Annotated in this window: 22 protein-coding genes (1 of these 22 running past the window's edge); 4 read left to right on the forward strand and 18 right to left on the reverse strand. The window is 74.6% G+C overall.

The window, feature by feature from the left end:
• Window positions 1-246: 246 nt before the first annotated feature.
• Window positions 247-1,458, forward strand: coding sequence for a cytochrome P450 (locus ABZ573_RS28530; protein ID WP_192581226.1), 1,212 nt, complete (start codon window positions 247-249; stop codon window positions 1,456-1,458).
• Window positions 1,459-1,639: 181 nt separating this feature from the next.
• On the opposite strand, the gene ABZ573_RS28535 is transcribed toward ABZ573_RS28530, so the two are convergent.
• From ABZ573_RS28535 to ABZ573_RS28585, 11 genes are all read right to left on the reverse strand, one after another.
• Window positions 1,640-1,885 (reverse strand): ferredoxin, encoded by a 246-nt coding sequence (locus tag ABZ573_RS28535; RefSeq protein WP_192581225.1) that lies wholly within the window; start codon window positions 1,883-1,885, stop codon window positions 1,640-1,642.
• Window positions 1,886-1,972: 87 nt separating this feature from the next.
• Window positions 1,973-2,848, reverse strand: coding sequence for a VCBS repeat-containing protein (locus ABZ573_RS28540; protein WP_151452502.1), 876 nt, complete (start codon window positions 2,846-2,848; stop codon window positions 1,973-1,975).
• An 81-nt stretch (window positions 2,849-2,929) separates the two neighbouring features.
• The gene (locus ABZ573_RS28545) at window positions 2,930-4,126 is read right to left on the reverse strand and encodes an alpha-hydroxy acid oxidase (protein WP_151452501.1); all 1,197 of its coding nucleotides are present in this window, start codon (window positions 4,124-4,126) and stop codon (window positions 2,930-2,932) included.
• 57 nt (window positions 4,127-4,183) lie between these two features.
• On the reverse strand, window positions 4,184-13,435 hold the full coding sequence (locus ABZ573_RS28550; RefSeq protein ID WP_358122132.1) for an SDR family NAD(P)-dependent oxidoreductase: 9,252 nt from the start codon (window positions 13,433-13,435) through the stop codon (window positions 4,184-4,186).
• Between the two features lie 27 nt (window positions 13,436-13,462).
• Complete coding sequence (locus tag ABZ573_RS28555; protein WP_358122134.1) at window positions 13,463-24,313, reverse strand: type I polyketide synthase; 10,851 nt, start codon at window positions 24,311-24,313, stop codon at window positions 13,463-13,465.
• Window positions 24,314-24,335: 22 nt separating this feature from the next.
• Window positions 24,336-34,700 (reverse strand): type I polyketide synthase, encoded by a 10,365-nt coding sequence (locus ABZ573_RS28560; RefSeq protein WP_358122136.1) that lies wholly within the window; start codon window positions 34,698-34,700, stop codon window positions 24,336-24,338.
• A 4-nt stretch (window positions 34,701-34,704) separates the two neighbouring features.
• Window positions 34,705-39,903, reverse strand: coding sequence for a type I polyketide synthase (locus ABZ573_RS28565; RefSeq protein WP_358122138.1), 5,199 nt, complete (start codon window positions 39,901-39,903; stop codon window positions 34,705-34,707).
• A 39-nt stretch (window positions 39,904-39,942) separates the two neighbouring features.
• Window positions 39,943-40,269: a hypothetical protein gene (locus tag ABZ573_RS28570; RefSeq protein WP_358122140.1), complete on the reverse strand. Its 327-nt coding sequence runs from the start codon at window positions 40,267-40,269 to the stop codon at window positions 39,943-39,945.
• Between the two features lie 5 nt (window positions 40,270-40,274).
• Window positions 40,275-41,843, reverse strand: a complete 1,569-nt coding sequence (locus ABZ573_RS28575; protein ID WP_358122142.1) for a fatty acid--CoA ligase — start codon at window positions 41,841-41,843, stop codon at window positions 40,275-40,277.
• A 37-nt stretch (window positions 41,844-41,880) separates the two neighbouring features.
• Window positions 41,881-42,375, reverse strand: coding sequence for an FcoT family thioesterase (locus tag ABZ573_RS28580; RefSeq protein ID WP_358122144.1), 495 nt, complete (start codon window positions 42,373-42,375; stop codon window positions 41,881-41,883).
• A 133-nt stretch (window positions 42,376-42,508) separates the two neighbouring features.
• Window positions 42,509-43,537, reverse strand: coding sequence for an AfsR/SARP family transcriptional regulator (locus ABZ573_RS28585; protein WP_192581223.1), 1,029 nt, complete (start codon window positions 43,535-43,537; stop codon window positions 42,509-42,511).
• Between the two features lie 291 nt (window positions 43,538-43,828).
• On the opposite strand from ABZ573_RS28585, the gene ABZ573_RS28590 reads away from it, so the two are divergent.
• The 3 genes from ABZ573_RS28590 (at window position 43,829) to ABZ573_RS28600 (ending at window position 48,384) form a co-directional block, all read left to right on the forward strand.
• Window positions 43,829-46,135, forward strand: coding sequence for a TOMM precursor leader peptide-binding protein (locus tag ABZ573_RS28590; protein WP_358122147.1), 2,307 nt, complete (start codon window positions 43,829-43,831; stop codon window positions 46,133-46,135).
• A gap of 44 nt (window positions 46,136-46,179) precedes the next feature.
• Window positions 46,180-47,649 carry a SagB family peptide dehydrogenase gene (locus ABZ573_RS28595; protein ID WP_151452492.1) on the forward strand — a complete coding sequence of 490 codons (1,470 nt, stop codon included), beginning with the start codon at window positions 46,180-46,182 and terminating at the stop codon, window positions 47,647-47,649.
• Between the two features lie 129 nt (window positions 47,650-47,778).
• The gene (locus ABZ573_RS28600) at window positions 47,779-48,384 is read left to right on the forward strand and encodes a response regulator transcription factor (protein WP_132240694.1); all 606 of its coding nucleotides are present in this window, start codon (window positions 47,779-47,781) and stop codon (window positions 48,382-48,384) included.
• Here ABZ573_RS28600 and ABZ573_RS28605 read toward each other — a convergent pair.
• The 7 genes from ABZ573_RS28605 to ABZ573_RS28635 form a co-directional block, all read right to left on the reverse strand.
• Window positions 48,280-49,479, reverse strand: coding sequence for a histidine kinase (locus tag ABZ573_RS28605; RefSeq protein WP_151452491.1), 1,200 nt, complete (start codon window positions 49,477-49,479; stop codon window positions 48,280-48,282). The two genes, ABZ573_RS28600 and ABZ573_RS28605, sit on opposite strands and share 105 nt — an antisense overlap.
• 544 nt (window positions 49,480-50,023) lie before the next feature.
• A complete protein-coding gene (locus ABZ573_RS28610) occupies window positions 50,024-50,599 on the reverse strand; it encodes a sigma-70 family RNA polymerase sigma factor (protein ID WP_151452490.1) in 576 nt (191 codons plus the stop codon).
• Window positions 50,600-50,862: 263 nt separating this feature from the next.
• Entirely contained in the window at window positions 50,863-51,642 is a 780-nt protein-coding gene (locus ABZ573_RS28615; RefSeq protein WP_151452489.1) for an ABC transporter ATP-binding protein, read from the reverse strand.
• Window positions 51,639-52,739 carry an iron ABC transporter permease gene (locus ABZ573_RS28620; RefSeq protein WP_151452488.1) on the reverse strand — a complete coding sequence of 367 codons (1,101 nt, stop codon included), beginning with the start codon at window positions 52,737-52,739 and terminating at the stop codon, window positions 51,639-51,641. Before ABZ573_RS28620 ends, ABZ573_RS28615 begins: the two co-directional genes overlap by 4 nt.
• 5 nt (window positions 52,740-52,744) lie before the next feature.
• Complete coding sequence (locus ABZ573_RS28625) at window positions 52,745-53,773, reverse strand: ABC transporter substrate-binding protein (RefSeq protein ID WP_151452487.1); 1,029 nt, start codon at window positions 53,771-53,773, stop codon at window positions 52,745-52,747.
• On the reverse strand, window positions 53,770-55,251 hold the full coding sequence (locus tag ABZ573_RS28630; protein WP_358122149.1) for an MFS transporter: 1,482 nt from the start codon (window positions 55,249-55,251) through the stop codon (window positions 53,770-53,772). Before ABZ573_RS28630 ends, ABZ573_RS28625 begins: the two co-directional genes overlap by 4 nt.
• A protein-coding gene (locus tag ABZ573_RS28635; RefSeq protein ID WP_327030687.1) for an amino acid adenylation domain-containing protein crosses the window boundary here: on the reverse strand, window positions 55,248-57,671 show its 3' portion. The gene runs 1,407 nt beyond the window's last position; the window shows 2,424 of its 3,831 coding nt (coding positions 1,408-3,831); its start codon lies off the right edge, out of view; it ends in the stop codon at window positions 55,248-55,250. The genes ABZ573_RS28630 and ABZ573_RS28635 overlap by 4 nt, the downstream gene beginning before the upstream one ends.

Genomic DNA, 57,671 nt, shown 5'->3' on the forward strand with positions numbered 1-57,671 from the left:
CGGCCTCGGCCTCGAACCCGGCCGCAGCCTCCAAGAACTCCAACAACGCATCCTCGAACACGACGCCAAAATCCAAATCCCCGCACTCACCCACTAACCCACCGATCCACTCCGCACCAGCCACGATCGCCTCCACGATTACCCGAGGGTGGACCGTCTGCGGGCAACATCAGGAGCGCGCGGTCCGTGACGCCTGGCGCACCGGAGGCCGACGGCGATTCCTGCTCAGACCACAGCGAGGACGACATGGCGAACAAGTGCCCGGCGCACGGGCATCAGATGGTGATGGACGACGACTACTTCGCTAGCCCGTACGCGGCGTACGAGGTCTACGCGTCACTGCACGAAAAGGGTGCCGTGCACCGCACCTGCCTGCCCGACCACGGCCCCGTGTGGCTGGTGACCGGCCACGCCGAGGTCTACTCCGCGCTCCGCGACCGGCGCCTCGCGCGGCCCCGCGAGTACAGCAACGGGGACTTCACCAGCAAGCGCTTCCCGGAGGGCGAGGCGACCGGGACGATCGTCACCCTCGACCCGCCGGAGCACACCCGGCTCAAGAAGATGATCAACTTCACCTTCCTGCCCCGCAACCTGGAGACCTTCCGCCCCCGGGTGCACCAGCTGGTCAAGGCCCGGCTGGACGCGATCGAGGCGGCCGGCGGCGGCGACCTGGTCGAGGACTACGCGGCCATCCTGCCGATCACGATCGTCTGCGACGTGCTCGGCATCCGCGAGGAGTACCGCAAGGACCTGAAGCACTGGGCGGACCTGGTGTTCAGCGGCGACAACGAGACCAACGCGATGGTCCGCACGAAGATGTCGCACTTCATGAACATGGTCCGCGAGGAGAAGACGAAGGAGCCCGGCGAGGACCTCTTCTCGTACTGGATCCACGCCAAGAACGCCGACGGCGAGCCCGAACTCAACGTCTACCAGGTGATGGCCCTGGCCCTGCTGACGATGCTGGGCGGGTACGACACCACCGCGGGCATGATCGGCCGGGGCGCGCTGGCGCTGCTCGACAGCCCGGAGACGCTGGAGCGGCTCCGCAAGGACCCGGACCTGTTCGACGTGGCCGTCGAGGAGCTGCTGCGCCGCAACGGCTCCGTGCACCACGGCTTCCGCCGCTTCGCCACGGAGGACCTGGAGATCGACGGCACGAAGATCGCCAAGGGCGAGACGGTGCTGCTGCACCTGACCGCGGCGGGCAACGACCCGAAGCGGTTCCCCGATCCGCAGGTGCTCGACATCGACCGCGAGGACAAGGGGCACGTGGCGTTCGGCGGCGGCCCGCACTTCTGCTCGGGTTCGGAGCTGGCCCGGATGGAGACGACCATCGCCCTCCGGGAGCTGTTCACCCGTTTCCCGAACATCAAGCTCGCCGCGCCCCGGGAGTCGCTGAAGGTCCGGCGTACGCCGCTGGTGCCGGCACTGATCTCCCTCCCGGTCACGGTCTGAGCGCTACGGAGGACGCGGTCCGCCGGCCACCCGCGAGGTGGCCGGCGGACCGCGTCGTGTCGGCCCGGGCCGCCCGGTGAACTGCGTGGGCCCGGCCGCAGCGGAACGAAGAAAGGCCGCCTACGGCGGCCTGTGCGGGTGTCGGCCCGCCGGGCGTGATTCCACCCGGCGGGCCCTGCCCTCATCGCTTCGGGGCGATCGGCGTCCCGTCCTGCGCGTCGATCACCGAGATGGCCTCCACGGGGCAGAACTCGGCGGCCTCGATCACCTGGTCGGACGGCGCCACCACGTCGGCCAGCGGCCGGGAGACGGGGTCCATCGCGAAGTGGTCCGGCGCGCTGCCCACGCAGAAGCCCGAGCTGATGCAGCGTTTCGACTCCACCACCAACCGCCACCCGGCCTGGTCGCCGGCTTCGTTCGCGCTCACCACTGCTCCTCTCGTCGTGCGTGCACTGTGTCGGATTCCCGGGTCGCGCGTGGCGGCCCGCCCGGTCGCGGCGCGAGCCGGCCCACGTCAGCTCACCACCGAGTACTTCTGCCAGCCGGTCGCGACGACCTCCGGTGCGGACAGCGTCGCGAACGGCCGGTCCGGGTCGAACGTGCCGTTGTGCAGGTGGACGACGAGGGTGCCGTCGGGGCGCAGACCCAGCACGTCCGGGCGGCCGTCGAGGTCGATGTCGGTCACGGTGATGATCTCGTACTCCTGCCAGCCGTGGGCGAGCGTGAACCACCGGCCCTCGCCGCGCCACCACGGGCCCTCCCCGGAGGTGTCGTGCGCGAACTCGTACAGGTCGAGGTCGCCGTTCGCCCGCCGGACCAGCAGGTCGGCCCGGCCGGTGCCGGTGAAGTCGGCCATCGCCAGCGGAAAGTCGTCGACGTCGACGGTCACCAGGCGGTGCGCGGTGCGGTCGTACGTCTCGTTCTGCGTGACCTGGCGCTTGTTGAAGAACGCGTCGACGTGGCCCGCGTTCTGCTCGCGGCCGAACATGTCGTCACAGCCGTCCAGGTCCAGGTCCGCGATGCCGAGGGTCTCCCACTTCTTGTCGTCCCGGGCGCCGGAGATGCGGATCGGATCGCCGAGGGTGTCGAGACCGTTCAGCCCGCCCCTGTTGGGATAGAGGAAGATCCCGTGGGTCTCGTTCATGTGCGTCATGCTGATGCCGATGACGTCGGCGCGGCCGTTGCCGTTGACGTCGATGGGGCGGACCAGCCCGTGGTTCCGGTTCGGGTGGAAGCCGGTGCTGATCAGCTCCGGCTCGCCGAAGGTCTCGGCACCCCGGAAGCTGCCGCTGTGCGGGAAGACCAGCAGTTCGCCCGTGACGTCGTCACGGACCATGATGTCCATCCTCCCGTCCCCGTTGAACGAACGGCAGTGACCATTCCCGCTCATGCGTGCCACAAATAACCTCCACGTACGCCCCGAAATACGACAGTCCGACCGTTCCGACCGGGAATCGAGAAACGGCGGGAATCAGCGGAACCTGACGTGCGAACGGTTCAGCTCGCCCACCGAGGAGACCCCGAGCAGCTTCATGGTGACCTCGATCTCCCGGCTCAGGATCTCCATGGCCCGTACGACGCCGCGCCGGCCGCCGGCCATCAGGCCGTACTGGTAGGCCCGGCCGACCACGGCGGCGGTGGCGCCCAGGGCGATCGCCGCCACGATGTCGGCGCCCGAGGTGATGCCGGTGTCGACGAGCACCTCGACCCGGTCGCCCACCTCGTCCACCACGTCGGGCAGCAGCTCGACGGGCACCGGGGCCCGGTCGAGCTTGCGTCCGCCGTGCGTGGACAGCCACACCCCGTCGACCCCGACGTCGGCGACCCGCCTGGCGTCGGCGACGCTCTGCACGCCCTTGGCGACGAGCTTGCCCGACCAGGCGCCGCGCAGCCACTCGACGTCGTCGATGGACAGCCGCGGGTTGAACACCCGCTTGATCATGTCGGACGCGGACCCGCCGGTGGCCTTGAGCACCTGCGGGGACGGGGTGCCGGCCCGCCACTGCCGCATCCACCAGCCCGGGTGCAGGAACGCCTCGGCGATGGTGCCGACGCTCATCGACGGCGGGATGGTCAGGCCGTTACGGATGTCGCGGCGGCGCGGCACGGAGATCGGCGTGTCCAGCGTCAGCAGGATGGTGTCGAACTTCGCCTCCTCGGCGAGCGCGATCAGTTCCTTGACCATCGCCCGGTCCTCGGCGAAGTAGAGCTGGAACCAGTGCCGGCCCTCGGGCGCGGCGGCGGCGACGTCCGCCAGCGACGTGGTCGCGAGGGTGGAGACCGAGTACGGGATGCCGAACTGCTGCGCCACCGACGCGACCGCCGGCTCGCCCTCGGCGTGCATCACCCGGTTGAAGCCGACCGGCGCCAGGGCGAACGGCAGCTTCTGCCGCTTGCCGAGCACCGTCCGGCTGGTGTCCAGGTTGGACACGTCGCGCAGCACCGACGGCTGGAACTCGATGTTGGCGAACGTCTCCCGGGCGCGGCTGAGGCTGCGCTCGCTGTCCGCCGCCCCGTCGCAGTAGTCGAACACCATGCGGGGCACCGCCCGGCGGGCCACGTCGCGCAGGTCGGCGATGCCCGCCGCGCGCAGCAGCCGGCGTTCCGTCGGGTTCCACGCCACCTTGGGGGGCTTGATCAGCGTGCTCATCCGAGCGGACTTGCTCATGAGGGCTTCCTTCCGTGAGGGGGGTGACGAAGGTCCGCTCCTCGTCGTGGGGGTCTGCTACGCGACGAGGGCCCGCTGGGCGAGCAGTTCCTCGACCACCTCGGCAGGCGTCGGGTGGTCGTAGACGAGCGCGGCGGTCAGCTCCAGCCCGGTGAGGGCCTCGAGCCGGCGCCGCAGTTCCACGGCGGTGAGGGAGGAGAAACCGATGTCGAGGAACTCCTGGTTCTCGTCGACCGTGGCGGCCGACGGCAGACCGAGCGTGTACGCGGTCTGGGCCCGTACCACGTGGGACAGCACCGCGCGGGTCTCGGCCTCGTCGGCGCCGTCGAGCAACCGGCGCAACGCGTCGGGGCTGTCGGCGTCGAGCGTGTCCTCGGCGGCCTCGGTGACGTGGCGCATCGCGTCCGGCAGGTCCCGCAGCAGCGGGCTCGGCCGGTACCGGGTGTAGTCGGGTACGAACGAGGGCCAGTCCACGGCGGCGGCGACCCGCCCGACCGCGCCCGTGCCCACCGCCGCGCCGAACTGCTCGGCGGTGACGTCCGGGCCGACCGCGATCGACACCGCCCCGTCGCGCTGCTGGGCAATCGCGTCGAACACGGCCGCCGTCCCGGCGGCGCCGGCGACACCGAACATCTCGTCGGCCGTGTGCACGAGCACGAGCCGCTCGGCCCGGGCGGCGAGGGCGGTCGCGACGGGGTCGTCGGCGTCGCTGGTGACGACCACCGTGTCGGCGTCCCCCGTGGTGACCGTCGCGCCCGCCGCCTCCAGCAGGTCGGCGATCCGGTCCGCCAGCGGCCCGCCGTGCAGCGCGACCGGGCCCGCCGGCCGCCACGGCTCACCGGTCGGCGCGGGGGCCGCGACGAGCCGGCGGGCGAAGACGCCCGCCGAGCGCAGCGCCACCTGGTCCTCACCGGCACCCCTGGTGAGCACCCGGCACAGGGCGGTCAGCGTCCGGTCGTCGAGCGTCTCCGGCAGGTCGACGACCCCGCCCCAGGCCCGGGGCGTGGCGAGGGCGGTGGACCGGCCGAAGCCGTACGCCGCCGCCCCGTCCAGGTCGGTGATCCGCTCGGTGGGGGTGACCGCGGCCGCGCCCCGGGTCAGGCACCACACGGGAGCCTCCACGCGGGACTCGTCGAGGGCCCGCAGCAGCCCGGCGGGGGTGGGGCCGGCGGACGTCGTCAGCACCCCTGCGGCCACGTGTTCGGGCACCAGGTCGAGCAGCTCGTCCGCCGTGCCGTCGCGGTACACGCGCACGTCGGCGCCGTGCCGGGCCATCGCCTCGGCGATCCGGTCGGCGTCCGCCGGCACCAGCCACACGCCGCGCAGCGCGGGCACCGGCAGCTCCGTGACCGGGGACCACCGCAGCTGGTAGCCGGGCGCGGGCCCGCGTCGCCACGACGACAGCGCCACCGCCACGTCCTTCAGGGTCGCGGTGTCGTCCAGGCCCAGCAGCGCGCCCAGGTCGTCGCGTTCGACCGCGGCCCAGAAGTCGTCGCCAGGCGCGGCGGCGGCGGGCGGGTCCGGCCACAGGCGGGTGCGCTGGAAGGCGTACGTGGGCAGGGCGACCGGGCGCGCGCCGGCGAAGAAGGCCGGCCAGTCGACGGGTACGCCGCGGTTGTGCAGGCGGGCGAGCGCCTCGGTCGCCACCTGCGGCCCGTCCCGGTCGGCGCGCTGGGCGGGCACGAACTCGCCGTCGGCCACGCACTCCCGGCCGAGCGCGGTGAGCACCGCGTCCGGGCCCAGTTCGAGGAAGGTGCGTACGCCGCGTGCCGCCAGCGCCTCGACGGCCGCGGCGAACCGGACCGTCGCCCGTACCTGACGCACCCAGTACTCGGGGGTCAGCTCGGCGGGCTCACCGGTGACCGTGGAGAGCACCGGGATCGTCGGCGGGTGGTGGGTGACGGACCCGGCCACCGCGCGGAACTCGTCGAGCATGGGCTCCATCAGCGGCGAGTGGAACGCGTGCGACACGGTGAGCCGCTTGGTCTTGCGACCGCTGGCGGCCAGTTTCTCGGCGACCGCCAGGGTGGCGGCCTCCTCGCCGGAGAGCACGACCGAGGTGGGGCCGTTGACGGCGGCGATCGCCACGGCGTCGGAGAGCAGCGGGACGACCTCGTCCTCGGTGGCGCGTACGGCCACCATCGCGCCGCCGGTGGGCAGCGCCTGCATCAGCCGGCCGCGGGCGGCCACCAGCCGGGCGGCGTCCGGCAGGGTGAGGACCCCCGCCACGTGCGCCGCCGCCAACTCGCCGATCGAGTGCCCCGCCACGAAGTCCGGCCGCACCCCCCACGACTCGAACAACCGGAACAGCGCCACCTCCACCGCGAACAACGCCGGCTGCGCCCACCCCGTCTGATGCACCTCCTCGGAGCCCAACACCTCCCGCAACGGCCGCTCCAGGTGCCGGTCCAGTTCCGCACACACCTCGTCGAACGCCGCCGCGAACACCGGGAAGCCCATCAGCTCCCCCGCCATCGCGATCCGCTGCGACCCCTGACCGGTGAAGAGCACGGCGGTCGCCCCGGCGGTGTCGGCGACCCCGCCGACCACCCCGGGGGCGTTCTCGCCACGGGCCAGCGCGGCCAGTCCGGCGCGCAGCTCGGCCAGGTCCCGGCCGAGCACGACCGCCCGGTGCCGCAGGGCGGTACGGGTGGTGGCGAGCGAGAAGCCGGCGTCCACGGCGGACGCCGCGTCGGTGAGGTGGGCGGCGAGCCGGGCCGCCTGGTCGCGCAGCGCGGCCTGGTCCCGGCCGGACACCACCAGGGGCACCACGGGCACCTCGGCAGTCGAGTCCACCACCACGGGCTCGGGCGCCTGCTCGATGATCGCGTGCGCGTTGGTGCCGGAGATGCCGAACGAGGAGACGCCGGCGCGGCGGGGGCGTCCCGTCTCCGGCCAGGGCACCGCCGCCGTCAGCAGTTGGACGGCCCCGTCCGCCCAGTCCACGTGCGGCGACGGGGCGTCGACGTGCAGCGTCGGCGGCAGCAGGCCGTGCCGGATCGCCTCCACCATCTTGATCACCCCGGCGACGCCGGCGGCGGCCTGGGTGTGCCCGATGTTCGACTTGATCGAGCCGACCCAGAGCGGGTGCTCGCCCCGGTCGCGGCCGTACGTCGCGATGAGGGAGCGGGCCTCGATCGGGTCGCCGAGGGTGGTGCCGGTGCCGTGCGCCTCGACGGCGTCCACGTCGGCCGGTCGCAGCCCCGCGTCGGCGAGCGCCTGGTTGACCAGGCGCTGCTGGGACGGCCCGTTGGGCGCGGTCATGCCGTTGCTCGCGCCGTCCTGGTTGACGGCGGTGCTGCGCACGACGGCGAGCACCGGGTGGCCGTTGCGGCGCGCGTCGGAGAGCCGTTCGAGCACCAGCACCCCGACGCCCTCACCCCAGCCGGTGCCGTCGGCGCCGGCCGCGAAGGACTTGCACCGGCCGTCCGGCGCGAGGGCCCGCTGGCGGCTGAAGTCGATGAACGCGTTGGGCGTCGCGAGCACGGTCACGCCACCGGCCAGGGCGAGGGAGCACTCGCCCCGGCGCAGCGACTGGGCGGCCAGGTGCAGGGTGACCAGCGAGGACGAGCACGCCGTGTCGACGGTGACCGCCGGCCCCTCCAGCCCCAGCGCGTACGACACCCGGCCGGAGACCACGCCGCCGGCGACGCCGGTGCCGATGAAGCCGTCGAGCTCGGGAGGCAGGTGCTGAAGGTGCGCGGTGTAGTCGTGGTACATCAGGCCGGCGAACACCCCGGTGCGACTGCCGCGCAGGGTGGTGGGATCGATGCCGGCGCGCTCGACGGCCTCCCACGAGGTCTCCAGGAACAGCCGCTGCTGCGGATCCATGGCCAGGGCCTCGCGGCGGGAGATGCCGAAGAACTCGGCGTCGAACCAGGCCGCGTCGTACAGGAAGGCGCCCTCCCCGCAGTAGGTGCGGCCGGGCTTGTCCGGGTCCGGGTCGACGAGGTTGTCGATGTCCCAGCCCCGGTCGGTCGGGAAGCCGGCTACCGCGTCGACGCCCCCCGCGACCAGGTCCCACAGCTTCTCCGGGGAGGTGGCGCCGCCGGGGAACCGGCAGCCCATGCCGACGATCGCGATGGGGTCGTCGGTGCCGTCGGTGGCGGCCACGACCACGGCTGCGGCCGACCCGCCGGCGAAGAGTTCCGCGTCCAGGTGCTCGGCCAGCGTGGTGGGGTTCGGGTAGTCGAAGACCAGCGTGACGGGCAGCCGCAGGCCGACGACCGCGTTGAGGCGGTTGCGGAACTCGACGGCGGTGAGCGAGTCGAAGCCCAGCTCCTTGAACGCCTTCGTCGCGCCCACCGCCTCGGCGCCGCCGTGCCCGAGCACGACCGCGACCTGCGTACGGACGATGTCGACCAGCTCCTTGCGGCGCTCGGCCGCGCCGCGACCGGCGAGGGTCGCGACCAGGTCGGAGGCCGCCGCGGCGTCGGCGGAGACCTGGCGTCGCGCCGGGGTGCGGACCAGGCCGCGCAGCACCGGGGGCAGCACGCCGCCGGTCGCCTGCTCCCGCAGGGCGGCGAGGTCCAGGTGGATCGGCACGAGGGCGGCCTCGGGCGCGCCGAGCGCCTCGTCGAAGAGCGCGAGCCCGTCCTCGGTGGAGAGGGGCCGCACGCCGGAGCGCCGCATCCGGGCGAGGTCGGCGTCGTCGAGCGCGCCGGTGAGGCCGGTGCGCTCCGCCCACATGCCCCACGCCAGCGCCACCGCGGGCAGGCCCCGGGCGCGCCGGTACGCCGCGAACGCGTCGACGAAGGCGTTGGCCGCCGCGTAGTTGCCCTGACCGGGGCCGCCGAGGACGCCCGCAGCGGAGGAGAAGACGACGAAGGCGCCCACGTCGCCGGCCAGCTCGTGCAGGTTGACGAGCGCGTCGACCTTGGGGCGCAGCGCGGTGGCGACCCGCTCCGGCGTGAGCGACGGGATCATCCCGTCGTCCAGGACCCCGGCCGTGTGCACGACCGCCGTGGGCGGGTGCTCCGCGACGAGCGCGGCCAGCGCCACGCGGTCGGCGGCGTCGCAGGCGGCGACCGTCACGTGCACGCCCTGGGCGGTCAGCTCGTCGTACAGCGTCCGCAGGTCCTCGGTCATGCCGCGACGGCCCGCGAGCACGAGGCGACGGACGCGGTGCCGCGCGACGAGGTGCCGGGCGACGAGGCGGCCGAGCGTGCCCGACGCCCCCGTGACGAGGACCGTGCCGGTGATCTCCGGCGGCGTGCCCGGCTGCCCGGACGCCTTCGCGATGCGGGGTACGAGGACCTCGGTGCCGCGCAGGGCGAGCTGCGGCTCGCCCGAACGCAGCGCCGGCACGAGGTTCGGCGCCCACTGCCCACCCGCCACGTCGACGAGCACGATCCGGCCGGGGTTCTCGGACGCGGCCGAGCGCAGCAGGCCCCACACGGCGGCGAGCGCCGGCCGGGTCGCGTCGGTGGCCCCCTCGGTCAGCACGACCAGGCGGGCGGCGGCGAACCGGTCGTCGGCAAGCCACTCCTGGACGGCGGCGAGGGCGTGCTCCACCGCCCGGTAGGTGGCCCCGACCAGGTCGTCGCCGTCGGAGGTGACCGGGAGGACCACGAAGTCGGGGACCTCGCCGATCGCGGCGAGGCTGTCGTACGCGGTGGCGCCGGGCAGCTCGCCGCCCACGACCGCCAGCGTGGCCGCGCCGTCGGCCACCGGGACGGGCACCCAGTCGAGCACGTGCATCGCCTGGTGGCGCGGGTTGGTCAGGTCGGCGAGCGCGTTCGCGGGCAGGCGGCGGACGGCCAGCGCGTCGATCGTGGCGACCGGCGCGCCGGCGTGATCGGCGACGGTCACCGCGACGGCGTTCGGGCCCGCCGACCGGATGGTGACCCGGAGCCGGGCGGCGCCGGTGGCGTGCAGGGTCACCCCGTGCCAGGCGAACGGCAGCCAGGGCCCGCCCTCGCCGTCGTCGGCGGTGAACACGCCCAGGCCGAGCGGGTGCAGCGCCGCGTCGAGCACCGCGGGGTGCAGGCCGAAGCCCGCGACCTTCGCCGCCTCGGGGGCGGTGACCTCGGCGAACAGCTCGTCGCCCCGCCGCCACACCGACCCCAGGCCGCCGAAGGCGGGGCCGTACGTCACGTCGAGCGCCGCGAACCGGTCGTACAGCTCGGCGGTGTCCAGGGCCTCGGCGCCCTCGGGCGGCCAGACGCCCGCCGGGGCCGCCGCGCGGTCGTCGGCGCCGGAGGTCCCGGTGCCCAGGGTGCCGGTGGCGTGCCGGGTCCACGGGCCGTCGCCGTCGGGCCGCGAGTGGACGGTCAGCCGCCGGGCGCCGTCCGGGCCGGGCTCGCCGACGCGGAGCTGGACCTGCACCGCGCCCCGCTCCGGCACCACCAGGGGCGCTTCGAGCGTCAGCTCCTCGACCTCGGTGGCGCCCACCTCGTCGCCGGCGCGGACCGCCAGCTCGACGAAGGCCGTGCCGGGCAGGAAGATCCGGCCCGCCACCCGGTGGTCGGCGAGCCACGGGTGCGCCGAGGTCGACAGCCGGCCGGTCAGCAGCACCCCGTCCGCGCCGGCCAGCGACACGGTCGCGCCGAGCAGCGGGTGGCCGGTGGAGCCGAGGCCGAGGCCGGTGGCGTCGACCGGGCCACCCGCCCCACTGGGCCAGTAGGTGCGGCGCTGGAAGGCGTACGTGGGCAGGGCGACCGGTCGGGCCGGGGCGGTGACCAGCGTGGCCCAGTCCGGCTGCACGCCCCGGGTGTGCGCCTGCCCCAGCGACAGCAGGAACCGGCGCAGGCCGCCCTCGTCGCGGCGCAGCGTGCCGACGACCGAGCCTCCGCCTGCCTCGTCGAGCAGGTCCTGCACGGCGGGTACGAGCACCGGGTGCGAGCTGACCTCGACGAAGGAGTCGATGCCGTCGGCGATGACGCCGCGTACGGTCTGCTCGAACTCGACGGTCTGCCGCAGGTTGCGGTACCAGTACTCGGCGACCAGCTCGGCGGTGTCGAGCAGCTCACCGGTGACGGTCGAGTAGAGCGGCACGTCGCCGGTGCGGGGCCGCACGGGGGCGAGGACCCGGAGCAGCTCGTCGCGCATCGACTCGACGTGCGCGGAGTGCGAGGCGTAGTCGACGTCGATGCGCCGCGCGCGGACCTCGTCGCGCTCGCACTCGGCGAGCAGCTCGTCGAGTGCCTCGGGCGCGCCGGAGACGACCACGGTGGACGGCCCGTTCACGGCGGCGACCGACAGCCCGGGCCGCAGGCGCCGGGCGACCTTCGCGACCGGCTCCGACACGGACACCATGCCGCCCCGCCCGGCGAGGTCCACGGCGATCAGCTGGCTGCGCCGGGTCACCACCAGGGCGGCGTCGTCCAGGGTGAGCGCGCCGGCCACGCAGGCGGCGGCGATCTCGCCCTGGGAGTGCCCGACGACGGCGGCGGGCTCGATCCCGTGCGAGCGCCACAGCGCCGCCAGCGAGACCATCATGGCGAACAGCGCGGGCTGGACGACGTCGACCCGGTCCAGGGAGGCGGCGCCCGGGACGCCGCGCAGCACGTCGAGCAGCGACCAGTCGGTGTGCCGGTCCACGGCGGTGGCGCACTCCGCCATCCGGGCGGCGAAGACGGGTGCGGTGTCCAGCAGTTCGGCGGCCATGCCCAGCCACTGCGAGCCCTGGCCGGGGAAGAGGAACGCGGTGCGCTCGCCGGCGTCGGCGAGCCCGGTGACGAGGTTGCGGGCCGCGCCGCCGTCGGCGAGCGCGTCGAGCGCGGCGGACAGCTCGTCCCGGTCCCCGACGAGGACGGCGCGGTGCGGGAGGCGGGCGCGGGTGCCGGCGAGCGCGTACGCGACGTCGTGCGTGCCGAGGTCGTCGCTCAGGCGTTCGCGCAGCCGGACCGCCTGCTCGCGCAGCGCCGCCTCGGTCCGGGCCGACAGCACCCACGTGGCGGGGCCCTCGGCCGGCGGGGCGCTCTGCGGGGCCTCGGCGGCCGGTGGCTCCTCGATCAGCACGTGGGCGTTGGTGCCCGAGATGCCGAACGACGAGACGCCCGCGCGCCGCGGGTTCTCGCCCCGTGGCCACCGCACCGGCTCGCTGAGCAGTTGGACGGCGCCGTCGGACCAGTCCACGTGGTGCGACGGCTTGTCGACGTGCAGGGTGCGGGGCAGCTCCTCGTGTCGCAGCGCCATGACCATCTTGATCACGCCCGCGACGCCGGCGGCGGCCTGGGTGTGCCCGAAGTTCGACTTCACCGAGCCGAGCCAGAGCGGCCGGTCACGTTCCTGGCCGTAGGTGGCGATGAGCGACTGGGCCTCGATCGGGTCGCCCAGCGTGGTGCCCGTGCCGTGCGCCTCCACCGCGTCCACGTCGGCCGTGGTGAGCCCGGCGTTCGCCAGCGCGGCCCGGATGACCCGCTGCTGCGACGGCCCGTTGGGCGCGGTGAGGCCGTTCGACGCGCCGTCCTGGTTGACGGCCGAGCCGCGTACCACCGCCAGGACGCGGTGCCCGTTGCGGCGCGCGTCCGACAGCTTCTCCAGCACGAGTACGCCGACGCCCTCGCCGAACGCGGTGCCGTCCGCCGCCGAGGCGAACGCCTTCACCCGGCCGTCCGGGGCGAGCCCCTTCTGGCTGGAGAACTCGATGAACGTGCCGGGCGTGGAGATGACGCAGGTGCCGCCGGCCAGCGCGAGGTCGCAGTCGCCGCTGCGCAGCGCGTGCGCGGCCACGTGCACCGCCACCAGCGACGACGAGCAGGCCGTGTCCACGGTGACGGCCGGGCCCTCCAGCCCCAGCACGTACGACACCCGGCCGGACACGACGCTGCCCGCGACCCCGGTCATCGTGTAGCCGATCAGCGCGTCCACGTCGCGCTGCATGGCGTTCAGGTACTCGACGCTGTTCGCGCCGACGAACACGCCGGTCCGGCTACCCCGCAGCGAGTGCGGGTCGATCCCGGCGTGCTCGAACGCCTCCCACGACGTCTCCAGCATCAGCCGCTGCTGCGGGTCCATGGCGAGCGCCTCGCGCGGGCTGATGCCGAAGAAGCCCGCGTCGAAGTCGGTGGCGTCCGGGATGAAGCCGCCCCGCCGCACGTAGCTGGTGCCGGAGCCGCTGTCCGGGTCGAACAGGTCGTCCAGGTCCCAGCCCCGGTTGGTGGGGAAGTCGGTGATGCCGTCGCCGCCGGACGACACCAGCTCCCACAGGTCGTCGGCGGAGCGCACGCCGCCGGGGAAGCGGCAGCCGATGCCGACAATGGCGATCGGCTCCCGCTCCGTCGCGGTACGCAGCTTCCGCCGCGTCTCGTGCAGGTCGGCCGTCACGCGCCGGAGGTACTCGACAAGCTGCTCTTCGTTCGCCATCAGTAAGCCCTCCTCAGCGCGTCCGGTTCAGGCGGCGCCGAGTTCGTCGTCGATGAACCGCAACAGCTCGTCGGCGGAGGCGGTCTTCAGCACCAGGCCCACGTCCGGTCCGTCGGGTTCGGCGTCCACGTCGGACCTGCCACGCCAATTCGACATCACGGCGTGCAACCGATCGGTAATCCGTGCCTTGACTGCGTCCTCCAGACCCGCCGCACCGGCCTGGGCGAACGAGCGTTCCAGCCGGTCCAGCTCGGCCAACAGCCCCGCGGCCGGGTCCACCTCGGCCGGGGCCAGCCCGGCCAGCAGGTGGTCGGTGAGCGCCGCGGCGGTCGGGTGGTCGAACACCATGGTGGCGGAGAGCTTCAGGCCGGTGGCCGCCTTCAGCCGGTTGCGGAACTCGACCGCGGTGAGCGAGTCGAAGCCCAGCTCGGTGAACGGCCGGTCGGGGTCCACCGCGCTCGCGCCGGCGTGCCCGAGCACGGCGGCGGCCTGTGCCTTGACGAACTCCAGCGCGGTGTGCCGTCGCTGCGGGCCGCTCTGGCTCGCCAGGTGGTCGCGCAGGGCGCCGGGCGACTGCGTCGCCTGTTCCACCGACCGTCGGGACGGGCCCCGCACCAGGCCACGCAGCAGCGCGGGCAGCAGGCCCGCCCGGCCCAGCTCGCGCAGCGCCGCCGGATCCATCGGCATCGGCACCAGCAGCGGCTCGTCGACCAGCTCCGCCGCGTCGTACAGCGCCATGCCCTGCTCCACCGACAGCTCCAGCAGGCCGACGCGGGCCATCCGGGCGCGGTCGTTGGCGTCGAGGTGCGCGGTCATCCCGCTCGCCTCGCTCCACAGGCCCCAGGCCAGCGAACGGGCGGGCAGCCCGGCCGCCCTGCGCCCCGCCACGAGCGCGTCCAGGAAGGTGTTCGCCGCCGCGTAGTTGCCCTGCCCGGGGCCGCCCATCGTGCCGGCCGCCGCGGAGAACACGACGAACTCGGCCAGCTCGGCGTCCAGGGTCAGCTCGTGCAGGTTGACCGCCGCGTCGACCTTGGGCCGCAGCACCGCGTCGACCTGCTCCGGGGTCAGCGCGGCGACCAGGCCGTCGTCGAGGACGCCCGCCGTGTGCACCACGGCGGTCAGCGGGTGCGCGGCGGGCACCCGGGCCAGGGTCTCGGCCAGCGCCGCGCGGTCCGCCGCGTCGCACGCCGCGACGGTGACCTCCGCGCCGTACGAGGTCAGCTCGGCCACCAGCTCGGCGGCCCCGGGGGCGTCCGGGCCACGACGGCTGGTCAGCAGGAGGTGCCGCACCCCGCGCCGGGTCACCAGGTGCCGTGCCAGCAGACCGCCGAGGGTGCCGGTGCCGCCCGTGACGAGCACCGTGCCGTCGGGGTCCCGCCGGGGCGGCGCGGTGAGCACGAGCTTGCCGACGTGCCGGGCCTTGGACATGAACCGGAACGCCTCCGGGGCGCGACGGATGTCGTACGGCCGCACCGGCAGCGGCGTGAGGTCGCCCGTCCCGAACAGGGCGACCACGTCGCGCAGGATCGCGCCGACCCGGTCCGGGTCGATGGCGAGCAGGTCGAACGCCTGGTAGGCGACGCCCGGGTGGTCGGCGGCGACCCGGTCCGGGTCCCGCACGTCGGTCTTGCCCATCTCGACGAACCGGCCGCCCGCGCGGAGCAGGCGCAGCGACGCGTCGACGAACTCCTTCGCCAGCGAGTCGATCACCACGTCGATGCCGGCCGCGCCGAAGCGCTCCTCGAACTCCAGGGTGCGGGAGTTGCCGATGTGCGTGTCCGGCAGCCCCATCGCGCGCAGCGCGTCCCACTTGCCGGTGCTGGCGGTGCCGTACACCTCCGCGCCGAGGTGCCGGGCGAGGCGGACCGCCGCCATGCCGACGCCACCTGCCGCGGCGTGCACCAGCACCCGCTCCCCCGGCTTGACCTGGGCGAGGTCGACAAGCGCGTAGTAGGCGGTGCAGAACGCGATCGGCGTCGACGCCGCCGTGGCGAACGACCAGCCCGACGGCACCGGCACGACCATCCGCGCGTCGGTGACCACCTCGGTGCCGAAGGCGCCGTAGAACAGGCCCATGACGCGGTCGCCGACCGCGACGCCGGTCACGTCCGGCCCGGTCTCGACGACCACGCCGGCGCCCTCGCCGCCCATCACGCCGCCGCCGGGGTACATGTCGAGGGCGATCAGCACGTCCCGGAAGTTCAGGCCGGCGGCCCGCATCGCGATGCGCACCTGGCCCGGCCCCAGCGGGCGCGGTTCCTCCGCCTCGGGCAGCAGCGCCAGGTTGTCCAGCGTGCCGCGTTCGGTGACGTCCAGCCGCCAGCGCTCGACCGGCGGCGCCGCCAGCGCGGGGCTGCTCGCCGCGCGGGCGAGCCGCGGGGCCAGAAGGACGCCGTCGCGGAGGGCGAGCTGCGGCTCGTCGGCCGCGACCGCCGCCGCGAGCGCCCGGTGCGGCTCGCGGTCGTCGACGTCGAGCAGGACGAAGCGGTCCGGGTGCTCGCTCTGGGCCGACCGGAGCAGGCCCCACACCGGCGAGCTGGGCAGGTCGGGGGCCGCCTCCTGCACGCTCACCGCGTCCCGGGTGACGACGACCAGCCGGGCGTCGGCGAACCGCTCGTCCGCGAGCCACTCGCGCAGCACCGCGAGGGTGTCGTGGACGACCCGGTGGGCCGCCCCGGCGGGGTCGTCGGCCGCGCCGGCCGCGCAGGGCAGCACGACCAGGGCGGGCGTCGGCGCGCCGTCGGCCATCCGGGCCCGCAGGGTCGCCAGGTCCGGGTAGGCGTCGGTGACGAGGCCGGCGTCCTGCGGCAGGGTGCACCCGCCGAGGGCCGCCCAGCGGGCGTCCGGCGCGGTCGCCGGCGCGGCGACCGGGGTCCACTCCAGGCGGAACAGGGCGTCGTGGTGCGTGCTCGGCTGCGCGGGGGCGCTGGCCTCCCGCAGCACCAGCGACTCGACCTCGGCGACCACGGTGTTGCTCTGGTCGGCGACGGTCACCGCGACCGTGTTCCGGCCGCGCGGACGCAGCCGGACGCGCAGCTCCGTCGCGCCGACGGCGTGCACGGAGACGCCGCTCCACTCGAACGGCAGCAGCGCCTCGGTGCCGCTGGTGACGAGCGCGAGCGGGTGCAGCGCGGCGTCGAGCAGCGCCGGGTGCAGGCCGTAACCGGCCGCCGTCCGGGCTGCCTCCGCCGGCAGGGCCACCTCGGCGAAGATCTCCTCGCCCTGCCGCCACACCCGGCGTACGCCCTGGAACGTCGGGCCGTACGTGAGACCGGCCGCGGCCAGGGTGTCGTACAGCTCGTCGGACGGGACCGGCTCGGCCGCCGGCGGCCACGCGGTGTCGAAGCCGCCCGCCGGCTCCCCGGGGGCGAGCAGGCCGACGCCGTTGCGCACCCACGGCGCCGCGTCGGTGGCGACCCCGTCCGGCCGGGAGTGGACGGTCAGCTGCCGCTGCCCGTTCTCGTCGGGCGCGCCGACGCGCAGCTGCACCTGGACCCCGCCCTTCTCGGGCAGCACCAGGGGCGCGGTCAGGGTCAGCTCCTCGACCCGGCCGCAGTCGACCTCGTCGCCGGCGCGGACCGCGAGATCCACGAGCGCGGTCCCGGGCACGAACACCTGCCCGCCGACCCGGTGGTCGGCCAGCCACGGGTGCGCGGCCACCGAGATGCGGCCGGTGAAGAGCAGGCCGTCGGTGTCGGCCAGCGCGACCGCCGCGCCGAGCAGCGGGTGCTCGGTGGCGGCGAGCCCCAACCCGGCCGCGTCGGCGGTGGCCGTGCCGACGGCCGGCCAGTACCGCTCGTGCTCGAACGGGTAGCCGGGCAGCCGGACCCGGCGCGCGCCCTCGACCCCCCACGTGGGGTGCGCGCCGTGCACGTGCGCCTCGCCCAGGGAGAGCAGGAAGCGCGCCAGTCCCCCCTCGTCCCGGCGCAGCGAGCCGACCACGGTGGCGGTGGCCCCCGCGTCGTCGATGACGTCCTGCACGCCGATGGTGAGCACGGGGTGCGGGCTGACCTCGACGATCGTGGTGACGCCCGCGTCGAGCAGGGCCCGGACGGCGGGCTCGTACCAGACGGTCTGGCGCAGGTTGCGGTACCAGTACCCGGCGTCCATCGCGACGTCGTCCAGCCAGCGGTCGTCCACGGTCGAGTAGAGCGGCACCTCGGGCCGGCGGGGCTCCAGCCCGGCCAGCACCTCGCGCAGCTCCTCGTGCAGCTCCTCCACGTACGCCGAGTGCGACGCGTAGTCCACGTCGATGCGCTTGGCGCGCACGCCGTCGCGCTGGCACTCGGCCAGCAGCTCGTCGAGGGCGTCCAGCTCGCCGGCCGCCACCGTCGAGCGCGGCCCGTTGACGGTCGCCACGGTCACCCGGCCGTCGAAGCGCTCCAGCCGGTCGCGCACCTCGGCCACCGGCAGCGGCACGGAGACCATGCCGCCCTTGCCGGACAGGCGCAGCAGCGCCCGGCTGCGCAGGGCGACGACCCTGGCCGCGTCCGCCACGGAGAGCGCGCCCGCCACGCAGGCGGCGGCGATCTCGCCCTGGGAGTGCCCCACCACGGCGGCGGGCTCGACCCCGTGGGAGCGCCACAGCTCGGCCAGCGACACCATGACGGCGAACAGGACGGGCTGGACGACGTCCACCCGGTCCAGCTCCTCCCCCTGCCGCAGGACGGCCTCCAGGGACCAGTCGACGTGCGGCGCCAGCGCGGCCTCGCACTCGGCCATCCGGGCGGCGAAGACCGGGGCGGTGTCGAGCAGCTCCACGGCCATGCCGATCCACTGCGAGCCCTGCCCGGGGAAGGAGAACGCCACCTTCCCCGGCGTGCCGGCGGCGACCCCGGTGGCCAGGTTCGGCGCGGGCTCCCCCGCGGCGAGCGCGGCGAGGCCGGCGCGCAACTCGTCGGCGCCGCCCACCACGACCGCGCGGCGCGGGTGGGTGGCCCGCAGCGACAGCGAGTACGCCAGGTCGCGGGGCGCCACCTCGGCCAGGAGCGGCTCGAGGTCGGCGGCCTGCCGGCGCAGCGCCCCGTCGGAGCGGGCGGAGAGCACGAGCGCGACCGGTCCTTCGTCGGGCGTCCGCTCGGCCTCGGGCGCCTCCGGTGCCTCCTCGATCACGAGGTGGGCGTTGGTGCCGCTGAACCCGAACGACGAGACGCCGCCGCGACGCGGTTGGCCGTTGCGGCCCCACGGCTGCGGTTCGGCGAGCAGCCGCACCCCGCCCGACCAGTCGACGTGCGCCGTCGGCTCGGCGACGTGCAGGGTCCGGGGCAGTTCGCCGTGCCGCAGCGCGAGCACCATCTTGATCACCCCGGCGACGCCGGCGGCGGCCTGGGTGTGCCCGATGTTCGACTTCACCGAGCCCAGCCAGAGCGGGCGCTCGGCGGCGCGGTCCCGGCCGTACGTCGCGAAGAGCGCGTCGACCTCGATGGGGTCGCCCAGCGTGGTGCCGGTGCCGTGCGCCTCGACGACGTCCACGTCGGCGGTGGAGAGTCCCGCGTCGGCCAGCGCCTGCCGGATGACCCGCTGCTGCGAGGGGCCGTTGGGGGCGGTCAGCCCGTTGGACGCGCCGTCCTGGTTGACCGCGGTCCCGCGTACCACGGCGAGGACCTCGTGGCCGGCGGCGAGCGCGTCGGAGAGCCGCTCCAGCACGACCACGCCGATGCCCTCGCCCCAGTTGGTGCCGTCCGCGCCGGCCGCGAACGCCTTGCAGCGCCCGTCCGGGGCGAGCCCGCGCATCCGGCTGAACTCCAGGAACGCGCCCGGCGTCGACATGGCGGTGACGCCGCCCGCGACCGCCATCGCGCACTCGCCAGAGCGCAGCGCCCGCACCGCCAGGTGCATCGCCACCAGCGACGACGAGCAGGCGGTGTCCACGGTCACGGCCGGGCCCTCCAGCCCCAGCACGTACGAGAGCCGACCGGAGAGGATGCTCGCGGCGTTGCCGGTGGCCATGAAGCCTTCCGCGCTCGCCCCGGCCGCCCCGGTGATCCGGGCGTAGTCGACGTTGTTGGCGCCGACGTACACGCCGGTCGCCGTGCCCCGCAGCCCGGTCGGGTCGATGCCGGCGTCCTCGAAGGCCGCCCAGGACGCCTCCAGCACCAGCCGCTGCTGCGGGTCCATGGCCTCCGCCTCGCGGGGGCTGATGCCGAAGAAGGCCGCGTCGAAGCCCGGCAGGTCGGCGAGGAAGCCGCCCTCGCGGACGTAGCTGGTCCCGGAGTGCTCCGGGTCGGGGTGGAACAGGCCGTCGAGGTCCCAGCCGCGGTCGGTGGGGAACGGGCCGATGCCGTCGCGCCCCTCGCGCAGCATCGCCCACAGCTCCTCGGGCGAGCTGACGCCCCCGGGGAAGCGGCAGCTCATGCCGACGATGGCGATCGGCTCGTCGGCGGCGACGGTGCCGACGACCACCTCGGTGCGACCGGTCTCCAGCAGGTGCTCGGCCAGCGCGACCGGGGTCGGGTAGTCGAAGGCGACGGCCGCGGAGAGCCGTACGCCGGTGGCCTCGACCATCCGGTTGCGGAACTCCACGGCGGTGACCGAGTCGAAGCCCAGTTCCTTGAACGCGGAGGCCGGCTCGACCGCCTCCGGGCCCGCGTAGCCGAGCGTCAGCGCGACCTGGGTGCGGACCAGCCCGACGACGTGGTCGAGGCGCTCCGCCTCGGGCAGGTCGGCGAGCCGGCGGGCGAAGTCCGACGAGGTGGACGTCTCGGTCGGCTCCTCGTCGGCCGCGGCCTCGGGGATGGTGTCGAAGAGCCGGCTCGGCCGCAGCGCGGTGAACGACGGCACGAAGGCGGCCCAGTCCACGTCGGCGAGCACGACGTCCGTGTCCCCGGCCGCCAGGGCCGTACGCATGGCGGCGACGGCCCGCTCCGGCGCCATCGGCGCCAGGCCCCGCTTGCGCAGTGAGGCCGAGATCTCGTCGTCCACCAGCGTGCTCTCGGCCCACGGTCCCCAGGCGAGGGCGGTGGCGACCTGCCCCCGGGCGCGCCGTGCCTCGGCGAGGGCGCACAGGTGCGCGTTGCCGGCGGCGTAGGCGGCCTGGCCGCCGCTGCCCCAGACCCCGGCCACGGAGGAGAAGAGCACGAACTCGTCTAGGTCGCGATCCGCGAAGATCGCGTCGAGGTGGGTGGCGCCGGCGACCTTGGCGGAGACGACGTCGGCGTACTCGGCGAGGTCCATGTCGACGATGCCGGTGAGCTGGGCCAGCCCCGCCACGTGCACGACGGCACGCACGTCGGGGTAGCCGTCGACGACCGCCGCCAGGGCAGCCCGGTCGGCCACGTCGCAGGCGACGACGTCGACCTGCGCGCCCAGTCCGCGCAGCTCGTCGAGCGCCTCGGCGGGGGCGGTGCCGCGCCGGCTCAGCAGCACGAGCCGCTCGGCGCCGTGGCGCGCGTACAGGCGGGCGGCCTCGATGCCGAGGGTGCCGGTGCCGCCGGTGATCAGCACGGTGCCGGACGTGCCGCGCCAGCGCGGGGCGCCGGTCGCCGGCGCGCGGTGCAGCCGGCGGACGAACACCCCGTCCGGGCGCACCGCGACCTGGTCCTCCCCGATGCCGGCGAGCACGCCGGCCAGCGCGGCGGCGGCGCGCCCGTCCAGCTCGGCGGGCAGGTCGACCAGGCCGCCCCAGGTGTCGGGCAGCTCCAGTGCGGCGACCCGGCCGAGGCCCCACACCTGCGACTGGGCCACGCCGGTCACCGGGTCGGCCGGGGAGGTGGCGACGGCCCCCCGGGTGAGGCACCACAGCCTGGCGCCCCGCCCGGCGAGCGCGCGGATCAGGTCGAGGGTGGCGGCGGCGCCCGCCGGGACGCCGGGGTGGCCGGGCAGGAACGCCTCGTCGAACGCGAGGAGGGAGACCACGCCGGCCGGTTCCGCGTCGAGGTGGCCGGCCAGGTCCGCCGGGCCGGTGGTGACGACCGTGGCGCCTTGCGCGGTGAGCGCGTCGGCCACCGCTGCGCCCGCGTCGCCCGGCGCCGCCGGGTCGGCGACCACCAGCAGCCAGGTGCCGGTCAGCGCCGCCGGGGTGCCGCCGGGGCGGCGCTCCCAGCGGGCCTCGTAGCGCCAGCGGTCCAGCGCGGAGCGCTCCTGCCGTCCCCTGCGCCACGCGGAGAGCGCGGGCAGGACCGACGCCAGGGGCGCCTGCGGGTCCACGTCGAGAGTGGTGACCACCGTGTCGAGGTCACCGCTGTCCACCGCCGCCCACAGGCCGTCGTCGTCGCCGGCCTGGCCGGAGCCGGCCGGGTCCACGCTGTCCTGCCAGAAACGCTCGTGCTGGAAGGGGTACGTCGGCAGGTCCACCCAGGACCGCCCGGACCGGCGGTAGAACGCCTCCGGGTCCAGCGCGACGCCCCGGGTCTCCAGCCGCGCCAGCGCCTCCACCAGGGCACTCGGCTCGTCGCGGTCCCGGCGCAGCACCGGCGCGGCCAGCACGTCGCCGTCCAGGCAGTCCGCCGCCATGGTGGCGAGCACCGAGTCCGGGCCCAGTTCGAGGAACGTCGTGGCGCCGGTCGCGGCGGCGGCGCGTACCGCGTCCGCGAAGCGTACGGTCGCGCGGACCTGCCCGACCCAGTAGTCGGGCGTCGCCAGTTCGTCGCCCGCGGGCGCGCCGGTGACCGTCGAGACCAGCGGGATCGTCGGCGGCGCGTACGAGATCGTCTCGGCCACCGCCCGGAACTGCGCGAGCATCGGGTCCATCAGCGGCGAGTGGAAGGCGTGCGACACGGTCAGCCGCCGGGTGCGGCGGTCGGCGAACCGCGCGGCCACCGCCGCCACCGCCTCCTCGGTGCCGGAGACGACCACCGAGTCCGGGCCGTTGACGGCGGCGATGTCGGCGTCCGCGCCGAGCAGCGGCGCGACCTCGTCCTCGGTGGCCTGTACGGCGAGCATCGCCCCGCCCGCCGGCAGCGCCTGCATCAGCCGGCCCCGGGCGGCGACCAGGCGGGCCGCGTCGGCGAGCGTGAACACCCCCGCGACGTGCGCGGCGGCCAGCTCGCCGATCGAGTGCCCGGCCAGGACCGAGGGGGTGACGCCCCACGACCGGACGAGCCGGTAGAGAGCCACCTCGACGGCGAACAGGGCGGGCTGGGTCCAGCCGGTCAGGTGCAGGTCCTCGGTGTCGAGGACGTCGCGCAGCGGCCGGTCCAGGTGCGGGTCCAGGGCGGCGCACACCTCGTCGAACGCCGCCGCGAACTCCGGGTACGCCGCGTACAGCCCGCGGCCCATGCCCAGCCGCTGCGCGCCCTGCCCGGAGAAGAGCATCGCGACCCCGCCGTCGGCCACCCGGCCGCGGACCAGGTTGGCGGCCTGCTCGTCGCGGGCCAGGGCGCCCAGGCCGGCGGCCAGTTCCTCGGCGGTGCCGCCGAGCACCGCGGCCCGGTGCGCGAAGCGGGACCGGGTGGTGGCCAGGGCGTAACCCAGCTCGGCCGGTTCCACCTGCGACACCACGGCGGCGAGCCGCCGCGCCTGGTCCCGCAGCGCGTTGGTGTCGCGGGCGGTGAGCAGCAGCGACGTCACCGGCGCGGCGGCCGGCTCGGGCACGGCGGCGGCGTCCGGCGCCTGCTCCACGATCACGTGGGCGTTGGTGCCGCTGAACCCGAACGACGAGACCGCGGCCCGACGCGGCTGCCCGGTCTGCGGCCACTCGGTGGCGGCGGTCAGCAGCCGTACGTTGCCGGCCGTCCAGTCGACCTGGTCCGACGGCTGCTCGGCGTGCAGCGTCGCGGGCAGGACGCCGCGCCTGATCGCCTCCACCATCTTGATGACCCCGGCGACCCCGGCCGCGGCCTGGGTGTGGCCGATGTTCGACTTCACCGAGCCGAGCCAGAGCGGGTCCTCCCGGTCCTGGCCGTACGTGGCGAGCAGCGCCTGCGCCTCGATCGGGTCGCCCAGGGTCGTGCCGGTGCCGTGCCCCTCGACCACGTCGACCTGGCGCGTCGACAGGCCCGCGTCGACCAGCGCGGCCTCGATGACCCGCTGCTGCGACGGCCCGTTGGGCGCGGTCAGCCCGTTCGACGCGCCGTCCTGGTTGACCGCGGAGCCCCGCACGACCGCCAGGACGCGGTGGCCGTGCTCGATCGCGTCCGACAGCCGCTCGACCAGCAGCACGCCGGCGCCCTCGGCGAACCCGGTGCCGTCGGCGTCCGCCGAGTACGAGCGGCACCGCCCGTCCGGCGACAGGCCACGCTGGCGGGAGAACTCGACGAACGTCAGCGGCGTCGCCATGACCGAGACGCCGCCGACGAGCGCGAGCGTGCAGTCGCCCCGGCGCAGCGCCTGGATCGCCAGGTGCAGCGCGACGAGCGACGACGAGCAGGCGGTGTCGACGGTGACCGCCGGCCCCTCCAGCCCCAGCGTGTAGGCGACCCGGCCGGAGACCACGCTGCCGGAGCTGTTGCTGCCCGCGTAGTCGTGGTACATCAGGCCGGTGAACACGCCGGTCGGGCTGCCGGCGAGCGAGGTGGGGTCGATGCCGGCGCGTTCCAGGGTCTCCCACGCGACCTCCAGCAGCAGCCGCTGCTGGGGGTCCAGGCCGACCGCCTCGCGGGGGCTGATGCCGAAGAACGTGGGGTCGAAGTCCGCCGCGTCGTACAGGAAACCGCCGCGCGAGGTGTACGAGGTGCCCTCCCGCTGCGACTGGGGGTCGTACAGCGACTCCAGGTCCCAGCCGCGGTCGGTCGGGAACGCGCCGGTGGCGTCGGTTCCGGACTCCACCAGCCGCCACAGGTCCTCGGGGCTCGTCACGCCGCCGGGGTAGCGGCAGGCCATGCCGACGATCGCGACCGGCTCGTGCGCGGACGCCTCCACCTCGTGCAGGCGCTGCCGGGTCTTCTGCAGGTCGACCGTGACCCGCTTCAGGTAGTCCCGGAGCTTGTCCTCGTTGGCCACTACGGTCGCCCTCCTCGCACTGTCATGAGATCCCCAGCTCGCTGTCGATGAGAGCGAAGACCTCGTCGTCGGTCGCGGAATCGATGTCGTTGCCGGTGGACGCCGGCTCGCCGCCCAGCTTCGAGAGCACGTCGCGCAGCCGCAGCGTCAGCCGGGTGCGGGACTGCTCGTCGACGTCCGACAGGACCGCCTCGAGGCGGTCGAGTTCGGCGAACGCGGCCAGCACCGCGTTGGTGTCGCCCGCCTCGCCGGAGAGTTCGGCCCGCAGGTACGCGGCGAGGGCCTTCGACGTGGGGTGGTCGAACACCAGCGTCGCGGGCAGTCGCAGCCCGGTCGCCGCGTTCACCCGGTTGCGCAGCTCGACCGCGGTGAGCGAGTCGAAGCCGAGCTCGTTGAACGGCCGGTCGGCGGCGACCGCGCCGGGGTCCGGGTAGGCCAGCACCCCTGCCACCTGGGTACGCACCAGGTCGAGCAGGATCGCCTCGGCCTCCTCGGCGTCCCGGCCGGCGAGCCGCTGCCGCAGCGCGTCGGCCGCTCCCGCGTCGGCGTCGGCCGTCCGCCTGGCGGGCACCCGGACCAGCCCGCTCAGCACCGGTGGCACCATGCCCGCGACGGCGCGTTCCCGCAGGGCCCGGTGGTCGAGCTTGATGGGCGCCACCATGCCCCCGGTGTGCAGCGCCGCGTCGAAGAGCTCCAGCGCCTCCTCGACGGGGAGCGCGCCGACGCCGGAGCGCGACATGCGCCGCAGGTCGGCCTCGGTCAGCTGCTCCGCCATGCCCGCCTGCTCCCAGCGGCCCCAGGCCAGCGACACGGCCGGCAGGCCGTTCGCCCGCCGGTGCTGGGCGAGCGCGTCCAGGTAGGCGTTGCCGGCGGCGTAGTTGCCCTGGCCGGGGCCGCCGAGCACCCCGGAGGCCGACGAGAACAGCACGAACGCGGTCAGGTCCCCGGTCAGCTCGTGCAGGTTCGTCGCGGCGTCGACCTTGGGCCGCAGCACCCGGTCGACCCGCTCAGGGGTGAGCGAGGTGATGACGGCGTCGTCGACGACGCCGGCCGTGTGCACCACCCCGCGCACCGGGTGCGCCGCCAGCAGCCCGGCGAGGGCGGCCCGGTCGGCGACGTCGCACGCGGCGACGGTGACTTCGGCCCCCAGTGCGACGAGTTCGTCGCGCAGCTCGGCCGCGCCCTCGGCGGCGGGGCCGCTGCGGCTGACCAGCAACAGCTCGCGTACGCCGTGCCGGGTGACCAGGTGCCGGGCGACGAGCCGGCCGAGCGCGCCGGTGGCGCCGGTGACCAGGACGGTCCCCTCGAACGCGGTCGCGGCGGTCTCGTCGGTGGCGCCGGCCCGCGCCAGGCGGGGCACCAGGACGTCGGCGCCGCGGACGGCGAGCTGCGGCTCGTCGGAGCCGAGCGCGGCCGACAGACCGGTCCCGGCGGCCCGGTCGTCGTCGACGTCGACCAGGACGAACCGGTCGCCGTGTTCGGACTGGGCGGAGCGGACCAGGCCCCAGGCCGCCGCCCCGGCGAGGTCGGTGACGTCGTCCTCGGGCCGGGTGGCCACCGCGCCACCGGTCAGGACGGCGAGGCGGGCGGCGGCGAACCGCTCGTCGGCGAGCCACTTCTGCGCCAGGGCGAGGATCTGGTGGGTGGCCGCGCGGGCCCGCGCGTCCTCCGTCGGCCCCCGGTCGACGGCACACCGCGCCACCACGACCTCGGGCACCGCGGCGCCGGCGTCGACGGCGGCGGCGAGGGCCGCCAGGTCCGGGTACGCGGTCGCGTCGAGGCCGTCGATCCGCTCCCCGAGCACCGCGAGGGTGCGCGGCCGGGGCGTCCCGGTCAGCGGCGTCCAGTCCAGGCGCAGCAGCGACTCGTGCCGGTCGCGGCGCAGCGCCGCCAGCTGTTCGGGCGACACCGGGCGTACCGCCAGCGCCTCGACGGAGGCCACCGGGGCGCCGGTCGCGTCGGCCAGGGTGATGGCCGCCGTGCCGTCGCCCGGCACGATCCGGGCCCGCAGCCGGTCGGCGCCCGCCGCGTGCACGGTGAATCCGCGCCACGAGAACGGCAGCACCGGGTCGCCGTCGCCGGTCGACGCCACCGCGTGCAGGACGGCGTCCAGCAGCGCCGGGTGCAGGCCGAAGCGGCCGGCGTCGTCGTGGGCCTGCTCGGGCAGGGTGAGCTCCGCGAACACCTCGTCGCCGCGCCGCCACGCCGCGGTCAGGCCTTGGAAGACCGGGCCGTAGCGCAGGCCGCGCGCGAACAGGTCGTCGTAGGCCGTGGAGACGTCGACCGGCTCCGCGTCCGGCGGCCAGGCGCGCAGGTCGGCGCCGGCGGCCCCGGCCGGGGTCAGCCGGCCCACCGCGTGGGTGGTCCACCCGTCCCCGTCCTCGGTCCGCGAGTGGACGCCCACCTCCCGGCCGCCGTCCGACGCCGGTTCGCCCACCGTCACCCGCACCTGGACGCCGCCGGAGTCCGGCAGTACGAGCGGCGCCTCCAACGTCAGCTCCTCGACGCGCGGGCAGCCGACCTCGCGGCCGGTGTGGGCCGCCAGCTCGACCAGCGCCGCACCGGGCAGCAGCACCAGGTCCGCCACCGCGTGGTCGGCCAGCCACGGGTGGGTGGTCAGCGCGAGGCGGCCGGTGAAGACCGCGCCGCCGTCCGGCAGCTCGACCGCCGCGCCCAGCAGCGGGTGGTTCGCCCGCGTCTGGCCCAGCCCGCTCGCGTCGCCGGTGCCGGCCCCCGGCCGGGGCCAGTACGGCTGGTGCTGGAACGCGGACGTGGGCAGTTCGACGGTCCGCCCCGGCACCACCGAGGGCCAGTCGACGGGCGTGCCGCGCACCGCGAGCCGGGCGAGCGCGGTGGCCACGGTCTCGGGCTCGGCGCGGCCCTTGCGGCACGCCGGGATCCACTCGCCGTCGGCCACGTTGCGCCCGAGCGCGGTCAGCACCGCGTCGGGGCCGATCTCCAGGAAGGTGGTGGCCCCGGACGCGGCCAGCGTGGCGACCGCGTCGGCGTACCGGACCGGTTCGCGCACCTGCCGCACCCAGTGCTCGGCGTCCAGCGTGGTGGGCTCGCCCGTGACGGTCGAGACCAGCGCGACGGCCGGCTCCCGGCAGTCCACCTGGGCCACCACCGCGCGGTACTCGTCGAGCATGGGGTCCATCAGCGGCGAGTGGAACGCGTGCGACACGGTCAGCCGCCGCGCCCTGCGGCCCTTCCCCGACAGCTTCTCGGCCACGGCCAGGGTGGCGGTCTCGTCGCCGGAGAGCACCACCGACTCCGGCCCGTTCACGGCGGCGATCGCCACGGCGTCGGAGAGCAGCGGGACGACCTCGTCCTCGGTGGCACGTACCGCCACCATCGCGCCACCGGTCGGCAGCGCCTGCATCAGCCGGCCCCGCGCCGCGACGACCTTCGCGGCGTCGGCCAGCGACCAGACCCCCGCCACGTGCGCCGCCGCCAACTCACCGATCGAGTGCCCCGCCACGAAGTCCGGCCGCACCCCCCACGACTCGAACAACCGGAACAGCGCCACCTCCACCGCGAACAACGCCGGCTGCGCCCACCCCGTCTGATGCACCTCCTCGGAGCCCAACACCTCCCGCAACGGCCGCTCCAGGTGCCGGTCCAGTTCCCCGCACACCTCGTCGAACGCCGCCGCGAACGCGGGGAAGCCCATCAGCTCCGCCGTCATGCCGACCCGCTGCGACCCCTGACCGGTGAAGACCATGGCGAGCTTCCCGCCGTCGGCCGTGCCGGTCACCACCTCGTCGCCGAGCAGCACCGCGCGGTGCGCGAACCCGGCCCGCCCGGTGGCGAGGGTGTACGCGACGTCGACCGGGCGCAGCGTCGGGTCGGCGGCGACGTGGGCGCGCAGCCGCGGGATCTGCTCCCGCAGCCCCTCCTCGGTCCGCGCCGAGAGCAGCCACGGCGTGAACGGCACGGCCGGCTCGTCGGCCGGCGGCGCCGGGTCGGCCTGCTCCAGTACGACATGGGCGTTGGTGCCGCTGATGCCGAAGGACGACACGGCGGCCCGCAGCGGGCGGTCGGCGGCGGTGAGCGGGACGGACTCCGAGGCGACGCGTACCGCGCCGGCGGACCAGTCCACGTGCGGCGAGGGCTCGTCCACGTGCAGGGTCTGCGGGAGCACGCCGTGCCGCAGCGCCAGCACCATCTTCATGATGCCGGCGACCCCGGCGGCGGCCTGCGTGTGCCCGAGGTTCGACTTGACCGAACCGAGCAGCACGGGCGTGGCCCGGTCCTGGCCGTACGTGGCGAGGACGGCCTGCGCCTCGATCGGGTCGCCCAGGGTGGTGCCGGTGCCGTGCGCCTCGACCACGTCGACCTCGGACGGCGACAGCCGCGCGTCGGCCAGGGCGGCCCGGATCACCCGCTGCTGCGACGGCCCGTTGGGTGCGGTGAGCCCGTTGGAGGCGCCGTCGGAGTTGACGGCCGAGCCGCGCACCACGGCCAGTACGGGGTGCCCGTGGCGCCGGGCGTCGGAAAGCCGCTCGACCACCAGCACGCCGACGCCCTCGGAGAGCGACGTGCCGTCGGCCGCGCCCGCGAACGACTTGCACCGCCCGTCGGGGGCGAGGTTGCGCTGCCGGGAGAACTCCAGGAAGGTGCCCGGCGTCGACATCACCGACACGCCACCGGCGAGCGCGAGGGAGCACTCCCCGTTGCGCAGCGCGGAGATGGCGAGGTGCAGGGCGACCAGCGACGACGAGCAGGCGGTGTCGACGGTCATCGTCGGGCCCTCCAGCCCGAGCGTGTACGAGATCCGGCCGGAGATGACGCCGCCGGAGTTGCCGGTGGAGAGGAACCCGTCGACCGACTCGGCGGAGGCGCTCAGCACGGTGCCGTAGTCGTTGTACATGACGCCCGCGTACACCCCGGTCCGGCTGCCGCGCAGCCTGGTCGGGTCGATGCCCGCCCGCTCCAGCGCCTCCCACGAGGTCTCCAGCAACAGCCGCTGCTGCGGGTCCATCGCCAGCGCCTCGCGCGGGGAGATGCCGAAGAAGCCGGGGTCGAAGTGGGCCGCGTCGTGGAGGAAGCCGCCCTGGTCGACGTAGCTGGTGCCCGACGTGTCCGGGTCGGGGTCGAATAGCGCGTCGAGGTTCCATCCCCGGTTGCCGGGGAACGGCCCGATCGCGTCGCCGCCGCCGACCAGCAGCCGCCACAGGTCCTCGGGCGTACGCACGTCGCCGGGGAAGCGGCAGGCCATGCCGACGATCGCGACCGGCTCGTGGTCGGGCCGGGTCACGACGACGTCCGCCGTCGCGGTCCGCCCGCCGGCCAACTGCGACACCAGGTAGCCGGCCAGCGCCTCCGGCGTCGGGTAGTCGAACACCAGGGTCGCCGGCAGCCGCAGCCCGGTCGCCACGCCGAGCTGGTTGCGCAGGTCGAGCGCGGTGAGCGAGTCGAAGCCCAGTTCCTTGAAGGGGCGTCCGGCCGGCAGCTTGTCCGCCCGGGCGTAGCCGAGGACGGACGCGACCCGGGTGAGCACCACCTCCAGCACGACCTCGGCCCAGCGCTCGCCGGGCACCTCGGCCAGCCGCTGGGCGAGGGAGGAGCCGCCCACCGCCCGGCGGGCCGGGGCGCGGACCAGGCCGCGCAGCAGCTCCGGCGGTTCCCGGTCGTCGCGGCCGAACGCGGCGAGGTCCACCGGCACCGGCGCGAGCAGCGCGTCGGCCGACCGGACAGCGGCGTCGAACAGGGCCAGGCCGTCCTTGCTGGACAGCTCGCTCATGCCGCTGCGCGCCATCCGGCCCAGCTGCGCGCCGCCCACGTCGGCGGTCATCTCGCTGCGCTCGGCCCACAGCCCCCAGGCGAGCGAGTGGGCGGGCAGTCCCGCGGCCCGGCGCCGCGCCGCGAGCGCGTCGAGCAGCGCGTTCGCGGCGGCGTACGCGCCCTGGCCGGGGCTGCCGAAGATGCCGGCGGCCGAGGAGAACAGCACGAAGGCGGTGACGTCCCCGGCCAGCTCGTGCAGGTGCCAGGCCGCGTCCACCTTGGGTCGCAGCACCGCGGCCAGCTGGTCGGGGGTGAGCGTGGCGATGGTGGCGTCGCCCATCACGCCCGCCGTGTGCACGACGCCGGTGACCGGGTGGTCCGCCAGCAGCGCCGCGACCTGGTCGCGGTCGGCGACGTCGCACGCCAGCACCGTCACGGTCGCGCCCAGCTCGGCGAGTTCGTCGCGCAGTTCCTCCGCGCCGGCGGCGGCGAGGCCGCGGCGGCTGGTCAGCACGAGGTCGCGTACGCCGTGCCCGGTGACCAGGTGGCGGGCGACCAGCCCGCCCAGGGTGCCGGTGCCGCCGGTGACGAGCACCCGGCTGTCCGGGCCGAACACCGCCGGCCCGGCGACGTCCTGCTCGGGCACCCGGGCCAGGCGGGGCGCGCGCACCACGCCGTCGCGGACGGTGAGCACCGGCTCGCCCGTCGCCAGCGCCGCCGCCACCAGTTCGTCGGCGGTGTCGTCGGCCTCCAGCAGGACGATCCGCTCCGGGTTCTCCGCCTGCGCGGAGCGGACCAGGCCGTGCACCGCCGCGCCGGCGAGGTCGTCCGGGCGGGTCACCACGACGAGCCTGGTCTCGGCCTGGCGGGGATCGGCGAGCCACTGCTGGATCGTGCTCAGCGCGTACGCCGTGAGGTCGGGCACCGCGGCGATGCCGGGCGCGTCGGAGAAGCACGGCAGGAAGAGCGTGTCGGCGGCCACGTCGGCCAGCGCCACCGGCGGCGCGCCGAAGACCGCCGTGTCGCCCAGCGTCTGCCACGTGCCGCGCTCGCCCCGGCCGGCGGGCAGCGGCACGTGCTCCAGCCGGAACAGCGACTCGACGAAGCCGCTGCGTCCCTTGAGCGCCTGCGGGGCCACCGTGCGTACGGTGAGCGCCGCCACGGAGGCGACCGGGGCGCCCGTGTGGTCCGCGAGGAGCAGGGCCGCGCTGTCCGCCCCCGTCCTGGTGAGCCGGACGCGCAGGCTCGTCGCGCCGGCCCCGTGCAGCGTCACGCCGTTCCACGAGAACGGCAGCTTCGCCGCCCCGTCCCCGACGTCCGCGGCGAGCGCGTGCAGGGCGACGTCGAACAGCGCCGGGTGCAGGCCGAACCCGTCGACGTCGACGCCCTGCGGCAGGGCCACCTCGGCGTACGTCTCGTCGCCGCGCCGCCACGCGGCCCGCAGGCCCTGGAACACCGGGCCGTACCGCAGGCCGAGCCCGGCGAGCCGGTCGTACAGGTCGCCGAGGTCGACGGCCAGCGCGTCGGCGGGCGGCCACTCGGTGAGGTGCTCCCCCGCTGTCGCGGCGGCGGCGAGGACACCGGTGGCGTGCCGGGTCCACATGCCGATCCTCGCCTCGGTGTCGGTCTGCCCGTAGACGCCGAGCGCGCGGCGGCCGTGCTCGTCCGGTGCCTCGACGGTGAGCCGCAGGGCCACCCCGCCGTGTGCCGGCACGACGAGCGGGGCGGTGATGACGAGTTCCTCGACGGCCGGGCAGCCGACCTCGTCGCCGGCGCGGACGGCCAGTTCGACAAGCGCCGTGCCGGGCAGCAGGACGGTGTCCAGGACGGCGTGGTCGGCCAGCCACGGGTGCGTCTCCAGGCTGATCCGGCCGGCGAGCACGACGAGGTCCCGTTCCGGGACGGTGAGCGCGGCGCCGAGCAGCGGGTGGCCGACGACGTCGATGCCGAGGCCGCGGGCGTCCACGGCGGACGCCGCCGCGAGCTGCCAGTACCGCTGGTGCTGGAACGCGTACGTCGGCAGCGGGGCCGGGGCGCCGCGGGTGTGCGGGGACCAGTCGACGGCGACCCCGCGCACGTACGCCTCGGCCAGGGAGAGCAGGAAGCGCGACAGGCCGCCCTCGTCGCGCCGCAGCGAGCCGACGAGCGCGGCCGGGGCGTCGGCGCGGTCCAGGATCTCGCGTACCCCCATGCCGAGCACGGGGTGGGGGCTGATCTCCACGAGGACGTCGTGCCCGTCGGCGAGCAGGCGGTCGATGGCGTCCTCGAACCGGACCGTGCCGCGCAGGTTCGCGTACCAGTAGTCGGCGTCGAGGGTCGCGGTGTCGACGACCTCGCCGGTGAGCGTGGAGTACAGCGGCACGTCGGCGCTTCGCGGCCGCACCTCGGCGAGGACGTGCAGCAGCTCGTCCCGGATGGCCTCGACCTGCGCGGAGTGCGAGGCGTAGTCCACGGGGATCATCCGCATCCGCACGCCGTCGGCCTCGCACGCGGCCAGCAGCTCGGCGAGGGCGTCGGGCTCGCCGGAGACGACGGTGGCGGCGGGACCGTTGACCGCCGCGACGGAGATCCGCTCGCCCCACCGGGCGAGCAGCGCCTCCACGTCCGCCCGGGGCGCCGCCACCGAGGCCATGCCGCCGCGACCGGCCAGCCCGGCGGCGATCGCCCGGCTGCGCAGCGCGACCACCCGGGCGCCGTCGTCGAGGGTGAGCGCGCCGGCGACGACGGCGGCGGCGATCTCGCCCTGCGAGTGCCCCACCACGGCGGCGGGCCGCACGCCGTACGAGCGCCACAGCGCCGCGAGCGACACCATCACGGCGAACAGCACGGGCTGCACCACGTCCACCCGGTCGAGCGACGGCGCGCCGGGCACGCCCCGGACGACGTCCAGCAGCGACCAGTCGGTGAACGCGTCGACGGCCCGCGCGCACTCGTCCATCCGGTCCGCGAACACCTCGGCGGTGTCCATCAGCTCGACGGCCATGCCCGCCCACTGCGAGCCCTGGCCGGGGAACATGAAGACGACGCGGGGCTCGTCGCCCAGCACGGCGCCGGTGGCGACGGTCGGCCCGGGTTCGTCCGCCGCGACGGCGGCCAGGCCGGCCCGCAGCTCGGCGGGGTCCGCGCCGACCACGACCGCCCGGTGCTCGAACCGGGCGCGGGTCGCCAGGGCGGCGGCGACGTCGGCCGGGGCGGCGGGGTGCAGGTCGAGGTGGGCTGCCAGCCGGGCCGCCTGCTCGCACCGGGCCTCAGGCGTACGGCCGGACACCACCCAGGGCACCGGCCCGGTCGCCGCCACGGTGGGCTGCGCGGCCTCCGGCGCGGGCGGCTCCTCGATGATCACGTGGGCGTTGGTGCCGCTCACGCCGAACGACGAGACGCCGGCGCGGGCCGGCTCCGCGCCCCGGGGCCAGGCGACGGCCTCGGTCAGCAGGTCGACCGAGCCCTCGGTCCAGTCGACCTGGTCGCTGGGGGCGTCCACGTGCAGCGTCTTCGGCAGCAGCCGGTGCCGCATGGCGAGCACCATCTTGATGATGCCGCCGACGCCGGCGGCGGCCTGGGTGTGACCGATGTTGGACTTGACCGAGCCGAGCCACAGCGGCCGGTCCCGGTCCTGGCCGTAGGTGGCGAGGATGGCCTGGGCCTCGATCGGGTCGCCGAGGGTGGTGCCGGTGCCGTGCGCCTCGACCACGTCGATCTGGTTGGCCGACAGCCGCGCGTTGGCCAGCGCCGCCTGGATGACCCGCTGCTGCGCCGGCCCGTTCGGGGCGGTCAGGCCGTTGGAGGCGCCGTCCTGGTTGACCGCCGTCCCGCGGACGACGCCGAGCACCTGGTGCCCGTTGCGCCGGGCGTCGGAGAGCCGCTCCACGATCAGCATGCCGACGCCCTCGGCGAAGCCGGTGCCGTCGGCGGCGGCGGCGAAGGACTTGCACCGGCCGTCCGGCGACAGCCCGCGCTGCTTGGAGAACGCGACGTAGGTCTCCGGGGTCGCCATCACGGTGACCCCGCCGGCGAGCGCGAGCGAGCACTCGCCGTTGCGCAGGGCCTGCACGGCCAGGTGCAGGGCCACCAGCGACGACGAGCACGCGGTGTCGACGGTGACGGCGGGCCCCTCCAGCCCGAAGGTGTACGCCACCCGGCCGGAGGCGATCGCGCCGGTGGCGTTGTTCTCCGCGTAGTCGTGGTACATCATCCCGGCGAAGACGCCCGTGTCGCTGCCGCGCAGCCCGGTCGGGTCGATGCCGGCGTTCTCGAGGGCCTCCCACGAGGTCTCCAGCAGCAGCCGCTGCTGCGGGTCCATCGTCAACGCCTCGCGCGGGCTGATCCCGAAGAACTCCGGGTCGAACTGGGCCGCGTCGTGCAGGAAGCCGCCCTCGCGGGTGTACGACCGCCCCGGCGTGCCGGGCGTGGGGTCGTAGAGTTCCGCGACGTTCCAGCCGCGGTCGGTGGGGAAGCCGGTGATGCCGTCCCCGCCGGCGGCGACGAGGTCCCACAGGTCGTCGGGGTTCCGCACCCCACCCGGGTAGCGGCAGGCCATGCCGACGATGGCGATCGGCTCGCGCAGCGTCGAGTTGAGCTTGCGGTTCTGCTCCCGCAGCCACTCGTTCTCCTTGAGCGAGGCCCGCAGCGCGGTGACGAGCTTCTCCTCCGAGTTGGCCATGTGGTCAGCTCCCCGCTTCCGTCGTCGCTTCACCGAGGTCGGCGAGCGCCATGCTGATCAGTGCGTCGGCGTCCATGTCGTCGATGGATCCGCTGGGTGCGGCGTCCGGCTCGGCGGCGGCGACCCGGACGCCGCCCAGTTCGAGCAGGCTGTCCATCAGGCCGGCGTCCCGGAGCCGGCTGAGGGGGATGGCGAGCAGGATGCGGCGGACCTCGTCCTCCGGCAGCCCGCCGTCGCTGCCGGTGTCGGGGACGAGCCGCTCGTACAGCAGCTCCGCGACCGCGCGGGTGTTGGGCCGGTCGAAGGTCAGGGTGGCGGGCAACCGCAGGCCGGTCGCGGCGTTGAGCTGGTTGCGCAGTTCCAGCGCGGCGAGCGAGTCGAAGCCCAGCTCGGTGAAGGCGCGACCGGGGTCGACGGCGTCGGGGTCGCGGTGCCCGAGCACCGTCGCGACGTTCGTGCGGACCAGGTCCAGCAGCAGGTCCGCGCACTCCGGTCCGGACCGGCCGGCCAGGCGCGCGGCGAGGCCGTCGCCGGTGGAGGCCGCCCGCCGGGTCCGGGGGCGGACCAGGCCGCGGTAGAGCGGACCGTCGACCACACCGAGGTCGAGCCCGATGGGTACGAGGACCGGCGCGGCGCAGGTGAGCGCGGCGTCGAAGAGGCGCAGGCCCTCGTCGACCGGCAGGGCGCGTACGCCCGCCTGGGCCAGCCGCTGCCGCTCCGCGCCGGTCAGCTCGCCCGCCATCCCCCCGTCCCACATGCCCCACGCCAGGGACTGCCCGGTCAGGCCGGCCGCCCGGCGTCGCACGACAAGCGCGTCGAGGAACGCGTTCGCGGCGGAGTACGCCGCCTGGCCCACGTTGCCGAACACGCCCGCCGCCGACGAGAACACCACGAACGCCGACAGGGGCGTCCCGGCCGTCACCTCGTGCAGGTGCCACGCCGCGTCCACCTTCGGCGCCAGCACCCGGTCGAGGCGCTCCGGCGACAACGACGCCAGCAGACCGTCGTCCACCACGCCGGCGACGTGCACGACCGCCGACAGGTCGCAGCCGGCGACCAGCTTCGCCACCGCGTCCCGGTCGGCCACGTCGCAGGCCGCCCAGCGCACCGACGCGCCCGACGCGGTCAGCTCCGCCGCCAGCTCCTCGGCGCCCGGCGCGGCCGCGCCACGGCGGGACACCAGCAGCAGGTCGCGCACCCCGTGCACCGCCACCACGTGCCGGGCCACCACCGCGCCCAACGCGCCGGACGCGCCGGAGACCAGCACCGTCCCGGCGCCGAGGTCCGTGGCGACGGGGTCGGCGGTGGCCGCCCGGGCCAGCCGGGCGGCGTACGGGACGCCGTCGCGGACCACGAGCTGCGGCTCGTCGTCGGCCAGCAGCACGTCGCCGTCGACCAGGACGACGCGGTCGGGGTGCTCGGCCTGGACCGAGCGGACGAACCCCCAGACGGCGGCGCCCGCGAGGTCGGTGACGTCCTCGCCGGGCAGGGCCACCGCGCCGCGGGTACGCACGACGATGCGGGAGCCGGCGGGTTCGGCCAGCCAGGACGTGAGCTCGTCGAGGACGCGGTGCAGCGCGGCGCGGACGCCGGCCGGGGTGTCCGCCGGGGCGGGGCCGGACGGGAACGTGGTCGTGTCGAGCAGCCGTACGTCCCCGTCCTGCCTTGGGGCTGCCGGCACGGGGGTCCAGGTCAGCTCGTACAGCGAGTCGTGGTGGGTCGGGCGGGCGTCGAGCGCGCCGACCGGCCGGGTCTCCAGCCTGCCCACCGACACCACGGGGGCGCCGGTGCCGTCGGTCGCGGTGATCGCCCAGCCGGAGTCGACGGGGGCGATGCGGACCCGCAGGGCGGTGGCGTTCGTGGCGTGCAGCACGACCTGCTGCCACGAGAACGGGAGCACGGTGTTGCCCGTGCCGGCGGGGTCGGCCAGCAGCGGGGCGTGCAGCGCGGCGTCCAGCAGGGCGGGGTGCAGCGCGAACCGCTCGTCCGCCTCGGGGAGGGTGACCTCGGCGAACAGTTCGTCGCCGCGTTCCCAGACCGCCGTGACGCCACGGAACGCCCGCCCGTACTCGTAGCCGGAGTCGGCGAGCCGGTCGTAGGCGTCGGTCAGGTCGACCGGCCGGGCGTCGGCGGGGGGCCACTCGGTCACGGTGTCGGGCGCGGTGACCGCTTCCGCGGCGACGAGTCCGGTGGCGTGCGCCGTCCAGCTCTCGGTGTGCTCGCCGCGCGAGTGGATCTCGACGGTGCGGCGGCCCTCCCCGTCCGGCTCGCCGACGCGCAACCGCAGTTGCACCGCGCCGTCGGTGGGCAGGACCAGCGGGGCCACCGTGGTCAGCTCCTCCAGCACCGGGCAGCCGACCGCGTCCGCGGCGTGCACCGCGAGTTCGACGAGCGCCGCACCGGGAACGAGCACGACGCCCGCGACGACGTGGTCGGCGAGCCACGGGTGGGTGCCGGTCGACAGCCGGCCGGTGTAGACGACGCCGTCGAAGTCGGGCAGCGCGACGGCCGCGCCGAGCAGGGGATGCTCGGTGTCGGCGAGCCCGAGCCGGCTCGCCGCCCCGGTCGCGGCGGCGTTCTCCGCCCAGTACCGCTGGCGTTCGAAGGGGTACGTCGGCAGCTCCGTGGTCCGGGCGCCGGCGAAGAACGTGGGCCAGTCGACCGGGACGCCGCGGGTGTGGAGCGCGGCGACGGCCCTGGTGAGCGTGTGCGTCTCGGGTTGCCCTCGGCGGGTGGTGGCGATGGCGGTGGCGTCGCCGGTGGCGGCGGCCGTGGCGAGGACGGTGTCGGGGCCGATCTCGAGGAAGGTGTCGACGTGGTGGGTGGTGGTGAGGGTGGTGACGGCGTCGTGGAAGCGGACGGCCTGGCGGACCTGGTCGACCCAGTGGTCGGCGGTGGGCCGCAGTGGTTGGCCGTCGACGGTGGAGACGAGGGGGATGCGGGGTTCGTGGTGAGTGACGGACGCGGCGACGGCCCGGTAGTCGTCGAGCATGGGGTCCATCAGGTGGGAGTGGAAGGCGTGCGAGACGGTGAGGCGCTTCGTGCGGTGGCCCTGGGCGGCGAGTGCCTCGGCGGCGGCGCGGGTGGCGGCCTCGTCGCCGGAGATGACGACGTTGGTGCCGGTGTTGACGGCGGCGATGCCGACGGTGCCGGTGAGGTGGGGGGTGACCTGTTCCTCGGTGGCCTCGACGGCGATCATGGCGCCGCCGGCGGGGAGGGCCTGCATGAGGCGGGCGCGGGCGGCGACGAGGGTGGCGGCGTCGGTGAGGTCGAGGATGCCGGCGATGTGGGCGGCGGCGAGTTCGCCGATGGAGTGTCCGGCGACGGCGTGGGGGTGGACGCCCCAGGATTCGAGGAGTCGGTGCAGGGCGACCTCGAAGGCGAACAGGGCGGGCTGGGTGTAGCCGGTCTGGTGCAGCTCGTCGGTGTCGATGACCTCGCGTAGGGGCCGGTCGAGGTGCTTGTCGAGGGCGGCGCAGGCTTCGTCGAAGGCGGTGGCGAAGACGGGGTACGCGGCGGCGAGTTCGGCGCCCATGCCCGGCCGCTGCGCCCCCTGCCCGGTGAACAGGAAGGCGAGCCGCCCGCCCGTGCCGGCGGGGGTCGGCTGCACGCCGGCCTCCAGCGCGCGTACCAGCTCCGCGAGGTCGCGGCCCACCACCGCGGCGCGGTGCTCGAACGCGGTGCGCCCGACGGCCAGCGTGAACCCGACGGCCAGGGCGAACCCGGCGTCCTCGGGATCGCGGCCCGCCACCGCGCCGGCCAGGCGCGCGGCCTGCGCCCGTACCGCCTCCGGCGTCCGTCCGGAGAGGACCCAGGGGATCACCGGCGGTTCGGCCGCGGCGACCGGCTCGGGGGCCTCCGCCGGCTCGGGCTCCTCCAGCACCACGTGCGCGTTGGTGCCGCTGATGCCGAACGACGACACGGCGGCACGACGCGGGCGGTCGCCGGCGGGCCACGCCACCGGCTCGGTCAGCAGCGACACCGCCCCCGCCGACCAGTCGACCTTCGGGGACGGCTCGTCGACGTGCAGGGTGCGCGGCAGCAGCCCGTGCCGCAGCGCGCCCACCATCTTGATCAGCCCGGCGACGCCGGCCGCGGCCTGGGTGTGACCGATGTTCGACTTGATCGAGCCCAGCCAGAGCGGCCGGTCCCGGTCCCGCCCGTACGTGGCCAGGATCGCCTGCGCCTCGATCGGGTCGCCCAGGACGGTGCCCGTGCCGTGCGCCTCGACCACGTCGACCTGGCTCGCCGACAGCCGCGCGTTGGCCAGCGCGGCCCGGATCACCCGCTGCTGCGCCGGCCCGTTCGGGGCGGTCAGGCCGTTCGAGGCCCCGTCGGAGTTGACGGCCGTGCCGCGAACGACCGCCAGCACCCGGTGGCCGTTGCGCCGCGCGTCCGACAGCCGCTCCAGCACGAGCACGCCGACGCCCTCGGACCAGCCGGTCCCGTCGGCGGCGGCGGCGAAGGACTTGCAGCGGCCGTCCGGCGACAGCCCGCGCTGCCGGGAGAACTCGATGAACGTCTCCGGGGTCGCCATCACCGTCACGCCGCCGGCCAGCGCCAGCGTGCACTCGCCGTTGCGCAGCGCCTGCCCGGCGAGGTGCAGGGCTACCAGCGACGACGAGCAGGCGGTGTCGACGGTGACCGCCGGCCCCTCCAGCCCGAACGTGTACGCCACCCGGCCCGAGGCGATCGAGCCCGTGGAGCTGTTGCCCGTGTAGTCGTGGTACATCATCCCGGCGAACACGCCGGTGGCACTGCCCCGCAGCCCCACCGGGTCGATGCCCGCGTTCTCCAACGCCTCCCACGAGGTCTCCAACAGCAGCCGCTGCTGCGGGTCCGTGGTCAACGCCTCGCGCGGGCTGATCCCGAAGAACTCGGCGTCGAAGTCCGCGGCGTCGGGCAGGAAGCCACCCTCGCGGGTGTACGACCGGCCCGGCGTGCCTGGGGTCGGGTCGTACAGCTCCCCCACGTTCCAGCCCCGGTCCGTGGGGAAGCCGCCGATCCCGTCGCGTCCGGCGGCGACCAGGTCCCACAGGTCCTCCGGCGTACGCACGCCCCCCGGATACCGGCACGCCATGCCGACGATCGCGATGGGCTCGTGCGCGGCCTCCTCCGCGTCACGCAGCTTCCGCCGCGTCTCGCGCAGCTCCGCTGTCGTCCGCCTGAGGTAGTCGAGCAGCTTTTCCTCGTTGTCGGGCATCGACGTCACTCCAAGGGCGGACCGGTGGGGGATCGTGTGCTAGAGCGGGATGTGCCCGTGCGCGCCGCGCCGCCGGACGGGGCCGGCGGCGAGCGCGGACACGGGACGGGCCCGGGTGTCCTCCGGGCGGACGGCCTCGTCGACCAGGCCGAGGTCGGGTGCGCGGCCGGGGCCGCCCACGACCCGCGCGTGGTCTGCGACGCCCCGTGCCACGAGTTCGCGGCGTCCGGTCCCGCCGGGCGCCGCGATCGTCGTGCGCTGGATGGCGACGACCTCGGCGAGGGCGTCGAGCAGCGTGGCGCCGCGCCGCCGCGCCGGCCGGGGCAGCCGGTGCAGCGGGGCGCGGCATTCGCGCTCGGTGGTCATCGCGATCAGCTCACCCTGCGCTCGTGACCCTGCCAGAATCGCTCGCGCAGCTCGCGGCGCAGGATCTTGCCGCTGGGGTTGCGGGGCACCCGGTCGATGAACTCGTAGTGCAGGGGCTGCTTGAAGGCGGCGAGCTTGCCGCGCAGGTGCAGGGCGAGGTCACTCTCGGTGAGCTGCTGCCCCTCCACCGGCACCACGAACGCGTGCACGGCCTCGCCCCAGCGCTCGTCCGGCACGCCCACGACGGCCGACTCGGCGACCAGCGGGTGGCGCCCGATGACGTGCTCGACCTCCGCCGGGTAGACGTTCTCCCCCGCCACGATGATCATGTCCTTGATCCGGTCCCGGATGAACAGGTAGCCGTCCTCGTCCAGCACCCCCGCGTCACCGGTGACGACCCATCCGTCGACGAGCGCCTTCGCCGTGGCCTCGGGCAGGTTCCAGTACTCGACCATCGCCGCCGGCGTACGCAACCAGACCTCGCCGATCTCGCCGGGCGGCAGCGGCTCGCCCCGGCTGTCGGCGATCTTGACCTCGAAGCCCGGGTAGGGGCGTCCCGCCGCCTGCATCCGGCCGCTGTCCGGCGTGTGGTCGGCCGGGGGCAGGCAGATGGCCGTGTTGCCGGTCTCGGTCAGCCCGTAGATCTGGGCGAACTCGCAGCCGAAGCCCTCGACGCAGCGGGCCAGCAGCGCCGCTGAGATGGGCGCGCCACCGTAGACCACCTTGCGCAGCGAGGTGAAGTCCTCCTTCGACACGCCGGGCTCCGCCAGCAGCAGCCGCAGCATCGCGGGCACCAGGCAGGCGGTGGTGACGCGCAGCGTCCTGATCAGCTCGACCGCGCCCGCCGTGGTGAACTCGCGCATCACCACGTTCGTCACGCCCGACACGAAGCCCTGCGTCGCCCACCACAGGCCGCCGATGTGGAAACCGGCCATGCCGACGAGGCTGACGTCGCCCTCGCGCCAGTCGATCCAGTCCAGCTCCGCCGAGGCGAGCGCCTGGCGTACCGCGAAGAAGCTGCGGTGCGCGAGGACGACGCCCTTCGGCAGGCCCGTCGTTCCGCTGGTGTACATCTGCACCAGCGGCGTGTCGGGGGTGACCCTGGCCAGCACGTTCGCGTCCGGCTGCGCCGACACCCAGGCGGTGAAGCCGGCCCCGGCGGCACCCGGCTCGTCGAGCCCGACCACCCCGGTCAGCGTCGGCAGTTCCGCCGCCAGCTTCTCGGCGACGGCGGCCGAGTCCGAGTCGACGAAGAGCAGGGCCGCGCCCGAGTCGCGCAGGATGTGCTCGACCTCGCCAGCGGCCAGCCGCCAGTTGATCGGCACCAGCACCACGCCCGTCTTCGCGGCGCCGAAGAGCAGCTCGTAGTAGTGCTCGGACTCCCTGCCCAGGTAGGCGATGCGGTCCCCGGGGCGCAGGCCCGCCGCCTGGAGGGCGCGCGCCACCTGGTTGCTGACGCGGTGCAGGGTGGCGTAGTCGACGCGCCGGCCCTCGCAGACCATGGCGACGACGTCCGGCTGCTGGACGGCGTGCCTGCGCACCACGTCGACGAGGGTGCGCAACTGAACAGTCACCGGGGTCCTCCTCAGGGGACGTACGGGTGGAGGCGGCTCACGCCGCGTCGGCCTGGAAACGCATGCCGGGCGGGTTGACCAGCGCCATCCGTACCTCGCCGTCGGCGACGCCACCCTGGGTGTCCCAGAAGCGCCAGGGCATGTCGATGATCTGGACCGGCTTGCTGCGGTTGCGCTCGCTGAACTCGGCGAAGGAGACCTCGCCGTGGAACGACGACGAGTCGATCGGCCGGCGGAACCTGCTGGTGAAGTTCGCGATGAGCATGTCCGGCAGCTGCTTGGCCCAGTAGTCCTCCATCGTCCACGCGGCCAGCGCGGGCACCGCCCGGTCCTGGACGCACTTGGCGATCAGGTAGTACATGAGCTGGTTGAAGCAGATGTTCACCTCGACCGAGTTGAGGTGACCGGTGTCGTCGATGTAGCACGGGTACGGGATGGCGAACTCGCCCTCCGCGCTCGCCAGCCCGTTGGCGACGGTGACCGTCGCGGACTTGAGGTACTGGGTCTTCGGCCTCGCGTACGGGCGCAGCACGTCCGAAAGCAGTCCCGGGTCGTTGGCAAATGTCGCACGCCCGATAGGCGCACTGTTCTTCACCGGCGATGTGGTCATTGCTATTCCTCCTTTGCGCACGAGTGCGAAATTGAAGGTAATCGCGGCCGGCCCATCAGCCGGTAACAGCGGAAGAACTCAGCCGACGCCCGTGGCGGACCCGGCCGACGAGCCGGTCCAGCAGCATGTCGGAGGTGAGCGACAGGTCCGCGAGCAGCGGGTCGGTCGACAGCAGCGCCAGGTGCAGCGCCTGGATCCGCTCCGAGGGCTCGATGCCGAGTTCGTTCATCATCCGCCGCCGGAACCGCAGGTAGACCTCCAGCGCCGCCGGCGTACGCCCCGACCGGTGCAGCGCGAGCATCAGCATCGTGTGCGCCGACTCGTGCAGCGGGTGCTCCACGACCAGCGACGCGAGCTCGGAGGTCGCCTCCCGGTGCCGCCCCAGGCAGAGGTCGGCGTCGATCCTGGTGGTGTACGCGTAGAACCGCCGCTCCTCGAGCCGCGCGGCCTGGGCGCGCAGTTGTGGGCCCCACTGACCCTGGTGCACGACGTTGCCGCGCCAGAGCGCCAGCGACCGGCGCAGGTGCGCGCCCGCCTGTTCGTAGTCGCCCGCGTGCATCGCCGCGGTGCCCGCCGTGACCAGCTCGTCGAACTCGACGATGTCGAGCTGCTTCGGGTCCACCCGCAGCGTGTAGCCCCCGGAGCAGGTGAGCAGGACGTCGCGCGCGATGTCCTCGACGGAGCCGCCGAGCACGCCGCGGAAGAGCTTGCGCACCTTGAACATGTACGTCTGGAGGGTGGCGTGGGCGGTGCGGGGCGCCCCCGTGCTCCACAGCTCCCGGACGAGCACCGACGCGCCGACCGGCTGGTTCACGTTGAACAGCAACGCGGACAGGACCAGCCGCAGCTTCGGTGCGCTCGGTGCGATGTCGACCCCGTCGTGCCGGATGACGAGCGGGCCGAGCAGTTCGAACCGCAGTCCGGCGAGCGGGTTCCCCGCCGGGTGCCGTGGCGGCACGACCGGCGGCGGCTCGGGGCGCCGGACTTCCGTCGCGGGTTCGGCCGCCGACTCCAGCAACGCGGCGAGGAGCGTCAGTTTCTCCTCGTGCGACATCGATCCCAGTTCCGCAAACTTGGTAATCATTTCGCCGACCTCGCTATCAGTCGGATCCACCGCACTTTCCACCGCCGACGATCGTGTCGGCGTACTGGTTCCGTGACGGGAGCGACGATTCCGACCAGGGGGAGTCAGGACAGGCTTCCACGCTATTCCAAGCGAAGGTCGAGCCGATAGTGACCGCGTCATGGACAGGCATGACCAAACGAGGGGGCAGCATGTGACCGCGGCACTTGCCCGCAGCCTGCGCTGCCGCGAGGCTGGCTGGAGGCACGCTGGAGTGTCGCTGGAGCGGCACTGGTCGAGCAGGGAGCAGCCATGTCGGGTGGGGATGCACAGCTGCGCGTCGGGTTCAAGCGGCACCTGCGGGCCCACGTGGTACGCGGTGACGCGGTCTACCTGCTCTCCGAGCGCGGCGCGACCTCGGTCAGCGGAGCGCACGTCGAGGCCCTGGCCCCGCTGCTCGACGGCACCCGTGACCTGACGGAACTCGTCCGGGACAGTCCGGCCGGGATGTCGCCCGCCGAGATCGGCACGGTCGTCCGGCGGCTCGTCGACGCCGGCCTGGTGACGCTGCGGCCGGCGCGGGAGGCGGAGGCCGACGAGCCCGCGCTCGCGTACTGGGAGGCGGCGGGTCTGGACCCCACCGCCGCCGTACGGGCCACCGCCGCCGCCCGGGTCGACCTCGTCCGCGTCGGCGGCCGTGCGGCGGATGCCGTGGCGGCGACAGACGCGCTGCGCGCGGCCGGGTTGACGGTGACGCCGGTGTCCGGGAACTTTTCGGCCCCGCCCGCCGACTTATCGATTGTGCTCTGTGAGGACTACCTCGACGAGGGGTTGGCTGCCGTCGACGCCGCGCATCGCGCGGCAGGCCGGCCCTGGCTCCTCGCGAAGCCGGGCGGCGCGCAGGTGTGGGTGGGGCCCGTGTTCGACCCCGCCGCCGCGACGGGATGCTGGCACTGCCTGGGGCACCGGCTGCGCGGCCACCGCCAGGCCGAGACGCGCCTGCGCGCCGTCGTCGGCTCCGACACGGAGATCGGCACCCCGCCGGTGTCGCTGCCCCCGCTCGGCGCCGCCGCCCTGCACCTGGTGGCGTTGGAGGCCGCGAAGTGGACGGCCGGGCTCCGGCACGACGGGCAGCGCACGGTGTGGACGTTGGACAGCGTCACCCTCCGCGGCGCCCACCACGAGGTGCGCGCCCGGCCGCAGTGCCCCGAGTGCGGCGACCCCGGCATCGAGCGGGACCGGGCGTTCCGTCCGGTGCCGCTGCGCAGCCGGCCGAAGGCGTCCCGCAGCGGCGGCAGCCACCGCGCCCTGCCGCCGGAGCGGGTGCTGCGCGACTACGGGCACCTGGTGAGCCCGGTCAGCGGCGTGGTCAAGGAGATCACCCGCGACGGGCGGGGCCCGGCCTTCTTCAACTCGTTCCGCTCCGGCCCGAATCTCGCGATGACCACCCGCAGGAACGCGGAGCAGATGCGTTTCGCGCTGCGGGCCGAGAACGGCGGCAAGGGCGTGACCCCCGTGCACGCCGAGGTGAGCGCGCTGTGCGAGGCCATCGAGCGGCACAGCGCGTACTTCCACGGCGACGAGGCCCGGGTCACCGGCAGCTACACCGAGCTGGCCGGCACCGCCGTCCACCCCGACGACTGCCTGCTGTTCGACGAGCGGCAGTACGCCGACCGCGACCGCTGGAACGCCACCTGCTCGCCGTTCCAGTACGTGTGCGCGCCGTTCGACGACGCGGCCGTGACGAGCTGGACCCCGGTGTGGTCGCTCACCGAGCAGCGGCACCGCCTGCTGCCCACCTCGATGCTCTACTTCAACGTGCCGGAGCAGCACGGCGGCATGTCGCTGTGCGCGGACTCCAACGGCAACGCCGCCGGCAGCAGCCTGGAGGACGCGCTGCTCCAGGGCCTGCTGGAGGTGGTGGAGCGCGACGCCGTGGCCCTCTGGTGGTACAACCGCACCCAGGCCCCCGCGGTGGACCTGGACAGCTTCCGCGACCGCTGGATCGACGAGCTGCGGGAGGTCTACGCGGGCCTGCACCGCGAGGTGTGGGTGCTGGACGTGTCGTCGGACGTCGGGATCCCCACCATGGCCGCGCTGTCCCGGCGCACCGACAAGCGGTGCGAGGACATCATGTTCGGCTTCGGCACCCACCCCGACCCGCGGGCGGCGCTGGTCCGCGCGCTCACCGAGATGAACCAGTTGATGCCGACCGTGGCGGAGGTCGGCGGCGACGACGACGGCGGGTACGGCTGGTCCGATCCGGACGCCGTACGGTGGTGGCGCACCGCCACCTGGGCCGGGGACGCCTACCTGCGGCCCGATCCGGCGGTGCCGGCGCGCCGGCTCGCCGACTACCGCCACACCCCGACGGACGATCTGCTGGCCGACGTCCGCTCGGTGCAGCACAGGTTGGAGGCACTGGGGCTCGACGTGCTCGTGCTCGACCAGACCCGCCCGGACGTCGGGCTCCCCGTGGTGAAGGCCATCGTGCCGGGGATGCGCGGCTTCTGGGCGAGGTTCGCGCCGGGCAGACTGTTCGACGTCCCGGTGCAGCTCGGCAGGCTCGACCGCCCCACGGAGTACGAGAACCTCAACCCGATACCACTTTTCGTGTAGAGCGGGGTGCACGTGGCCCCAGCCACGCCCGTCGAGGAGCCAGGTTGCCATCCGACGCCGACACGTCCCGCCCCGGACCGAGCCTGTCGCTGTGGTCCTTCCGGGACGACGTGACCATCGAGACGGCTGAGGACGGCAGTCTGACCATCCTCACCCGCTGGGGCGACGTCCCGGTGGGCCGCCCCGCGCCCGCCGTCGAGGAGGTCCTGCACCGCATGACCTACGGGCCGGTCGCGCTCGGCAACGTCGCCGGGCTGGACGGGCGCGCCCTCCGGTCGGTCCTCGACCGGCTGCCCGGCCGGATAGTCCGCTCGCTCGGCTCGCGGGACTCGCCGGTGCCGCTGCTGTCCGTCCAGCCGGTGTCCCCGCTGGGGGTGTTCGAGCTGCCGGAGGTGGCCGAGGACCAACCGGTCAGGCTGTCCCGTTTCGCGTTCGCCCACCAGCGGGACGGCGAGCTGGTGCTCGAGTCCCCGCTGTCGCACCACCGGGTGGTGCTGCACCGGCCGCAGGTGTCGCTGGTGCTCGGCGCGCTCCCCCGCGCGACCACCGTCGTCGAGGTGGCGCGGCGGGTCGGCCTGGCGCTGCCCGGGGTGGCCGACATCGTCGCCTACCTGGTCGGCACGGGCATGGTCGTCGTCGGTGAGGCCGGCACGTCGCGGTTCCACGAGGACTCCGACCCCACGCTGGCGATGTGGTCGCCGTACGACCTGCTGTTCCACTCGCGCAGCAGGCTCGGCACGCACGACGACCCCGCCGGCGCGACGTTCCGTCACCTCGCGACCCTGCCGCCCCCGGCCGCCGTCAAGCCGGCGCCCGCCGGGCCGCGGATCCCGATGTACCGGCCGCCCGTCTCGGTGCCGCACGGGATGACGCTCACCGAGGCCGTCGACCGGCGCCGGTCCACCCGCGCGTTCGCCGAGGCGGCGCCGTCGACCCGCGAACTCGGGGAACTGCTGTTCCACGCGGCGCGGGTCCGGATGCAGACGGTGGCCACGGCTCCCGACAACGTGCGGTACACGGTGACGCGACGGCCGTATCCCAGCGCGGGTTCGCTGTACGAGCTGGAGTTGTACCTGACGGTGGACCGCTGCCCGGACCTGCGGCGCGGGATCTACCACTACAGCCCGGTCGAGCACGCGCTGACCCTCGTCAACGCCAGTCCGGCGGACATCGACGAGATGCTCGTCAACGCCCGGGTGTCCGTCGGGGACCGGCGGCCCCCGCCGGTGCTGATCACCATGACCGCACGGGTGGGCAGGCTCTCCTGGGTGTACGACAGCATCTCCTACGCCACCACCCTGAAGCACGTCGGCATGCTCCAGCAGACGCTCTGCCTCGTCGCCACGATGCTCGGGCTCGCCACGTGCGCCCTGACCATGGGCGACGCCAGGGTTTCCGCATCGGCGTTCGGGCTCGACTGGCCGGCGGAGGTCGGGGTCGGCGAATTCGCCATCGGACTACCCGAAAACGACATGTCCTGTAACGACGAGTACCTGGGCGTGCACGGAATGTGAATGGGTCGATCGACCGTCGGCAAATGGCTCGGCGACGCTTCGCACGTGGGCGCGAAAACAGCATTCAGGATGTGTGCGGGCGCGTGATAGAACGGGGTTAATTGCGCCGGCCCGACAGGGGATGCCAAGTTGATCAAGGTGTTGTTGGCCGAGGACATGCACATGGTCCGCGATGCGCTGGTCGCGTTGCTCAACCTGGAGCCGGACATCGAGGTCGTCGCCGCGGTCGCCTCGGGCACGGAGATCCTCCCCATGGCGCGGCGGTTCCGGCCCGACGTCGCCGTGATCGACATCGACCTGCCGGGCAAGGACGGGCTCTCCGCCATCGCCGACATCCAGGCCCACCTGCCGGAGATCCGCACCCTGGTCCTGACCGCGCTCGGCCGACCGGGCACCCTGCGCCGGGCGTTGTCCGCGAAGGCGACCGGCTTCCTGCTGAAGGACGCCCCGACCGAGCAGCTGGTCGACGCCATCCGCAGCGTCGCCGCCGGTCGCCGGGTCGTCGACAGCCAACTCGCGATGTCCGCCTGGGACAGCGCCGAGTGCCCCCTCACGGCGCGCGAGACCGAAGTCCTCCGCCTCACGGCGGAGGGACTCCAGGCCGTCGACATCGCGGCGCAGATGTTCCTGTCAGTCGGCACCGTCCGCAACTACCTGACCACGATCGTCAACAAGCTCTCCGCGCGCAACCGCGTCGACGCCATCCGGGTCGCCCGGGAGGCCGGCTGGTTGTGACCGGGACGCCCCGTGGCGCTCCAGCCGCAGGGGCACCCGGGCGCAGAGCCGGAACTGGTCCGGCTGCTGGTCGACCGTCAGCGAGCCGCCGATCTCCTCGGCGCGTACGCACAGGTTGCGCAGCCCGTTCCGCCCGCTGCCCGGGTCCCTGGGCGGCCCGACGGCCAGGTCGTCGTTCACGATCTCGATCCAGGCGTCGTCCTGCGTCTGCCGGATGGTGATGTCGCAGCGCTTGGCCTTGCTGTGCCGCAGGATGTTGGTCACCCCCTCCCGCAGCACCGTGGCGAGCACCGTGCTCACCTGGACCGGCAGGTCCAGGTGGTCGCTGTCCAGCCGCACCTGGATGTCCGCGGCGGACAGCACGGACACGGCGGACCGGCACTCCTCCTCCAGCGACAGTTCGCGGTAGCCACTGGCGACGGTCCGCGCGTCGGAGAGGGCGACCCGCGATATCTCCAGGATCTCCAGCAGCTGGTCGCTCGCCTCCTGCGGCGACTTCTCCATCAGCCGGTGCACCAGCTCGATCTTGAGCGAGATGGCGGACAGGCTGTAGCCGAGCAGGTCGTGCAGGTCGCGGGCGAACCGCAGCCGCTCCCGCAGCACCGCCATGCGGGCGATCTCCGCACGGCTCTCCTGCACCTCGACGACGAGGGCGGTCAGCCGGGACAACCCGTACACCACGAGCCCCGTCGTGACGGTGGAGATCGCGGTGTAGAGCATGTCGATCGGCGCACGGGTGAAGATCCACTGTGCGACGGCCATCGAGGCGACGATGAGGACGAAGGTCACCCACGCCGTGACCGCCCGCAGCACGAGCAGCACGCTGCCGGCCAGGAAGCCCGGCATGCCGACCCACGCCTGCCCGAAGGTCAGGATCGGCAGATAGACCAGCGCGGCCTGAGTGGCGAGGACGCCGTAGCCCAGCGGCGTGCGCAGGCGTCCGTTGTCCCGGCCGTACCACAGCAACTGCATCGCCATCAGGACGGCGATGCACGTGAACGACAGCGCGATGGCCACCGGACCGACCGGCAGGAACATGACGTGGATGAAGCCGATGAGGCTGATGCTTGCGAAGACGGCGGTGACGACGCCCATCGCGAGACGGGGCGCCGGTAGCGGCGCGGCCCCTCGCGATGATGAGCGCCCTGATGTGACGGAGAGGTTCACGGCAGCAGCGCTCTCGTTTGTTCTAGCGCAGCCAGCGTACGCCCAGAGGCCAACTGGCCCCGTACCCGGTGTGGCCGGCCCCCCGCCAGCCGCGATGCCCGGTAGCGGGCGTCGATCCAACAACCACGACACACTCCCCAGTGATCGACCCGAGGGCGGGAATGCCTCGTCGACCCGCGCAACAACCCGGTGCGGCCGATCGGACGCCGACAGGCGTCGCACCCCACAGAGTTGTTACGCAACGCAAACGTTTTTGACGGATTCCCGGCCCCGAATTGCGATGTGCCCTTACGGACACCTTCCCCCTTGAGGGTCGACCTTTCCACAAAAAAATGACGGCCGTCAAGCCGTCCACCCCTGGCCGCCGCAGCGCGAAAGGGTCCTAATCGATGCTAGGGAACATTTGCCACCGTCACGTCATATCCTCTAGTAGGGACATTTGACGCGGTGACCGCCGCGCGGTGGCGAGGGCCTACCGGGGCAGCGCCGGACGCCGCCGAGGGGCCGGTGCCAGGACCGACACGAGGTCGCGGCGGGCCCGCGCGACGCGGGAGCGGATCGTGCCGACGGGACAGCCGCACAGTGCGGCCGCCTCCGCGTAGCCGAGGCCGACGACCTGGGTGAGCACGAACGCGGCACGGCGGGCCGCGGGCAGCGTGCGTACCGCGAGGTTGAGCGCGACCGTGTCGTCCGGGCCGGGCAGGTGGTGGGCCGCGGAACGCTCCGCGGTGGCCTGCCAGTCCTGGTCGGACACGATCCGGGGCCGGCTCGCGGCGGCGCGGAAGTGGTCTGCGGCCACGTGCCGCGCGATGGCCAGCAGCCAGGACCGTGCGTGGTGGCGCCCGGTGAACTGGTGCGCGCTGCCCAGCGCGCGGACGAACGTCTCCTGCGTCAGGTCCTCGGCGTCGGCGTACCCGACCAGGTAGACCAGGAATCGCCAGACGTCACGCTGCGTGCTGCGGACGAGAGGATCCGCCGCGGAACGGTCGCCGCGCCCGACGGCCAGGGCCAGAGCCGTGACCGCGCTTTCTTCCAGTGGCTCCGACATGAATTCACGGTAACCATGCGGGATGCCGAGAAGAAGGGATTCCAGTGGCAGTCCAGTCGGCCTCATCGCCGGGAACCAGAATTCGATGGAACCGTTCGGCCAGCGTGCCGGGCGTCCCGGGGACCGCGCGGCGCACGGGCGCGGTGAAGGCGGCGACGGGCGCGCGCCCGACGGGGGCCGCGCGCCCGGGGCGCGCCGCCTGCCCGTCGGGGCGCCGCCCGGCCGGATCCGGCCGGGCGGCGGGCACGTCCGCTGCACCCGGCTCAGCCCGTCTTGGCCAGCGGCCGGGCGCCGTACGTGACGCGGACGACCCCGTCCTCGTGACGTTCCGTCTCGGCGGTGACCCCGAAGACCCCGGACAGCACCTGGGGCGTGAGCGCCTCCAGCACCGGCCCCGACGCGACCACCTCCCCGCGGTCCAGCACGACGAGGCGGTCGCAGCTGCGCACCGCGAGGTCCAGGTCGTGCAGCACCGCCAGCGTGGTGACGGCCAGCGTGTGCACCAGTTCCAACAGCTCGAACCGGGCCCGGATGTCCAGGTGGTTGGTCGGCTCGTCGAGCACCAGGAGCTGCGGCTGCTGGGCCAGCGCCCGGGCGAGCAGCACCCGCTGCCGCTCACCGCCGGACAGCGAGCCGTAGATCCGGTCCGCGTGCCCCAGCATGCCGGTGCGCTCCAGCGCGTCGGCGACGATGTCGTTGTCGTCGGCCGTCTCGCGGTCGAACACCCCCTTGTGCGGGGTCCGGCCCAGCGCGGCGACCTCCCGCACGGTCAGGCCCGGCGGGGTGGGGCTGTTCTGCAAGACGGCGGCGGTCCGCCGCGCGGCCGCCCGCGCCGACAGCGACCAGACGTCCTCGTCGCCGAGCAGCACCTGCCCGCCGGCGGGCCGGACCGACCGGTAGATGGTCCGCAGGAGCGTGGACTTGCCGCTGCCGTTGGGGCCGATCAGGCCGACGACCTCGCCGGGCGCGACCTCCATGCTGACGTCGCGGAGGATCGGCGTACCACCGATGGAGACGCACACCTGCTGCACCTGAAGCTTCATGAGTGGGACAGGCTCCTATCCCGGCGCATCAGCCAGATGAAGAACGGTGCGCCGAAGAGGGCGGTCAGGATGTTGAGGGGCAACTCGTTCGGCGGGTCGACCGTCCGGCACAGCAGGTCGACGATCACGAGGTAGACCGCGCCGACGAGGGCCGCGAGGGGCAGCACCCGGCGGTGGTCCACGCCGAACGCGAGCCGCACCAGGTGGGGCACCATCAGCCCGACGAAGCCGATGCCGCCGGCCACGGCGATGAGCACGCCCGCGAGCAGCGACGTCAGGACGATCGACACGATCCGCAGCCGCTTGACGTCGATCCCGAGGGCGGTCGCCGACTCGTCGCCGGTGACGAGCGCGTTGAACTGCCGGGCGTACATGGTCAGCAGCACGGTCACCGCGAGGACGACCACGCCCGCGACCTGGAGTTGCTCCCAGCGGGCGCCCGCGACGCTGCCGAGCAGCCAGAACATGATCTGGCGCATGTTGTTGGGCGTCGTCTGCAACTGGAGCAGGCTCGTGATCGAGGTGAACACGTAGCTGATCGCGACCCCCGCGAGTACGAGCCGGACCGGGTTGAGCCGGCCGTGTTGCTGCCCGAGGGTGAAGACCAGCGCCACCGCCAGCATCGCGCCGACGAACGCCGCGCCCGACACCCCGAGTCCGCCGGCCGCGCCGGCGCCCAGCGCCATCACGGTGACGGCGCCGACCGAGCCGCCCGCCGACACGCCGAGGATGAAGGGGTCGGCGAGCGGGTTGGCCACGAGGGCCTGCAGCACGACGCCCGCTACCGCGAGCCCGGCGCCGCACAGCGCGGCCAGCAGCACCCGTGGGATCCGGAAGGTCCAGACGATCTGGTCGTGGGCCGGGTCCACGGCGGGGGTCGCCCCGGTCAGGTGCGCCCAGACGATCCGGCCGGTGTCGCCGATGGAGACCGGCACCGAGCCGACGGCCGCCGCGACGAGGATCAGGACGACCAGCAGTACGCCGAGCACGAGCAGGCACAGCGGCAGGGGCGCGCCGTGCAGGGGGGCCGGCCGGGTGGCGGGGCGCTTCGGCGCGGCCGACACCCGGCCGTTGGTGGAACGCGACAAGGTGGTCATGGCGCTCAGAACGCCTCGGGGTGCGCGGCCTGCGCGATCTTGGCGACCGCGAGGTGGTTGCTGGGGCCGAGGTAGATCGAGTCGGACAACACGACGTAGCGGTTGTTCTTCGCCGCGTCCCACTGCGGGAACTGGGCGAGCAGCTTCTTCGCGTCCGCGTCCGGATCCTTCGACATGTAGTTCACGACGAGCAGGACGTCCACGTCGGCCTTGGCGACCTGTTCGCGGGAGAGGTTGGCGAACATCTGGTCGGTGGCGCCCTCGAAGGCGTTCACCGCACCCGACTTGGCCATGATGTCGTTCCAGATCCCGTTGCCGCCGACCGAGCTGAACTCCCCACCCATCGCCATGCCGGGGATGATCAGCATGACCTTCTGCTTCGGCAGGCTCGCGGTCTTCGTCCCGACCTCGGCGATGCGCGCCTTCGAGTCGGCGATGATCTTCTCGGCGCGCTCGGACACCCCGAAGATGGCCCCGAGGTCGCGCAGCAGCGCGTAGCTGTCCTCGACGGTCGGCGTGCCGGAGACCGTGCCGACCTCACCGCACGAGCTCTTCGGGGCGTACGTGTTGGCCCCCACGGCCGCGAGGTCGTCGCGGGTGGCGAAGCCCGCCTCGGCGCGGAAGCCGCCGTCGTACGTGGAGATCACGAAGTCGGGCGTCAGCCCGATCATGGCCTCGCGCGGGATGTCCGACATGTCGTTGAGCTTGATGTTGCCCGTCGGCAGCTTCTTGATCGCGTCGACCCGGCCGTCGACCTCGGAGGCGCCGTAGGACTGCGCGTTGGCGACGATCCGGTCGGCGACGCCGAGTTCCAGCAGCGCGGAGACCTCCGCGACCGACCCGCCGTTCATCACGACCACGCGGCTCGGCGCCTGCTGGTAGGTGTACTTCTTGCCGCAGTTGCTGATCGTCACCGGGTAGCCCGCCTTCGGCGGGTCGTTCGACTGGCCGGCCTCGCTCTTGGCCGTCGAGCATGCCGTCGTGAGAAGCAGGGCGGCGACGGCCGCCGCGAGGGGGAGTCGCTTGAGTTTCATCCGGTCCTCCGAGCAGTTGACGTGGCGACGGGCGACGGCGCCGCCGCCTCTTCCGGTTCCGCTGCCGCGGCCGCGGGCTTGGGCAGGTGGTGCAGACGGACACTGACCAGGCCGGCGCAGATCGCGGAGGCCGCGAGCAGGAGCGCGGTGACCGCGAAGGCCGTCGCGTGGTCGGCGAAGGGCACGTCGGGGTCGCCGGGCGTCGCGCCGAGCACGGTGCGGTAGCAGACCCCCGCGACCGCGACCCCGAGCGCCAGGCCGAACTGCGTCACGGTGGTCGCCATGCCGGACGCCGCGCCCGCCTCGGCGGGCCTGACCCGGCCGAGGATCCCGGCCACCAGGGGTGAGACGACCAGGCCCTGCCCGAAGCCGGCCAGCGTGACCACCGCGACGAGCATGGGCGCCTGCGCGGACTCGGGCGCCTGGACGACGGCCGCGCTGGCCAGCAGGACGGCGGCGAGCAGGCCGCAGCCCACGGCCGGGGTCGGCGCCGGGACCAGGCGTGCCACCCGGCGGCTCGCCGCGGAGCCCAGCGAGAAGCCGATCCCGAGCGGTACGAACATCAGCGCCGCCGTGAGCGGCGTGAAGCGCAGCCCCGTCTGCAGGTAGTAGGTGAACACGAGGAAGAGCCCCGAGTTCGTGGCGAACAGCGCCAGCACGGTCACCAGGGACAGCCGCATCCCGGGGGCGGTGACGACCCGCGGCGGGAACAGCGGCTCGCCGCCCTCGCGGTGCAGGCGCCGCTGCTGGCGCACCAGCACGACGGCCAGGACGAGGGCGAGCGGCACGCCGAGCCACAACCACGGCGAGCCGTCCGTCCCGAAGACCAGGGGCACGAGCAGGGCCGGCGCCGCCACGATGGTGAGCGCCGCGCCCGCGAGGTCGAGGCGGTGCGGCGCCTTCGGCACGGTACGCGGCAGGATCCCGCCCAACGCCAGGATCGCGATCCCGACGGGCACGTTGACGAGCAGCGCCGGCCGCCAGCCGAGGCCGAAGAGGTCGGCCTCGACGATGAGACCGCCGCCCGCGATGCCGCTGATCACGCCCAGGCCGATGACCACGCCGTAGACGCTGATGGCCCTCGCCAGCCGCTCCGGGTCCTGCATCGTGGCCCGGATGATCGCGAGCACCTGGGGTGCCATGAACGCCGCCGTGGCGCCCTGCAGGAAGCGGGCCACGATGAGCAGGTCGGCGTCCGGCGCGATGCCGCACAGCAACGAGGTCACCGTGAAGCCGGCGACGCCCCAGAGGAACACCGTGCGGTGGCCCATCCGGTCGCCGAGCCGCGCGCCGGTGACCATCAGGGCCCCGAAGGCGATCACGTACGCGGCGCCGACGAACTGGATCTGGTCGAAGCCCGCGTCGAGGTCGCGCTGGATGGACGGGCTGGCCACGTTGACGACGAAGCCGTCCACCTGGGTCATGAACGTCGCGGCGAGAACCGCGCCGAGTCCGAGCCACTCACGCCGTTCGCTCATGTTGCCCTCCGATGATCGCCGACAGGTGCGAGTACGGCGCCGACCCGCGCCAGGGGACCGGCGGCGAGCATGCCGTCGTGGGTGCAGTCCAGCCGGTGCACGTCGATGCGCCCGTCGACGTGTGGCTCCCAGCTCCGCGGGCCGGGCCAGTCCGGTGTCTTGCCCTCGGTCGCCTCGACGACCAGCACGTCGCCGCCGAGGCGCCGGGGCGTCCAGCCGGCGGCGAGCCGTGAGTTGCGGGCGAAGGCGTCGTACGCGAGGCGACGCTGCGCCTCGTCGAGGCCGCCGAGCACGGCCTGGCCGAGTACGGCGGCGGCGGCGTCGTGCTCGGCGGGCGGCGGCAGCTCCCGCCAGGCGGCCGGCACCGGATACGAGTCGAGCAGCGCGAGCAGGGCCACCGCCTCGCCGGCCTCCGCGAGCTGCGTGGCCATCTCGTGGGCCACCAGGCCGCCGAACGAGGCGCCGAGCAGGTGGTAGGGCCCGGCGGGCTGGATCTCACGGATGCGCCGCACATGGTCGGCGGCCAGGTCGGCGACGCTCGCGCACCCGGCGGCGGCGACCGACTGGAGTCCGTACACCGGGCGGTCGGGCAGGCTCGCCAGCAGCGCGGCGTACGACCACGCCAGCCCGGTCGCCGGCGCGACGCAGAACAGCGGCGGCCCGCTCCCCCGCGTCCGCAGCGGGAGCAGCACCTCCGTCGAGCCGCCGGCAGTGTCCGTGGCGAGCGCCGGCGCGAGCTTCGCGACGGTCGGCGCCTCGAACACCGTCCGGATGCTGATCTCCACGCCGAACTCGGCGCGTACCCGGCCCATCAGCCGGGCGACGAGCAGGGAGTGCCCGCCGAGCGAGAAGAAGTCGTCGTCGATGCCGACCTCCGGCAGGCCGAGCAGGTCGGCGAAGAGACCGCACAGGACCGCCTCGCGGTGGTCGCGGGGCGCGCGGCCGCCGACGGTCGCGGTCAGGTCCGGCGCGGGCAGCGCCGCGCGGTCGAGCTTGCCGTTCGTGGTACGCGGGATCGCCTCCAGCGCGACGAACGCGGGCGGCACCATGTAGTCGGGCAGCCGCTCCGCCACGAACTGCCGCAGCGCGGCGGGCTCCGGCGCGGCGTCGCCCACCGGCACGACGTAGCCGACGAGCCGCACCTGACCGGGCGCGTCCTCGCGGGGCACCACCGCCGCCTGGGCGACCGCGGGGTGGGCCAGCAGGACCGCCTCGATCTCCCCCGGCTCGATGCGGAAGCCCCGGATCTTGACCTGGTCGTCCGCGCGGCCGAGGAACTCCAGAGTGCCGTCGCGCCGCCAGCGGGCGAGGTCGCCGGTGCGGTACATCCGGCTGCCCGGGGGCCCGAAGGGATCCTTCACGAACCGCTCCGCGGTCTGCTCCGGACGGTCGTGGTAGCCGCGGGCGACCGGCGCCCCGGCGAAGTACAGCTCGCCCACCGTGCCCGGCGGCACGAGCCCGCGCGCCGGGTCCAGCACGTACGCCCTGGTGTTGGTCAGCGGCCTGCCCACGATCGGGTCGGCGCTCTCGGAGAGCCGGCACCAGAGGGTGTCGACGGTGCACTCGGTGGGGCCGTACAGGTTGTAGACGGTCGTGCCGGCGTCGCGCAGGGCCGTCCAGAGCGCGGGGCCGGTGGCCTCGCCGCCGAGCGCGAGCACGGCGGGCCGGTGCCGGCCGGCGTCGAGGAAGCCGTTCGCCACCAACTCCTCGGCGTACGTGGGGGTGATGTCCATGAAGTCGATCTCGTGCCGGTCGACGTAGTCGAGCATCGCGGCGGGGTCCCGACGCCGGTCGTCGTCGACGAAGTGCAGCTCGTGGCCGTCGAGCAGCCACAGCAGGCCCTCCCACGACGTGTCGAACGACAGCGACGCGGACAGCGCGGCCCGGCACACCCGGCCGGCGGCCGCCGGCCGGATCATCGTGTCGCGGTGGTGGTGGAAGAGGTTGACCAGACCACGGTGCTCGACCACGACGCCCTTCGGCACGCCGGTGGAGCCGGACGTGTAGATGAGGCAGGCCGCGTGCTCCGGCGCGAGGCCGGTGTCCGGTACGGGCGCGTCGGGCGCCTCGGCCAGCTCCGCGACGGTCGCGGGGGCGTCCACGAGCAGGACCGGGACCTCCGACTGCCGGTGCCCGGCCCACAGCGCCCCGGTGGCGAGCAGCACGACGGGCGCGCTGTCGGCGAGCATCGCCGCGACCCGCCGGGCGGGCAGGTCCGGGTCGACGGGCACGTACGCGGCGCCGGCCTTGAGCACGGCGAGCAGCGCCACGATCGCCTCGGAGGTGCGGGGCAGCAGGAGCCCCACGTGCCGGTCGGGGCCGGCCCCCCGGGCGACGAGCAGGTGGGCGAGGCGGTCGGCGCGGCGGTCGAGTTCGGCGAAGGTCAGCGTGGCGTCGCCGGCCACCAGCGCCGTACGGTC

Origin of the sequence: Micromonospora sp. NPDC007220 (assembly GCF_040634035.1) — a bacterium.
Taxonomy (GTDB): domain Bacteria; phylum Actinomycetota; class Actinomycetes; order Mycobacteriales; family Micromonosporaceae; genus Micromonospora; species Micromonospora reichwaldensis.

Coding starts and splice junctions, on each gene's coding strand:
- ABZ573_RS28630 (WP_358122149.1), bottom strand. CDS start 55,251: ATGAGCGAACGGCGTGAGTGGCTCGGACTCGGCGCGGTTCTCGCCGCG.
- ABZ573_RS28545 (WP_151452501.1), bottom strand. CDS start 4,126: ATGAGCAAGTCCGCTCGGATGAGCACGCTGATCAAGCCCCCCAAGGTG.
- ABZ573_RS28590 (WP_358122147.1), top strand. CDS start 43,829: ATGTCGGGTGGGGATGCACAGCTGCGCGTCGGGTTCAAGCGGCACCTG.
- ABZ573_RS28565 (WP_358122138.1), bottom strand. CDS start 39,903: ATGCCCGACAACGAGGAAAAGCTGCTCGACTACCTCAGGCGGACGACA.
- ABZ573_RS28530 (WP_192581226.1), top strand. CDS start 247: ATGGCGAACAAGTGCCCGGCGCACGGGCATCAGATGGTGATGGACGAC.
- ABZ573_RS28540 (WP_151452502.1), bottom strand. CDS start 2,848: ATGAGCGGGAATGGTCACTGCCGTTCGTTCAACGGGGACGGGAGGATG.
- ABZ573_RS28610 (WP_151452490.1), bottom strand. CDS start 50,599: ATGTCGGAGCCACTGGAAGAAAGCGCGGTCACGGCTCTGGCCCTGGCC.
- ABZ573_RS28585 (WP_192581223.1), bottom strand. CDS start 43,537: ATGATTACCAAGTTTGCGGAACTGGGATCGATGTCGCACGAGGAGAAA.
- ABZ573_RS28550 (WP_358122132.1), bottom strand. CDS start 13,435: ATGGCGAACGAAGAGCAGCTTGTCGAGTACCTCCGGCGCGTGACGGCC.
- ABZ573_RS28620 (WP_151452488.1), bottom strand. CDS start 52,739: ATGACCACCTTGTCGCGTTCCACCAACGGCCGGGTGTCGGCCGCGCCG.
- ABZ573_RS28605 (WP_151452491.1), bottom strand. CDS start 49,479: ATGGGCGTCGTCACCGCCGTCTTCGCAAGCATCAGCCTCATCGGCTTC.
- ABZ573_RS28560 (WP_358122136.1), bottom strand. CDS start 34,700: ATGGCCAACTCGGAGGAGAAGCTCGTCACCGCGCTGCGGGCCTCGCTC.
- ABZ573_RS28625 (WP_151452487.1), bottom strand. CDS start 53,773: ATGAAACTCAAGCGACTCCCCCTCGCGGCGGCCGTCGCCGCCCTGCTT.
- ABZ573_RS28615 (WP_151452489.1), bottom strand. CDS start 51,642: ATGAAGCTTCAGGTGCAGCAGGTGTGCGTCTCCATCGGTGGTACGCCG.
- ABZ573_RS28570 (WP_358122140.1), bottom strand. CDS start 40,269: ATGACCACCGAGCGCGAATGCCGCGCCCCGCTGCACCGGCTGCCCCGG.